This window comes from Herminiimonas sp. (assembly GCF_030655415.1).
Genome location: NZ_JAURVN010000002.1, coordinates 457,490 through 514,046, shown reverse-complemented (window position 1 = coordinate 514,046; position 56,557 = coordinate 457,490). Strand labels below are relative to the sequence as shown.

Annotated in this window: 53 protein-coding genes and 1 pseudogene (2 of these 54 cut by a window edge); 11 read left to right on the top strand and 43 right to left on the bottom strand. The window is 62.5% G+C overall.

Going from position 1 to position 56,557, the window contains the following annotated elements; genetic code table 11:
- From leuB to Q7T66_RS02430, 11 genes are all read right to left on the bottom strand, one after another.
- Nucleotides 1–56, bottom strand: partial view of a 3-isopropylmalate dehydrogenase gene (leuB, locus tag Q7T66_RS02480; RefSeq protein ID WP_304931677.1) — the 5' end (the start) only. The gene continues 1,015 nt to the left of window position 1, outside the view; 56 of the gene's 1,071 nt are visible here — the first part of the coding sequence; the start codon lies at nt 54–56; its stop codon lies beyond the left edge, outside the window.
- 68 nt (nt 57–124) lie between these two features.
- On the bottom strand, nt 125–775 hold the full coding sequence (gene leuD / locus Q7T66_RS02475; RefSeq protein ID WP_304931676.1) for a 3-isopropylmalate dehydratase small subunit: 651 nt from the start codon (nt 773–775) through the stop codon (nt 125–127).
- Entirely contained in the window at nt 775–903 is a 129-nt protein-coding gene (locus Q7T66_RS02470; RefSeq protein WP_304931675.1) for an entericidin A/B family lipoprotein, read from the bottom strand. Before Q7T66_RS02470 ends, leuD begins: the two co-directional genes overlap by 1 nt.
- A gap of 23 nt (nt 904–926) precedes the next feature.
- The gene (gene leuC, locus Q7T66_RS02465; RefSeq protein ID WP_304931673.1) at nt 927–2,348 is read right to left on the bottom strand and encodes a 3-isopropylmalate dehydratase large subunit; all 1,422 of its coding nucleotides are present in this window, start codon (nt 2,346–2,348) and stop codon (nt 927–929) included.
- A 109-nt stretch (nt 2,349–2,457) separates the two neighbouring features.
- A complete protein-coding gene (gene gltA / locus Q7T66_RS02460) occupies nt 2,458–3,768 on the bottom strand; it encodes a citrate synthase (RefSeq protein ID WP_304931671.1) in 1,311 nt (436 codons plus the stop codon).
- Nucleotides 3,769–3,799: 31 nt separating this feature from the next.
- Nucleotides 3,800–4,096 carry a succinate dehydrogenase assembly factor 2 gene (locus tag Q7T66_RS02455; protein ID WP_304931670.1) on the bottom strand — a complete coding sequence of 99 codons (297 nt, stop codon included), beginning with the start codon at nt 4,094–4,096 and terminating at the stop codon, nt 3,800–3,802.
- Between the two features lie 24 nt (nt 4,097–4,120).
- Nucleotides 4,121–4,825, bottom strand: a complete 705-nt coding sequence (locus Q7T66_RS02450; protein ID WP_304931669.1) for a succinate dehydrogenase iron-sulfur subunit — start codon at nt 4,823–4,825, stop codon at nt 4,121–4,123.
- Nucleotides 4,826–4,895: 70 nt separating this feature from the next.
- Nucleotides 4,896–6,692, bottom strand: coding sequence for a succinate dehydrogenase flavoprotein subunit (gene sdhA / locus Q7T66_RS02445; RefSeq protein ID WP_304931668.1), 1,797 nt, complete (start codon nt 6,690–6,692; stop codon nt 4,896–4,898).
- A gap of 40 nt (nt 6,693–6,732) precedes the next feature.
- Nucleotides 6,733–7,098, bottom strand: a complete 366-nt coding sequence (sdhD, locus tag Q7T66_RS02440) for a succinate dehydrogenase, hydrophobic membrane anchor protein (protein ID WP_304931667.1) — start codon at nt 7,096–7,098, stop codon at nt 6,733–6,735.
- Nucleotides 7,099–7,111: 13 nt separating this feature from the next.
- Complete coding sequence (gene sdhC, locus Q7T66_RS02435) at nt 7,112–7,555, bottom strand: succinate dehydrogenase, cytochrome b556 subunit (protein WP_304931666.1); 444 nt, start codon at nt 7,553–7,555, stop codon at nt 7,112–7,114.
- 133 nt (nt 7,556–7,688) lie between these two features.
- Nucleotides 7,689–8,477, bottom strand: a complete 789-nt coding sequence (locus Q7T66_RS02430; RefSeq protein ID WP_304931665.1) for a GntR family transcriptional regulator — start codon at nt 8,475–8,477, stop codon at nt 7,689–7,691.
- Between the two features lie 219 nt (nt 8,478–8,696).
- On the opposite strand from Q7T66_RS02430, the gene Q7T66_RS02425 reads away from it, so the two are divergent.
- The 4 genes from Q7T66_RS02425 to Q7T66_RS02410 all read left to right on the top strand — a co-directional run bounded on the left by Q7T66_RS02425 (nt 8,697) and on the right by Q7T66_RS02410 (nt 14,113).
- Nucleotides 8,697–9,683, top strand: a complete 987-nt coding sequence (locus tag Q7T66_RS02425) for a malate dehydrogenase (protein ID WP_304931664.1) — start codon at nt 8,697–8,699, stop codon at nt 9,681–9,683.
- A gap of 132 nt (nt 9,684–9,815) precedes the next feature.
- Complete coding sequence (locus Q7T66_RS02420) at nt 9,816–10,805, top strand: CoA ester lyase (RefSeq protein ID WP_304931663.1); 990 nt, start codon at nt 9,816–9,818, stop codon at nt 10,803–10,805.
- A 28-nt stretch (nt 10,806–10,833) separates the two neighbouring features.
- Entirely contained in the window at nt 10,834–11,451 is a 618-nt protein-coding gene (locus Q7T66_RS02415; RefSeq protein ID WP_304931662.1) for a hypothetical protein, read from the top strand.
- A gap of 46 nt (nt 11,452–11,497) precedes the next feature.
- On the top strand, nt 11,498–14,113 hold the full coding sequence (locus Q7T66_RS02410) for a bifunctional aconitate hydratase 2/2-methylisocitrate dehydratase (RefSeq protein WP_304931661.1): 2,616 nt from the start codon (nt 11,498–11,500) through the stop codon (nt 14,111–14,113).
- Between the two features lie 137 nt (nt 14,114–14,250).
- On the opposite strand, the gene Q7T66_RS02405 is transcribed toward Q7T66_RS02410, so the two are convergent.
- The 23 genes from Q7T66_RS02405 to Q7T66_RS02295 form a co-directional block, all read right to left on the bottom strand.
- Complete coding sequence (locus tag Q7T66_RS02405) at nt 14,251–15,429, bottom strand: patatin-like phospholipase family protein (RefSeq protein WP_304931660.1); 1,179 nt, start codon at nt 15,427–15,429, stop codon at nt 14,251–14,253.
- 121 nt (nt 15,430–15,550) lie between these two features.
- Entirely contained in the window at nt 15,551–16,687 is a 1,137-nt protein-coding gene (gene nagZ / locus Q7T66_RS02400) for a beta-N-acetylhexosaminidase (RefSeq protein ID WP_304931658.1), read from the bottom strand.
- Between the two features lie 30 nt (nt 16,688–16,717).
- The gene (gene acpS / locus Q7T66_RS02395; protein ID WP_304931657.1) at nt 16,718–17,119 is read right to left on the bottom strand and encodes a holo-ACP synthase; all 402 of its coding nucleotides are present in this window, start codon (nt 17,117–17,119) and stop codon (nt 16,718–16,720) included.
- Nucleotides 17,116–17,916: a pyridoxine 5'-phosphate synthase gene (locus tag Q7T66_RS02390; RefSeq protein ID WP_304931656.1), complete on the bottom strand. Its 801-nt coding sequence runs from the start codon at nt 17,914–17,916 to the stop codon at nt 17,116–17,118. Before Q7T66_RS02390 ends, acpS begins: the two co-directional genes overlap by 4 nt.
- A gap of 16 nt (nt 17,917–17,932) precedes the next feature.
- Nucleotides 17,933–18,682: a DNA repair protein RecO gene (gene recO, locus Q7T66_RS02385; protein ID WP_304931655.1), complete on the bottom strand. Its 750-nt coding sequence runs from the start codon at nt 18,680–18,682 to the stop codon at nt 17,933–17,935.
- 235 nt (nt 18,683–18,917) lie between these two features.
- Nucleotides 18,918–19,847, bottom strand: a complete 930-nt coding sequence (era, locus tag Q7T66_RS02380; RefSeq protein ID WP_304931714.1) for a GTPase Era — start codon at nt 19,845–19,847, stop codon at nt 18,918–18,920.
- Between the two features lie 175 nt (nt 19,848–20,022).
- Nucleotides 20,023–20,703, bottom strand: coding sequence for a ribonuclease III (gene rnc, locus Q7T66_RS02375; protein WP_304931654.1), 681 nt, complete (start codon nt 20,701–20,703; stop codon nt 20,023–20,025).
- A gap of 18 nt (nt 20,704–20,721) precedes the next feature.
- On the bottom strand, nt 20,722–21,063 hold the full coding sequence (locus Q7T66_RS02370) for a DUF4845 domain-containing protein (RefSeq protein ID WP_304931653.1): 342 nt from the start codon (nt 21,061–21,063) through the stop codon (nt 20,722–20,724).
- A gap of 84 nt (nt 21,064–21,147) precedes the next feature.
- Nucleotides 21,148–22,125: a signal peptidase I gene (lepB, locus tag Q7T66_RS02365; protein ID WP_304931652.1), complete on the bottom strand. Its 978-nt coding sequence runs from the start codon at nt 22,123–22,125 to the stop codon at nt 21,148–21,150.
- Nucleotides 22,125–23,936, bottom strand: coding sequence for a translation elongation factor 4 (lepA, locus tag Q7T66_RS02360; protein ID WP_304931651.1), 1,812 nt, complete (start codon nt 23,934–23,936; stop codon nt 22,125–22,127). Before lepA ends, lepB begins: the two co-directional genes overlap by 1 nt.
- Before the next feature lie 558 nt (nt 23,937–24,494).
- Nucleotides 24,495–25,952, bottom strand: a complete 1,458-nt coding sequence (locus Q7T66_RS02355) for a DegQ family serine endoprotease (protein ID WP_304931650.1) — start codon at nt 25,950–25,952, stop codon at nt 24,495–24,497.
- A 53-nt stretch (nt 25,953–26,005) separates the two neighbouring features.
- Nucleotides 26,006–27,016: a MucB/RseB C-terminal domain-containing protein gene (locus Q7T66_RS02350; RefSeq protein WP_304931649.1), complete on the bottom strand. Its 1,011-nt coding sequence runs from the start codon at nt 27,014–27,016 to the stop codon at nt 26,006–26,008.
- A 38-nt stretch (nt 27,017–27,054) separates the two neighbouring features.
- The gene (locus Q7T66_RS02345) at nt 27,055–27,729 is read right to left on the bottom strand and encodes a sigma-E factor negative regulatory protein (protein WP_304931648.1); all 675 of its coding nucleotides are present in this window, start codon (nt 27,727–27,729) and stop codon (nt 27,055–27,057) included.
- A gap of 191 nt (nt 27,730–27,920) precedes the next feature.
- On the bottom strand, nt 27,921–28,565 hold the full coding sequence (gene rpoE / locus Q7T66_RS02340; protein WP_304931647.1) for an RNA polymerase sigma factor RpoE: 645 nt from the start codon (nt 28,563–28,565) through the stop codon (nt 27,921–27,923).
- Nucleotides 28,562–29,080 (bottom strand): hypothetical protein, encoded by a 519-nt coding sequence (locus Q7T66_RS02335; protein WP_304931646.1) that lies wholly within the window; start codon nt 29,078–29,080, stop codon nt 28,562–28,564. The genes rpoE and Q7T66_RS02335 overlap by 4 nt, the downstream gene beginning before the upstream one ends.
- A gap of 54 nt (nt 29,081–29,134) precedes the next feature.
- Entirely contained in the window at nt 29,135–30,379 is a 1,245-nt protein-coding gene (gene fabF / locus Q7T66_RS02330) for a beta-ketoacyl-ACP synthase II (protein WP_304931645.1), read from the bottom strand.
- A gap of 72 nt (nt 30,380–30,451) precedes the next feature.
- On the bottom strand, nt 30,452–30,691 hold the full coding sequence (gene acpP, locus Q7T66_RS02325) for an acyl carrier protein (RefSeq protein ID WP_304931644.1): 240 nt from the start codon (nt 30,689–30,691) through the stop codon (nt 30,452–30,454).
- 179 nt (nt 30,692–30,870) lie between these two features.
- Entirely contained in the window at nt 30,871–31,617 is a 747-nt protein-coding gene (gene fabG, locus Q7T66_RS02320) for a 3-oxoacyl-ACP reductase FabG (RefSeq protein ID WP_304931643.1), read from the bottom strand.
- Nucleotides 31,614–32,564: an ACP S-malonyltransferase gene (fabD, locus tag Q7T66_RS02315; protein ID WP_304931642.1), complete on the bottom strand. Its 951-nt coding sequence runs from the start codon at nt 32,562–32,564 to the stop codon at nt 31,614–31,616. Before fabD ends, fabG begins: the two co-directional genes overlap by 4 nt.
- Before the next feature lie 51 nt (nt 32,565–32,615).
- Nucleotides 32,616–33,593 carry a beta-ketoacyl-ACP synthase III gene (locus tag Q7T66_RS02310; protein WP_304931640.1) on the bottom strand — a complete coding sequence of 326 codons (978 nt, stop codon included), beginning with the start codon at nt 33,591–33,593 and terminating at the stop codon, nt 32,616–32,618.
- Nucleotides 33,594–33,598: 5 nt separating this feature from the next.
- Nucleotides 33,599–34,705, bottom strand: coding sequence for a phosphate acyltransferase PlsX (gene plsX, locus Q7T66_RS02305; RefSeq protein WP_304931639.1), 1,107 nt, complete (start codon nt 34,703–34,705; stop codon nt 33,599–33,601).
- 84 nt (nt 34,706–34,789) lie between these two features.
- On the bottom strand, nt 34,790–34,972 hold the full coding sequence (gene rpmF / locus Q7T66_RS02300; RefSeq protein ID WP_096669354.1) for a 50S ribosomal protein L32: 183 nt from the start codon (nt 34,970–34,972) through the stop codon (nt 34,790–34,792).
- Between the two features lie 159 nt (nt 34,973–35,131).
- Nucleotides 35,132–35,677, bottom strand: coding sequence for a DUF177 domain-containing protein (locus tag Q7T66_RS02295; RefSeq protein ID WP_304931638.1), 546 nt, complete (start codon nt 35,675–35,677; stop codon nt 35,132–35,134).
- Between the two features lie 25 nt (nt 35,678–35,702).
- On the opposite strand from Q7T66_RS02295, the gene Q7T66_RS02290 reads away from it, so the two are divergent.
- Together Q7T66_RS02290 and Q7T66_RS02285 are read left to right on the top strand one after the other, a co-directional pair.
- Nucleotides 35,703–36,353, top strand: a complete 651-nt coding sequence (locus tag Q7T66_RS02290; protein WP_304931637.1) for a Maf family nucleotide pyrophosphatase — start codon at nt 35,703–35,705, stop codon at nt 36,351–36,353.
- Nucleotides 36,350–37,114 carry an SAM-dependent methyltransferase gene (locus Q7T66_RS02285; RefSeq protein ID WP_304931636.1) on the top strand — a complete coding sequence of 255 codons (765 nt, stop codon included), beginning with the start codon at nt 36,350–36,352 and terminating at the stop codon, nt 37,112–37,114. Before Q7T66_RS02290 ends, Q7T66_RS02285 begins: the two co-directional genes overlap by 4 nt.
- Nucleotides 37,115–37,219: 105 nt before the next feature.
- Here the strand turns inward: Q7T66_RS02285 and Q7T66_RS02280 are convergent, their stop codons facing one another.
- The 4 genes from Q7T66_RS02280 to Q7T66_RS02265 are packed head-to-tail and all read right to left on the bottom strand — an operon-like array spanning nt 37,220 to nt 40,543.
- Nucleotides 37,220–38,275, bottom strand: coding sequence for a S49 family peptidase (locus Q7T66_RS02280; protein ID WP_370691590.1), 1,056 nt, complete (start codon nt 38,273–38,275; stop codon nt 37,220–37,222).
- A 16-nt stretch (nt 38,276–38,291) separates the two neighbouring features.
- Complete coding sequence (locus Q7T66_RS02275) at nt 38,292–38,681, bottom strand: Rieske 2Fe-2S domain-containing protein (protein WP_304931634.1); 390 nt, start codon at nt 38,679–38,681, stop codon at nt 38,292–38,294.
- A 1-nt stretch (nt 38,682) separates the two neighbouring features.
- Nucleotides 38,683–39,345, bottom strand: a complete 663-nt coding sequence (locus Q7T66_RS02270; RefSeq protein ID WP_304931633.1) for an HAD family hydrolase — start codon at nt 39,343–39,345, stop codon at nt 38,683–38,685.
- A complete protein-coding gene (locus Q7T66_RS02265; protein ID WP_370691589.1) occupies nt 39,323–40,543 on the bottom strand; it encodes an RluA family pseudouridine synthase in 1,221 nt (406 codons plus the stop codon). Before Q7T66_RS02265 ends, Q7T66_RS02270 begins: the two co-directional genes overlap by 23 nt.
- Before the next feature lie 522 nt (nt 40,544–41,065).
- Between Q7T66_RS02265 and Q7T66_RS02260 the strand changes: the two genes are divergently transcribed.
- Entirely contained in the window at nt 41,066–44,254 is a 3,189-nt protein-coding gene (locus tag Q7T66_RS02260; protein WP_304931630.1) for an Rne/Rng family ribonuclease, read from the top strand.
- A 130-nt stretch (nt 44,255–44,384) separates the two neighbouring features.
- Here Q7T66_RS02260 and Q7T66_RS02255 read toward each other — a convergent pair whose 3' ends face one another.
- Genes Q7T66_RS02255 through hemC form a run of 4 tightly spaced genes read right to left on the bottom strand, consistent with a single transcriptional unit; the run spans nt 44,385 to nt 48,608 of the window.
- The gene (locus Q7T66_RS02255) at nt 44,385–45,674 is read right to left on the bottom strand and encodes a heme biosynthesis HemY N-terminal domain-containing protein (protein ID WP_304931629.1); all 1,290 of its coding nucleotides are present in this window, start codon (nt 45,672–45,674) and stop codon (nt 44,385–44,387) included.
- 14 nt (nt 45,675–45,688) lie between these two features.
- Entirely contained in the window at nt 45,689–46,816 is a 1,128-nt protein-coding gene (locus Q7T66_RS02250) for a uroporphyrinogen-III C-methyltransferase (protein ID WP_304931628.1), read from the bottom strand.
- Nucleotides 46,813–47,631, bottom strand: a complete 819-nt coding sequence (locus Q7T66_RS02245) for a uroporphyrinogen-III synthase (RefSeq protein ID WP_304931627.1) — start codon at nt 47,629–47,631, stop codon at nt 46,813–46,815. The genes Q7T66_RS02250 and Q7T66_RS02245 overlap by 4 nt, the downstream gene beginning before the upstream one ends.
- Complete coding sequence (gene hemC, locus Q7T66_RS02240; RefSeq protein ID WP_304931626.1) at nt 47,628–48,608, bottom strand: hydroxymethylbilane synthase; 981 nt, start codon at nt 48,606–48,608, stop codon at nt 47,628–47,630. Before hemC ends, Q7T66_RS02245 begins: the two co-directional genes overlap by 4 nt.
- Nucleotides 48,609–48,689: 81 nt before the next feature.
- On the opposite strand from hemC, the gene ppc reads away from it, so the two are divergent.
- A complete protein-coding gene (gene ppc / locus Q7T66_RS02235; protein ID WP_304931625.1) occupies nt 48,690–51,575 on the top strand; it encodes a phosphoenolpyruvate carboxylase in 2,886 nt (961 codons plus the stop codon).
- 37 nt (nt 51,576–51,612) lie between these two features.
- On the opposite strand, the gene Q7T66_RS02230 is transcribed toward ppc, so the two are convergent.
- Nucleotides 51,613–52,059 carry a hypothetical protein gene (locus Q7T66_RS02230; RefSeq protein ID WP_304931624.1) on the bottom strand — a complete coding sequence of 149 codons (447 nt, stop codon included), beginning with the start codon at nt 52,057–52,059 and terminating at the stop codon, nt 51,613–51,615.
- Between the two features lie 180 nt (nt 52,060–52,239).
- Between Q7T66_RS02230 and Q7T66_RS02225 the strand changes: the two are divergent.
- The 3 genes and pseudogenes from Q7T66_RS02225 to Q7T66_RS02215 form a co-directional block, all read left to right on the top strand.
- Nucleotides 52,240–52,492, top strand: a pseudogene (locus tag Q7T66_RS02225) (transposase); the annotation flags it as partial.
- Nucleotides 52,493–52,792: 300 nt separating this feature from the next.
- Nucleotides 52,793–53,083 carry a hypothetical protein gene (locus tag Q7T66_RS02220; protein ID WP_304931623.1) on the top strand — a complete coding sequence of 97 codons (291 nt, stop codon included), beginning with the start codon at nt 52,793–52,795 and terminating at the stop codon, nt 53,081–53,083.
- Nucleotides 53,084–53,087: 4 nt separating this feature from the next.
- Nucleotides 53,088–56,557, top strand: the start of a protein-coding gene (locus Q7T66_RS02215) for a GH36-type glycosyl hydrolase domain-containing protein (RefSeq protein ID WP_304931622.1). 4,897 nt of this gene lie beyond the right edge of the window; only the first 3,470 of its 8,367 coding nucleotides appear in the window; it begins with the start codon at nt 53,088–53,090; its stop codon lies off the right edge, out of view.

Genomic DNA, 56,557 nt, shown 5'->3' with positions numbered 1-56,557 from the left:
GCTTCGGCGATGATTTCCGTGCCAATGCCATCGCCCGGAAGAATTGCAATTTTCATGTTTATGGTCTTTTATGGCTGGCCGCGCCCGTTGGTATGGGGTTGAAACCAGATTGGATTGATCAATATCAGCCGAGGTGGGTGTGGGCCAGCCAGGGCTTTTGTGCCAGGCGTTCGGCTTCGAACGCCTTGATCTTGCCACCGTGGCGCAGGGTCAGGCCGATATCGTCATAACCGCCGAGCAGGCAGAATTTTTTGAAGGCCTGCACCTCGAACGCGATTTCTTCGCCCTGCGGCTTGATGATGACCTGGCGCTCCAGGTCAATGGTGAGTTGGTAGCCCGGGAAGGCCAGCGCCTCGTCGAACAATTGGCCGACCTGCGCCTCGCTCAGCACAATCGGAAGCAGGCCGTTCTTGAAGCTGTTGTTGAAAAAGATGTCGGCATAGCTCGGCGCGATGATGGCGCGAAAGCCGTATTGGTCCAGCGCCCAGGGGGCATGCTCGCGCGAGGAACCGCAACCGAAGTTCTTGCGCGCCAGCAGGATGGACGCGCCCTGGTAGCGCGGCTGATTCAGCACGAAGTCCGGATTCGGCTTGCGTGTCGCCGGGTCCTGGCCGGGAAAGCCGGCGTCGAGGTAGCGCCAGGCGTCGAACAGGTTGGGGCCGAAGCCGGTCTTGCGGATGGACTTGAGGAACTGCTTGGGGATGATGGCGTCGGTGTCGACGTTCTCGCGGTCCATCGGGGCCACGAGGCCTTTGTGTACGGTGAAAGGTTTCATTATTTTTTCGCTTTGTCTTCAATCTTCTCGCCGACCTTCTGCAGATCCTGCCCAAATCCCTTGGCCGTGTTGCAGCCGGCCAGCATGAATGCAAACAACAGGGCGAGTAAGGCAGTCATCTTTTTCATGTTGAATTCCTTTGGAATGCGGTTCAAACGAATCTACGGATGTCAACAAAGTGGCCATGCACTGCCGCGGCGGCCGCCATGGCCGGACTGACCAGGTGGGTGCGGCCGCCGGCGCCCTGCCGGCCTTCGAAGTTGCGGTTGCTGGTGGAGGCGCAGCGCTCGCCCGGCTCCAGCCGGTCGGCGTTCATGGCCAGGCACATCGAGCAGCCGGGCTCGCGCCATTCAAACCCTGCGGCCGTGAAAATCTTGTCCAGGCCTTCGCGCTCGGCCTGCTCCTTGACCAGGCCCGAACCGGGCACGACCATCGCGAGCTTGACATTGCCGGCGACTTTCCGTCCGATTTTCTGGATGATGGCAGCCGCCTCGCGCATGTCTTCGATGCGGCTGTTGGTGCATGAGCCGATGAAGACCTTGTCGACCAGGATGTCGTTGATCGCCTTGCCCGGCTGCAGGCCCATGTAGATGAGCGCACGCTCGATGGCGTCGCGTTTGTTCGGGTCTTTTTCCTTGTCCGGATCGGGCACCACGTCGTCAATAGCCAGCACCATCTCGGGCGAGGTGCCCCAGGTGACTTGCGGACGGATCTGGCTGGCATCGAGCAACACGACGGTATCGAACTTCGCATCGGCGTCGGACTGCAGTGTGCTCCAGTATTGGACAGCCTGGTCCCACTCCACACCGGTCGGCGCCAGCGGCTTGCCCTTGACGTAGGCTATCGTCTTCTTGTCCACGGCCACCAGGCCGGCTCTGGCCCCGGCTTCGATCGCCATGTTGCAGACCGTCATGCGCGCTTCCATGCTGAGGGTGCGGATCGCCGAGCCACCGAATTCAATGGTGTAGCCGGTGCCGCCTGCCGTGCCTATCTTGCCGACGATGGCCAGCACGATGTCCTTGCCAGTCAGGCCTGGGGCCAGCGTGCCTTCGACCTTCACGAGCATGTTTTTGGCTTTTTTGGCGAGCAGGGTTTGCGTGGCCATCACATGCTCGACTTCACTGGTACCTATGCCGTGGGCCAGCGCGCCAAACGCGCCGTGCGTCGAGGTGTGGGAGTCGCCGCAGACCACCGTCATGCCGGGCAGGGTCGCGCCGGTTTCGGGGCCGATCACATGCACAATGCCCTGGCGTCTGGACAGGAAGGGGAAGTAGGCCGCCGCACCGAACTCGGCGATGTTGCTGTCCAGCGTGGTGATCTGCTCCTTGCTCACCAGGTCGGTGATGCCGTCGTAGCCGCGCTCCCAGCCGGTCGTTGGCGTGTTGTGGTCGGCCGTCGCCACGATCGAGCTGATGCGCCAGACTTTGCGGCCCGCTTCGCGCAGGCCTTCAAAGGCTTGCGGGCTGGTGACCTCATGCACCAGGTGCCGGTCGATGTAAAGAATGGCCGTGCCGTCTTCTTCGGTGTGGACGACGTGTTCGTCCCAGATCTTGTCGTAAAGGGTGCGTCCCATGGTATTTCCTTGGCAATGCGTGATTTTATGCGGCGTACTGAATCCGGTGCGCTCCAGATGAAACGCCCGCCGGCGTTGTCATCCGACGGGCGCTTAAAATGCCGCGGCATCAGCGTTCGGAAATCGGCAGCACATCGCGCTGAAGAGAGCCTGTGAAAAGCTGGCGCGGGCGGCCGATCTTGTACTCGGGGTCGCCGATCATCTCGTTGAGCTGGGCAATCCAGCCGACGGTGCGGGCCAGCGCAAAGATCGCGGTGAACAGTGGAACCGGGATGCCGATGGCGCGCTGCACGATGCCGGAGTAGAAGTCGACGTTGGGGTAGAGCTTGCGCGAGACGAAGTAGTCGTCTTCGAGTGCGATTTTTTCCAGTGCCATCGCCAGCTTGAACAGCGGGTCGTTCTCCAGGCCCATTTCCGTGAGCACCTCCTTGCAGGTTTCCTGCATGAGCTTGGCGCGCGGGTCGTAATTTTTGTAGACGCGGTGGCCAAAACCCATCAGCTTGACACCGGAGTTCTTGTCCTTGACCTGCTTGATGAAGTCGCCGATTTTTTCGACACCACCGGCTTTCTGGATGTCGCCCAGCATGTTCAGCGCCGCTTCGTTGGCGCCGCCGTGCGCAGGGCCCCACAGGCAGGCCACGCCGGCTGCAATGGCCGCAAACGGGTTGGTGCCTGACGAGCCGCACAGGCGCACGGTCGAGGTCGATGCATTCTGTTCGTGGTCGGCGTGCAGGATGAAGATGCGGTCCAGCGCGCGTTCGAGCACCGGGTTGACCTTGTACTCTTCGCACGGCGTGGCAAACATCATGTGCAGGAAGTTGCCGGCGTAGCTCAGGTTGTTTTTCGGGTACATGTAGGGCTGGCCCACGGTGTACTTGAAGGCCATGGCCACCAACGTGGGCATCTTGGCAATCAGGCGAATCGCGGCAATCTCGCGGTGCTCGGGGTTGTTGATGTCGGTGCTGTCATGGTAGAAAGCCGACAGGGCGCCCACCAGGCCGGTCATGATGGCCATGGGATGCGCATCGCGACGGAAACCGCGCAGGAAAAACTGCATCTGCTCGTTGACCATGGTGTGGTTGGTCACGCGGCTGACGAAATCCTGTTGCTGGGCGCCGTTGGGCAGCTCACCGTAGAGCAGCAAGTGGCAGGTCTCAAGGTAGTCGCAATGGGTGGCGAGCTGCTCGATGGGGTAGCCGCGGTACAGCAGTTCGCCCTTGTCGCCATCGATGTAGGTGATGGCCGACTGGCAGGCCGCGGTCGAGAGGAAGCCCGGGTCATAGGTGAACATGCCGGTCTGCGCGTACAACTTGCGGATGTCTACCACGTCGGGACCCACGTTGCCATGGTACACCGGTAATTCGACACTGGGGCTGCCGTTGCTGAAGGACAGGGTGGCTTTGTTGTCAGCGAGTTTCATTTCTACTTTCTTTCTTTCGTCAATGAGGCAGTCAGGGGGTGACGGGCGGTGTCCGCATCAGGATCAGCACTTCCAGCGCTTCGGCGGTCGCCGCGCTGGCGGCTGAAAGCTCGCCAGGTTCTTTACGTTTGAGCAGCAAATCCAGCAGGTCGTTGTCGGACAAGTCCATTAAATCATCGAGACCTTTGGCCTGCCTGACGGTCAGGCCCGCTTCATGTCCGCGAAAAAACCGTTCGATGAACAAATCGTTTTCCAGCAAACCCCGGCGGCAACGCCATTTGAGCTTGCTCAGGGCCCGTTCGCCGAGCCGCTCGTCCATCGTGTTCATTGCGCCGGGGCCGTGGAAAAAGATTTAGACGGTCCGCAGAACCATCATTTCCTTGATCTTGCCAATTGCCTTGCTGGGGTTCAAGCCCTTGGGGCAAACATCCACGCAGTTCATGATGGTGTGGCAGCGGAACAGGCGGTACGGGTCCTCCAGGTTGTCCAGGCGTTCGGCCGTGGCTTCATCGCGGCTGTCGGCAATAAAACGGTAGGCTTGCAGCAGGCCGGCCGGGCCGACGAACTTGTCCGGGTTCCACCAGAAACTGGGGCATGCCGTCGAGCAACTGGCGCACAGAATGCACTCATAGAGGCCGTTGAGTTCGTCGCGCTCTTGCGGGCTTTGCAAGCGTTCTTTTTCCGGCGGCAAATTGCCGTTAATCAAATAAGGTTTGATCGAGTTGTACTGCTTGAAGAACTGCGTCATGTCCACGATCAGGTCGCGCACCACCGGCAGACCCGGCAGCGGCTTCAGAACAATGGTACCGGGCAGCGTGCGCATATTGGTCAGGCAGGCCAAGCCGTTTTTACCGTTGATGTTCATCGCGTCCGAGCCGCAAACGCCCTCGCGGCAGGAGCGGCGAAATGAGATCGTCGGGTCCTGCGCCTTGAGTTTCATCAGGGCGTCGAGCAGCATGCGTTCGCTGCCGTCGAGCTCGACCTCCAGGGTCTGCATGTAGGGCTTGGCATCCTGGTCGGGGTCGTAACGGTAAATCTGGAAAGTGCGTTTGGTCATGTTGGGCTCTCAGTCTCAGGACTTAATCAGTTGGGGCCAGCGCTGAATTGAATATCTGTCCCGCAAGTTATCAGAAGGTACGAACTGTCAGGGGCACGGACTCCACCGTCAGCGGCTTCATCTGCACCGGCTTGTAGGCCAGACGGCTGCCTTCGCTGTACCAGAGCGTGTGTTTGTGCCAGTCTGTGTCGTTGCGGCCGTTCGGATGTTCAGGCGTATCACCGTAGTCATCAACCGAATGCGCGCCCCGGCTTTCGTGGCGGGCAGCGGCCGACACGATGGTGGCCTCGGCCACTTCAATCAGGTTTTCAACTTCCAGGGCCTCGATGCGCGCCGTATTGAAAATCTTCGACTTGTCTTTCAGTCCGATGCTGTTGACACGTTCGCGCAGCGCGGCGATTTTCGCCACGCCTGCGTCCATGATGGCCTGGGTGCGAAACACGCCGGCATGCTGCTGCATCGCGGTCCGGATGTCGTCGGCCACGTCCTGCGCATATTCGCCGCTGGTCGCGTTGTCCAGGCGTGCAATACGCGCAAGCGCCTTGTCGGCCGCGTCAAGCGGCAGAGGCTTGTGCGTGGTGTTGGCCTTGTTGAATTCAACAATATGGTTGCCGGCAGCGCGGCCGAACACCAGCAGGTCGAGCAGCGAGTTGGTGCCCAGCCGGTTGGCGCCGTGGACGCTGACGCAGGCGCATTCGCCGACGGCATACAGGCCGTTGACAATCACGCTCTTGTTCTCCGCATTCTGCGTGACCACCTGACCATGGATGTTGGTCGGGATGCCGCCCATCTGGTAATGAATGGTGGGGACCACCGGGATGGGTTCCTTGGTGATATCGACGTTGGCAAAATTGTGGCCGATCTCGAACACCGAAGGCAGTCGCTTCATGATGTCTGCGACGCCAATGTGCGTCATGTCGAGATTGATGTAGTCCTTGTTCGGACCGCAACCGCGGCCTTCCTTGATCTCCTGGTCCATGCAGCGCGACACAAAATCACGCGGCGCCAGGTCTTTGTAGGCAGGCGCATAACGCTCCATGAAACGCTCGCCATTGCTGTTGCGCAAAATCGCGCCCTCGCCGCGGCAGCCTTCGGTCAGCAATACGCCGGCGCCATGCACGCCGGTGGGGTGGAACTGCCAGAACTCCATGTCTTGCAGCGGGATACCGGCCCGCGCGGCCATTCCCAGGCCATCGCCGGTGTTGATGAAGGCGTTCGTCGATGCGGCGAAAATCCGGCCGGCGCCGCCGGTGGCCAGCAGCGTGGTCTTGGCTTCAAAAATATGCACATCACCGGTTTCCATCTCCAGTGCGGTCACGCCAACCACGTCGCCATCGGCGTCGCGGATCAGGTCCATCGCCAGCCACTCGACAAAGAAACCGGTTTTTTCCTTGACGTTTTGCTGGTACAGCGTGTGCAGCATGGCGTGGCCGGTGCGGTCGGCCGCGGCGCAGGCGCGCTGCACCGGCTTTTCGCCGTAGTTGGCGGTGTGGCCGCCAAACGGGCGCTGATAAATCGTGCCATCGGGGTTGCGGTCGAAAGGCATGCCCATGTGCTCCAGGTCGTACACGACCTTGGGCGCCTCGCGGCACATGTATTCAATCGCATCCTGGTCGCCGAGCCAGTCGGAGCCCTTGACGGTGTCGTAAAAATGATAGTGCCAGTTGTCTTCGGACATGTTGCCCAGCGACGCGCCGATGCCGCCTTGCGCCGCCACCGTGTGCGAGCGGGTCGGAAACACCTTGGAGAGCACGGCGACGTTCAAACCGGCGCGCGCAAGTTGCAGTGAAGCGCGCATGCCGGAGCCGCCGGCCCCGACGATCACCACGTCGAATTTACGTTTGGGAAGCTTGGAAGATGCGGTCATGATTGTTTTTTCAGTCGATCGTCAAAAAGTCAGAAGGGGCTCAAAGGCGCCACAGGACTTGAATGGCCCAGCCGGCGCAAGCGACCAGCCACACGATGGTGGCGACCTGCAGCGACAGACGCAGCCAGACGGGCTTGATGTAGTCCATCCAGATGTCGCGCATGCCGACCCACGCGTGCCAGGCCAGCGCGATGATGACGGTGAAGGTCAGCGCTTTCATCCACTGAGACGAAAAAATGCCGGCCCATTGGTCGTAGCCGATGGGTCCTTTGCTGAAGATCACCTGGGCCAGCAGCAAAACAGTAAAAAGGGCCATCAGGGCCGCGGTGACGCGCTGGGCCAGCCAGTCACGCGTGCCGTAGTGCGCGCCGACAACGAGGCGTTTCGAGCCGTAATTTACAGACATCAGTTGCTCCTTGTTAGTAAAGGCCGAACAGCTTGGCGCCCAGCACCAGCGTCAGAAAAATGCTCAGGCCCAAGGTGACCAGCGCCGTGCTTTTGCCGAATTCGTTGCTGAGCCTGTGTGTTGCGTCCATGTAGAGATGGCGCAGTCCGGCGATGAAGTGGTGCAGGTAGGCCCAGATCAGCGCCAGGGCCGCCAGCTTCCAGATGAAGCCCGGCAAACCCAGCATGCCGACGTTGAAGGCTGCCTTGAATTTTTCGAACGAAATTTCGGAAGAAATCGAGGTGTCGAACATCCAGATGATGAAAGGCATCAGCAGGAACAGGATGGCGCCGCTGGCACGATGCAGGATGGAGACCCAGGCCGCCGGGGTCATGCGGTAGGTCGTCAGGTCTTTGAACGCGTTGATGTTGCGGAATTCAGGCCGCGTTAGGCGCTGTTTGGATGCCAGCTCTGTCATGGTTGGGCTTTCGTGGGGAATACTGGGAACTGGTTGGTAACTGGGTTGCTCAATTACAACTGAAAACATGTAAATTCTATTGCAACGCAGCACCCCCCCGTGAAACCCCTCGTGGCTTGCTTGACGGAGGTCATCAACTGAGTTCGTTTTTGTAGTGGTGCGTATCGGTTCTGTAGAGGCCGCGGCGCAGTTCCATCGGTGTGCCGTTGTAAGTGAACGCCGTGCGCTCCACGCTCAACAAGGGGGTGCCTGCCGGCACGTCCAGCAGTTGCGCCGCCACGGCATCGGCCGCGACAGCCCGGATTTTTTCCTCGGCCCGCACCATGCGCACACCGAACTCGGTTTCGAACAGCGCGTACATGGGGCCGCGGTAGCCGGCCAGCCGCTCCGCGGTCAAGCCCTTGAACGGGCCGCCCGGCAGCCACAGGTCTTCCAGAATCGTCGGCGCGTCCTGAAATGCCAGCACGCGGCGCACTTGCAGCACCGCGTCACCGCTGCGCAGGGCGAGCGCCCGCGCAATGTCGGCGGGCGCGCGCAGCCGTTTGCAGTCGATGATCTGGCGCTCGGCCGGGCCTTCACTGCCGGCGTCGCCGCTTTCCGGCATCAGGCGCAAGAATCGGTACTGCACCCGCTGCTCGGCATGGGTGGAGACAAACGTGCCTTTGCCCTGACGTCGCATCACCAGGTTCTCGGCGGCCAGCTCGTCGATGGCCTTGCGCACCGTGCCCTGACTGACGTGAAAGCGCGCGGCCAGGTCCATTTCGCTGGGAATCACTTCGCCCGGTTTCCACTCGCCGGCCTGCAGGCTCTGCAAAATCAGCGCCTTGATCTGCTGGTACAGCGGACTGAAGGCCGGCGTGACGGCGCCCGTCTCGGCTGCGGACGCAACAGGGTCTGACAGAGGGCTGGGGAGGATCGCCATGGAATGATTTCAATTGACCCGAATCTTATCTTATATAAGACATAAGACAAATTGACGACCCTCGGTTTTCGAGCGTAGAATCTTCGGCTGAGTGGACGCAAGGCGGGCGCCAGTATGACGCAGTTCGCATGCTTTTTCAGGTGCCGCAAGCCGCGAAAAAAACACTTCGTTCCTACCCGTTTCAACAACCGATTCACAACCTTCCTGGAGTTCTCAATCATGAGCAAAAAACCCGTCCGTGTTGCCGTTACGGGGGCCGCTGGTCAAATCGGTTATGCGCTGCTGTTTCGCATTGCTTCCGGCGAGATGCTGGGCAAGGACCAGCCGGTGATTCTGCAACTGCTGGAAGTGCCGGTCGAAGGCCCGCAAAAGGCGCTCAAGGGCGTGATGATGGAGCTCGACGACTGTGCGTTCCCGCTGCTGGTCGGCATGGAGGCCCACGGCGACCCGATGACGGCCTTCAAGGACGCCGACTACGCCCTGCTGGTCGGTTCGCGTCCGCGCGGCCCCGGCATGGAGCGCGCCGAACTGCTGGCCGTCAACGGTGCCATTTTCACGGCCCAGGGCAAGGCGCTCAACGCCGTGGCCAGCCGCAACGTCAAGGTGCTGGTCGTCGGCAACCCCGCCAACACCAATGCCTATATCGCCATGAAGAGCGCGCCGGATCTGCCGCGCAAGAACTTCACCGCCATGCTGCGCCTGGACCACAACCGCGCCCTGAGCCAGATTGCCGCCAAGACCGGCAAGGCGGTGGCTGACATCGAAAAGCTCACCGTCTGGGGCAACCACTCGCCGACGATGTATGCCGACTACCGTTTCGCCACCCTCAACGGACAGAGCGTTGCCAAGATGATCAATGACCAGGAATGGAACGCCAACACCTTCCTGCCGACCGTTGGCAAGCGCGGCGCCGCGATCATCGAGGCGCGCGGCTCGTCCTCGGCCGCTTCGGCGGCCAACGCCGCCATCGACCATATGCGCGACTGGGCCTTGGGCACCCAGGGCAAGTGGGTCACGATGGGCATTCCGTCGGACGGCCAGTACGGCATTCCGAAAGACACGATGTTCGGCTTTCCGGTCACCTGCGAAGGCGGCGAGTACAAGCTGGTCGAAGGCCTTGAAATCGACGCATTCAGCCAGGAGCGCATCGACAAGACGCTCAAGGAATTGCAGGATGAACAGGCCGGCGTGGCGCATCTGCTCTAAGGCAGTTCGCTCCCTCCCTCTCCGGGGGAGGGCTGGGGCGGGGGCCGCGCGCCAAGTCCCGTTTGCCGACACACGACCCCCCTCCCAGCCTTCCCCCAGCGGGGGAAGGAGAAAATCCCAAAGTCCAACCCCATGACCCACCCCCGCGACATCCTCCTTGGCGCCCAGGCCGCAACAGCTTTTCTGCCGGTTTGCGACCATTACAGCGGCGTCGAGACGCGGATGCGTAAAAGCCTGCAATTGCAGGCCGAAATGACGGAAGAGTTCGGCACTTGCGTGTTTGACGTGACGCTGGACTGCGAAGACGGCGCCCCGGTCGGCGGCGAGGCCGACCATGCCGCGCTGGTCGTCGCGCTGGTGTCGCTGGCCAGCGACAAGGCGCGTGTGGCGGTGCGGGTTCATGCGGTGGATCATCCGGCGTTTGAATCGGACATTGCCACCATTGCCGGCAAGGTGGGGCACCGGCTCAGCCACATCATGATTCCCAAGGTCGAGTCCGTCGATGTGGTCAACCGCGTTGTCAGCGCGCTGGCGGCCGTGTCGCAGGCCGATGTGCCGCTGCATGTGCTGCTGGAGTCGCCCGCCGCGGTACATCGCGCCTTCGAGATTGCCGCGCATCCGCGGGTGCAGTCGCTCAGTTTTGGTTTGATGGACTTTGTCTCCAGCCACGGCGGGGCGATTCCGGTGGACGGCATGAGCAGCTTGGGGCAATTCACGCATCCGCTGGTGGTGCGCGCCAAGCTGGAAATTGCGTCAGGCTGTCACGCCTGGGGCAAAGTCCCCTCGCATTGCGTTGTCACGGAATTCAGTGACACTGCGGCGATGAAAGCCGCTGCCGGCAAGGCCGCCCGCGAATTTGGCTACACCCGGATGTGGAGCATTCACCCGAGCCAGATCCGCCCCATCCTGGAGGCTTTTGCCCCGAGCGAAGGCGAGATTGAAAACGCCGCAAAAATAATAGCCGCTGCCGACCGCGCCGATTGGGCCCCCATCAGTTTTCAAGCCAGCTTGCATGATCGCGCCAGTTACCGCTATTTCTGGCAGGTGCTGGAGCGCGCCCACCAGACCGGCCGTGTTTTGCCGCCCGAGGCGCAAGGCTACTTTGCCGCCACGCTGAATTGATTTGGTCCACCGTTTTCAAGGAACCCTCATGAGACTCATTTTTGCCGCCGCAATTATTCTCGCTGCGCCCGCCTTGCTGCTGGCTCAGACGGCCCAGCCCACAACAGCCACTGCCCAGGCTGCAAGCGCCAAACCGGCCGCGCCCAAACCGCGTGTACCCATCAGACAGTCTGCCGCCAGAGCCGTTGAAGAAGTGACCGCCATCGACGACGATCCCAACGTCAAGCTGACCGCAGAAGACATGGAGATCGCCAAGCGTGTTTATGTCGGCCTCATCGCCTGCGAGCTGGGCGCTTCCGTCACCATCACGCCGAGCGACAAGCGACCGGGCCTTTTCCTCGTGCAGACCAGGACAGCCCGGTTCCATATGCATCCGGTCGAAAGCCGTACCGGCGCGATCCGTCTGGAAGACCCTAGAGCCGGCGCGATGTGGCTGCAACTGGGCAACAAGTCCATGCTGATGAGCCAGAAGCTGGGCCAGCGGCTTGCCGACGAATGCATGAGCCCGGCGCAGGTGGCTGTTGCCGACGAGCTGAAAAAGAACCCACTCCCCAGCATTCTGGATGCCCCGGTGCCCATGGTCGTCCAGGCGGCGCCCACCCAGGCCGATACGGGCGCGGCGCGGCCATCCATGCCGTCCGAATGAACGCGTTCCGCGATCCAGCCGATTTTTGAATACAGGAGAAGAAACCATGTTGCCCCAGTTCATTTCAAGCTACCGTCAGCATGTCGCCGAACGCGCGGCACTGGGCATTCCGCCGCTGCCCTTGTCTGCCAAGCAGACTGGCGAAGTGATTGATCTGCTGAAAAATCCGCCCAAAGGCGAAGAAGCGTTTTTGCTCGATCTGATCACCCACCGCGTTCCCGCCGGCGTGGACGATGCGGCCAAGGTCAAGGCCAGCTACCTGGCGGCGGTGGCGCACGGCACCGAAAAGTGCGCGCTGATCTCGCGTGAAAAAGCCACGCAACTGCTGGGCACCATGCTGGGCGGCTACAACATCAGCCCGATGATCGACCTGCTCGACGACGCGCAGGACAGCGTTGCCACGCAAGCTGCCAACGGCCTGAAGAATACGCTGCTGATGTTCGACCAGTTCCACGACGTCCAGGAAAAAGCCGACAAGGGCAACACCTACGCAAAAGCCGTGCTGCAAAGCTGGGCTGATGCCGAGTGGTTCACCAGCCGCCCGGAAGTGCCCGAATCCATCAAGCTGACCGTGTTCAAGGTGGCCGGCGAGATCAACACCGACGACTTGTCGCCCGCGCCCGACGCCTGGAGCCGCCCCGATATTCCGCTGCACGCGCTGGCCATGCACAAGAATGCCCGCCCCGGTGTCACGCCGGAAGAAGACGGCAAACGCGGCCCGGTCAAGTTCATTGAAGAGCTCAAGGCCAGGGGCAACCTCGTGGCCTACGTCGGCGACGTGGTGGGCACCGGATCCTCCCGCAAGTCCGCCACCAATTCGGTGCTGTGGTTCACCGGGCAAGATATTCCCCACGTACCGAACAAACGCTTTGGCGGTGTCTGCCTGGGCGGCAAAATCGCGCCGATTTTCTACAACACGATGGAAGACTCCGGCGCACTGCCGATCGAGCTTGACGTGAGCCAGATGGCCATGGGCGACGTGATCGAGCTGCGCCCTTACAAAGGCAAGGTCCTGAAAGACGGCAAGGTCATTGCCGAGTTCGGGCTCAAGAGCGATGTGCTGTTTGACGAAGTGCGCGCCGGTGGCCGCATTCCCCTGATCGTCGGCCGCGGCCTGACTGCCAAGGCGCGCACCGCGCTGGGCTTGCCGGTGTCAACGCAATTCCGTTTGCCGCAGAACCCGGCCGACAGCGGCCGCGGCTTCACCCTGGCGCAGAAAATGGTCGGCCGCGCCGTCGGCCTGCCTGAAGGCCAAGGCGTGCGCCCCGGCACTTACTGCGAACCGAAGATGACCTCGGTAGGCTCGCAGGACACCACCGGCCCGATGACCCGCGACGAGTTGAAAGACCTGGCCTGCCTGGGCTTCAGCGCCGATCTGGTGATGCAGTCTTTCTGCCACACCGCGGCTTATCCGAAACCAGTCGATGTGAAGATGCATCACGAGCTGCCTGATTTCATCAGCACACGTGGCGGTGTGCCGCTGCGCCCCGGCGACGGCATCATCCACAGTTGGCTCAACCGCATGCTGCTGCCCGACACCGTGGGCACCGGCGGCGACAGCCACACCCGCTTCCCCATCGGCATCAGTTTCCCCGCAGGCTCCGGCCTGGTGGCTTTTGGCGCCGCCACCGGCGTGATGCCGCTGGACATGCCCGAGAGTGTGCTGGTGCGTTTCAAGGGCAAGATGCAGCCCGGCATTACCTTGCGCGACCTGGTCAATGCGATTCCCTTGTACGCGATCAAGGCCGGCTTGCTGACGGTGGCCAAAAGCGCCAAGAAAAACATTTTCTCGGGCCGCATTCTTGAAATTGAAGGCCTGCCGGACCTGAAGGTCGAGCAGGCGTTCGAGCTGAGCGATGCGTCGGCCGAGCGTTCGGCGGGCGGCTGCACGGTTCATCTGAACAAGGAACCGATCATCGAGTACATCAACAGCAACATCACCATGCTCAAGTGGATGATTGCAAGCGGATACGAGGATACGCGCACCATCAAGCGCCGCATCGCCGCGATGCAAGCCTGGCTGGCCGACCCGCAGTTGCTCAAAGGTGACGCCGATGCCGAATACGCCGCCATCATCGAGATCGACCTGGCCGACATCCATGAGCCCATCGTCGCCTGCCCGAACGACCCGGACGATGTGAAAACCCTGAGCGATGTGGCCGGTGCGAAGATCGACGAAGTATTCATCGGCAGTTGCATGACCAACATCGGCCACTTCCGCGCAGCGTCCAAGCTGCTAGAGAACAAACGCGACATTCCGGTCAAGCTCTGGATGGCGCCGCCGACCAAGATGGACGCCAGGCAGTTGAGCGAAGAAGGCCACTACGGCGTGCTGGGCTCGGCCGGCGCGCGCATGGAAATGCCGGGCTGCAGCCTATGCATGGGCAACCAGGCCCAGGTCAAAGAAGGCGCCACCGTGTTTTCCACCTCGACGCGCAACTTCCCGAATCGTCTGGGCAAAAACTCCAATGTGTACCTCGGTTCCGCCGAACTGGCCGCCATCTGCTCCAAGCTGGGCCGCATTCCGAACAACGCCGAGTACATGGCCGACATGGGCGTGCTGATGGCGGCCAGCGACACGGTGTACCAGTATCTGAACTTTGACCAGGTCAAAGATTACACAGACGTGGCGGATACCGTGAAAGATGGCGTGCCGGCCTAAGCACCATACTGTTCGCTTAACCGTTCGGGCTGAGCTTGTCGAAGCCTGTTTGCACTGTGATGACCCTTCGACAGGCTCAGGGCGAACGGGGTTGTAGCGCTTAAATGAACAGCATTGGGCCTAAGGCGCCATACTGTTCACCAAGCCGTTCGGGCTGCACCCGAGGGAAAAACGGGTGGCTCGGTCTTGTTCACCGGCACGCGCAAGTCGTCCAGATAGTCATGTGCAATGTTGACCGTACTCTCCACGCCCAGCGAGCGGTAGCGCTCGGTCAGCCACTGCCTGCCGCAGGCAATGCCCAGATCGCGCAGCGAATGAATCAGGGCCTTGTCCGTTGACGACTTGGTCGCCGCCGTGAATTTCTCCATCGCGTCGCCCCCGTCAATGCGATGCATCAACACGTCTTTGTAATGCGTGGCGTCCAGCTTGCCCTCGGCCAGCAGGCGTTTGACAAAATCAATGGCACGCATCTCGGCAATCAGCGCCGCATTAAAGGTGATCTCATTGACGCGATCCATGATTTCACCGGCATTTTTCGGTAGCCTGTCGCGCCGGATCGGGTTGATTTGCACCAGCACGATGTCGCGGCTGTCGCAGTGGTGGATCAAGGGGTGCATGGCCGGGTTGCCGGAATAACCACCGTCCCAGTAGTGGTCGCCGTCAATCTCCACCGCCTGAAACACCATCGGCAGGCAGGCCGAGGCCATCACCGCGCTGGCGGTCAGCCGTTTCCCCGCAAACACCTCGGCCTTGCCGCTGGTCATGCGCGTGGCGACCACAAACACCTTGGGCGTGCCTGGACCTTGGGCGGCTGCCAGCCGTTCGAAGTCCACCTGCTTTTCGAGAAAATCCTTCAGCGGATTGATATCGAAGGGATTGCTCTGGTAGGGCGACAGCGCATTGGACCAGTAACGCATCATCGCATCGGCCCACAGCTTGGTCGGCCAGTTGCCGCCACCCATCTGGCCGAACAAAATGCCAAAAGGGGCGCGCTGCATCTGCGACAGCGAGGACGACAGCGCGCCCATGTCGACAATGCCGCTCCAGAAACTGTCCAGCGCCTGGCGCGCCGCGTCATTCCGGTCGGCCCGGGGTTTGCCTTCCGACTGGGCAAAACCGTGCGCCAGCGCCACCGCATTCATTGCGCCGGCACTGGTGCCGCTGATGCCTTCCAGATCGACACGTCCGTCTTCCAGCAAGGCCTCGAGCACACCCCAGGTGAACGCACCGTGCGAGCCGCCACCCTGCAGCGCCAGGTTGATGCGGGGTATTTGTGTTTCAGAACTGTGCGAAGAAGGAGAGTCAGGAGGAGGCATGTGTTTAGCTTAGCAAGAATCGGACACAGCACCGTGACAAACACCATGAATTACCTGACCGGCTAGCCCAGCCTTTTCCCGAGCGACAACAAGAAGAGAACGGAACGGAATTCTTCGTATCTCAGGGAATCAGCCCCATCGCATGCATGTAGGCGGGATGCACCATCAGCGCATCCCATTCGTGCGCCGGTGTCGTCGGCAGCAGATCAAGCCGGCGCAGCTCACTGGCTTCCAGCGCCTCCCAGGCCCCTTTGAGCAGGCTTTCCGCCATGCCATCGAGCAATTCGTCCACCGCCTCGCCCCCGTCGACCGACTGGTTGCACAGCAAAACCATGTCGCAACCAGCGTTCAGCGCGGCCATGGCCGCCTCGGTGTAGCTGACTTGTTTGCCATCAATCAGCCGGGCGCCGGCCATGCTCAGGTCGTCGCTGAAAATCGCGCCGCCGAAACCGAGCTGGCCGCGCAGGATGTAGGTGAGCCACTTTTCCGAAAAACCTGCCGGGCGGGCATCGACCCGGGGGTAGATCACATGCGCCGGCATCACGCTGGTGAGCGTGGTGTTGAGCCAGTCGTAAGGCGCGGCGTCGTCCAGCAAAATGGCCTTGAGACTGCGCCTGTCCACCGGAATGTCGGTGTGCGAATCGGCCTTCACAAAACCGTGCCCGGGGAAGTGTTTTCCGCAGTTGGCCATGCCGCTTTGCAGCAGGCCGTGCATCAGACTCTTGGCCAGCAGGCTGACGGCACGCGGGTCTCTGGCAAACGCGCGGTCGCCGATGACACTGCTTCGGGAAGCGCCGGGCCGCCCCAAGCTGACCGAGCCCCCCCGGGGGGCAGCAAGCGCCTGCGCTTGCGTGGGGGCACCATCCTGATAGTCCAGGTCCAGCACCGGCGTGAAGCTGAAGTCCACGCCGCAGGAGCGCAGCTCGGCACCGAGCACATAGCCGCAAGCGGTGGCGGCGTTGGTCGCGGCCATGGGGTCCTTGAGCCATAACTCGCCCAGCGCGCGCATCGGCGGCAGGTGGGTGAAGCCATCGCTTTTGAAGCGCTGGACGCGGCCGCCTTCATGGTCCACGCAGATCAGCAGGTCCTGGCGCACTTTTTTGATGTCGCGGCACAGCGCCGCCAACTGTTTGCGGTTTTCCCAGTTGCGCGCAAACAAAATGATGCCGCCGGTCAGCGGATGCTTGAGGCGGCGGCAGTCGGTTTTGCTTAAGGTCAGGCCGGCAATGTCGATGATCAGGGGGGCGTGTAGGCTCATGGGTGCTGGGTTGTAAAAAAATGGGCAGGCTCAGCCTGGCGCGTTTTGCTCGACCACCACAAAGCTGGCGGCATAGTCGGTCTCGTCGGTCACGCTGACATGGGCGGTCAGGCCGCGCGCCTCAAACCATTCCTTGAGCGCACCATGCAGCACAATTTCAGGTTTGCCACTGACGGCTTTGGTAATTTCGCAATGGCGCCAGGTCATGGGCAAACGCAGTCCCAAGCCAACGGCTTTGCTGAAAGCCTCTTTCGCCGAAAACCGCGTGGCCAGGTAGCGCAGGCCGCGCTCGGGCCAGCGCGCACTGCGGGCTTTCCAGGTCGCGAGTTCGGCGTCGCTGAGGATTCTCTGCGCGAAGCGTTCGCCGTGCCGCTCCACGCTGGCGCGCACACGGCGCACGTCGCAGATGTCGGTGCCTATGCCATAAATCATTCTGGCTTGAACCTCGGTTCAAAAGCATCATCAATGCAGCGCAAATAATCCTTCACGGCGGCGCTGTAGCCGAGCTCCAGCGCATCGGAAATCAGCGCATGACCAATCGACACCTCCCGCACACCGGGCACCGCGCGCAGGAACTCCGTGAGGTTGTCCCGGTTCAGGTCGTGGCCTGCGTTGACGCCTAAATTAATAGCCGCCGCCGCCTGCCCCGCATGGACAAAATTGCTTAAAACCCTGTCTTTTTCGGCCGTGCCCCAGGCCCGCGCATAGGTCTCGGTGTAGAACTCCACCCGATCCGCGCCGACCGCCTGGGCCGCCGCCATGGCCTGCGGCAGCGGGTCCATGAACAGGCTGACCCGCACACCCCGTCGATGCACTTCGTCTATCAGCGGTTTCAGACGCTCGGCATCGTCGGGAAAGTTCCAGCCGTGGTCGCTGGTGAACTGGCCTTCGCTGTCGGGCACGAAAGTGCATTGGTGCAATGGCAGGCCCCGCGCCGACAGGTTGCGAACGAACGTCATCAGGTTATGCAGGGGATTGCCCTCCACATTGAACTCGCGGTCCGGCCAGTCTTTCATCAGCGCTGCCAGTTCATAGACATCGCTGCTGCGGATATGCCGCTCATCGGGCCGCGGGTGGACGGTGATGCCCTGCGCGCCGGCCTCCAGGCACAGACGCGCAGCACGCAGCACATCGGGAATGCCCAGATGGCGGGTGTTGCGCAGCAGGGCGACCTTGTTGACGTTGACCGACAAGGCGGTTTTGGAGCTTGAGGCGTGTGTTGCTGTCATGGGTGTGGCCTGTGAATTACAAAGCCTGCAGATCGATCATCATCTGCCGGGTCTTGAGAACCTTCACGCCGCAATGGTAGTGCAGCAGCGCGCGCAACTGGGTTTTGAGCTCGGGCAGGTGGTTGACGCAGGCCTGCACCGTGTCGGTAAACGGTGCGTTATCGCGCAGGGTGCCCTGCAGGCTGAGCCACTGCTCACCGTGCAGGCTGGCGCGGTCATCGTCGTGCGCTTCGCGCAAGCCGGCTTCGGCCACCAGCACGTAGCGGGTCTGCGCCTGAAGCGGCGCCAGCGTCGCGGTCTGTGCGTCCAGCGTCGGCAGCAGGCCGATGTCACGCAGCAGGCGCAACTCGAAAGCGCGCAAGGCCACCTGCAAGGTGCCCGCGCTCTGGCTGGCCAGCAGTTGCACGGTGGCGGCATACGCGTCAAACAGCGCCTGGTGCGGGTCGTCCCGCGCCAGCAGGCGCATCAGCAGCTCGTTCAGGTAATAACCCGACAGCAAGGCGTCGCCGGTCGGCATGACGTGGCCGCCCTGCCACTCGGCACTTCGGAGCATGCGGATTTCAGCATCGCCGCCAAAGGCAATATGCAGCGGCTGCAACGGCAGCAGGATGGGCCTGAAATTCGAACTTGGTTTTTTGGCGCCGCGCGCCACCAGCGCAATGCGGCCATAACTGCGGGTGAAGACTTCCAGGATCAGGCTGGACTCGCTCCAGTCGTAGCGGTGCAGCACATAGGCCGGTTCGTCGCTGATGCGTTTGATTGCCACAGAAAAGTGTCAGGAAAAAAAATGGCAGGCCAACGCGCGACCGGCAAAAGAAAATCCAAGCCGGGGCCGCGGAACCGGCTTTGCCGGGCCGCAGGCGCAGCGCCCCCTTGGGGGGCAGGAAGCCACACGAAGTGGGCGACCGTGGGGGCTAGTGTTCATCGGCTTTGCCGGGCCGCAGGCGCAGCGGCCCCCTCGGGGGGCAGAAAGCTACACGCAGTGAGCGACCGTGGGGGCATCATTCGTAACCGAAGGTTTTGACGCGCGCCTCATCATCGGCCCAGCCGGAGCGCACCTTGACCCATATCTCCAGAAACACCTTGCCGCCGGTCAGGGCTTCGAGCTCATGCCGCGCTTCGGTGCCTATGCGCTTGAGTTTTTCACCCTTCTCGCCAATGATCATGCCCTTGTGGCCCTCACGCTCGACGACGATGGTGGCGGCGATCCTGCGCAGCTCGCCCTCCTGCTCGAACTTGTCGATGATCACGGTCGAGGTGTAAGGCAGCTCGTCGCCGGTCAGTCGGAACAGCTTTTCACGCACGATCTCGGCGGCCATGAAGCGTTCGCTGCGGTCGGTCAGTTCGTCGGCGCCGTACATCCAGGGCTGCTCGGGCAGGTATTTTTCGCAGATGCCGAACAACCGCTCGACGTCCCTGGCATTGTTGGCCGACATGGGCACGAACTCGGCAAACTTGTGGCGCTCCTGCATCTCCTTGAGCCAGGGCGCGATCTCGGCGCGGCGGTGGATCAGGTCAAACTTGTTGGCCAGCAAAATCGCCGGGGTTTTCTCGGGCAGCAAGGACAGCACTTTGGCGTCGGCCTGGTTGAACTGACCGGCCTCGACGACAAACACAATCAGGTCCACGTCATTGACGGCGCCGACCACGGTGCGGTTCAGCGAGCGGTTCAGGGCGTTGCCGTGCCGGGTCTGAAAACCGGGCGTGTCGACAAACACGAACTGGGTCGCACCGACCGTGCGCATACCGGTGATGCGGTGCCGCGTGGTTTGCGCCTTGCGCGAGGTGATGCTGATTTTCTGCCCCACCAGTGCGTTGAGCAGGGTCGATTTGCCCACATTGGGCTTGCCGACGATGGCGATCAGCCCGCAACGCTGCCCTTCATCTGGTGGCGCGTTATTGGCCTGCGACGACATGGCTCGGGCCAGCATGGCTTCCAGCGCCTGGTTCTGCTCCGGCGCGTGTGCGGCTGCAACGCCCGCCAGCGCAGGCGGGGTGTCGATGGGCGCAGCAGGCCGCGCCGGTTTTTTGGAGGTTTTTTTGCCTGGCGTCATGGTTGGGGGGTCTCTGCTGGCGGCTGTGCTTGCAGCGCCTGGTTCATCACCATCAATCGAGTGTTTTCACGTAAGCCAGCATGGCCGCCGCCGCCGCCTGCTCACCGGCACGCCGCGAACCGCCAATACCGCGTTCGGCCCGTCCATATTCGCCGATTTCGCATTCCACATCAAAGGTCTGCTTGTGGGCCGCGCCCAGCGTTCCGACCACGCGGTAAATCGGCAGGTTCATTTTGCGGCCCTGCAGCCATTCCTGCAACTCGGTCTTGGCGTCTTTGCCAATCGCCTGCATTTGCGGGTTGATCTCCACGTCCTTGAACAGACGGCGCACGAGCTGGTTCGCCTTGTCAAACCCGGCGTCAAGGTAAACGGCGCCAATGACCGCCTCCAGCGCATCGGCCAGGATGGACGGCCGCTTCTGCCCGCCCGACCTGGCTTCGCCCTCGCCGAGGCGTACCAACGGCGGCAAGCCAAGATGAACCGCCACTTGGTGCAGCGTGTCCTGCTTGACCAGATTGGCGCGCACCCGCGACAAATCGCCTTCGGGCAGTTCGCTCAGGCGTTCATAGAGCAAACCGGCCACCGCCAGGTTGAGCACGGAGTCGCCCAGAAACTCGATGCGTTCGTTGTGGTCCGCCGAAAAGCTGCGATGAGTCAGTGCCTGCTGCAGCAGACGGGAATTGGAAAATACATGCTCCAGACGCTGTTGCAGCGCCTGAAGGCCAGGGCTCAAAAGGGGACTCGCACGCACTTACTTGGATCGGCCCGCGTATTTGAGCAGCAGGTAAGCCGGCCCACCAATATGAATTTCCCTGTTGTAGGCAAAACTGACGGTCACTTTGTCACCGTCCTTGCTGACTTCGAGGTCTTTGCCGCTGATCGACTTGATGTCGTCGATGGCACCCGCCCTGTCGAAAATCGCCCGCACTTCGGGAACCGTGTCGCCTTCGGCAGCCTTGTTGGCGGCTTTGGTGATGGCCTGAAACTCGATCAGCGTGGGAAGCACTTGGGCGACTATCACTCCACTGAAGGCCAGCACCCCGCCCACGAACAGGATGCCAATGAACGAAATGCCACGTTGCCGATTTTTCATGCGTTTCTCCAGCGTTGCCAATTTAGTCCAATAAACTGTTTTTGTCTCTGCCCTGCTGACGTGCCATGTCCAGGGCCGCCCCGATCAGTCAACCGCTCCAATGCGCTTGAGATTACCAAAGTTCATCCAGACAAAAAAGGCTTTGCCCACGATGTTTTTCTCAGGGACAAAACCCCAGTAACGCGAGTCCAGCGAGTTGTCGCGATTGTCACCCATCATGAAGTAGTGACCCGCGGGCACCTTGCAAACCACGCCCTCGCTACTGTAACGGCAATTTTGCCGATATTGGAAGTCATCTGCCCCGGCGATAAAGGCCGGACGGTCTTCGTCATTGAGCAGACGGTAGGCCTTGTTGCCGCTGGTTTCCTGAAACTGTTTGGCATAACGCAGGGCGTCTTCGTCAAAAAAATCAGGCAGCGCAACTTTAGGCAGGGGCTTGCCATTGACAGTGAGCGTCTTGTTCAGGTAGGCCACTTCGTCGCCGGGCACACCGACCACCCGTTTGATGTAATCCTGGCTCGGTTTCGGGGGGTATCGAAACACCATTACGTCACCACGCTGGGGGCTGTTGTTGGCTATCACCTTGAGGTTGATGACCGGCAGGCGTACGCCGTAATGGAACTTGTTCACGAGAATCAGGTCGCCCACCAGCAAGGTCGGAATCATCGAGCCGGACGGGATCTTGAAAGGCTCGAAAAGGAAGGAGCGCAGCAGAAACACCACCACGATGACCGGAAACAGACCCGCGGTCCAGTCCAGCCACCACGGCTGCAGCAGGATTTTGGCCCGGGCTTCCTCGATGCTGCCATCGACCTGGCTGATGCCCCTGCCGGCCAGCTCGCTGCGGCGCCTGGCCGCCTCCTGCTCAATGAGCACGGCCGCCTGGCGGCGCTGCGGCCAGAAGTAAAACTTCTCGGCCAGCCAGTAGATGCCGGTGACCACAGTCGCCAAGAACAGCAGCAGCGAGAAGTTGCCGTCCACCACGCCGAAATACCAGGCGCCGCCGTAGCCGACAAACACGGCCAGCACCGCCGCGGTGATTGGACTCATCAGGCTCAGCATTATTCTTCCACCTGCAATATGGCCAGGAAGGCCTCTTGAGGCACTTCCACCGAACCGATTTGTTTCATGCGTTTTTTACCCGCTTTTTGTTTGTCGAGAAGCTTGCGCTTGCGGGAGATATCGCCGCCGTAACACTTGGCAATCACGTTTTTGCGCAGCGCCTTGATTGTCTCACGCGCGATGATGTTGGCCCCGATGGCGGCCTGGATCGCCACGTCGAACTGCTGCCTGGAAATGATTTCCCGCATCTTGGCGACAACCGCCCGGCCGCGGTAGGCCGACTGGCTGCGGTGGACGATGATGGACAGCGCATCGACCTTCTCGCCATTGAGCAGAATGTCCACCTTGACCACGTCGGACGCCCTGAACTCCTTGAACTCGTAGTCCATGGAGGCGTAGCCGCGCGAGACCGACTTGAGCTTGTCGAAGAAGTCCAGCACGATCTCGCCCAGCGGCATTTCGTAGGTCAGCATGACCTGCTTGCCGTGGTAGGCCATGTTGAGCTGCACGCCGCGCTTGAGGTTGGCCAGCGTCATGACGGCGCCCACATAATCCTGCGGCATGTACAGATGCACGGTGACGATGGGCTCGCGAATCTCGCTCACCTTGCCGGCGTCGGGGATCTTCGACGGGTTTTCGACCCGGATGATCTCGCCATCGGCCTTCACCACTTCGTACACCACACTGGGCGCGGTGGTGATCAGGTCCTGGTCGAATTCACGCTCGAGCCGCTGCTGAACAATTTCCATGTGCAGCAGGCCCAAGAAGCCGCAGCGAAACCCAAAACCAAGCGCCTGGCTGACCTCCGGTTCATAGTGCAGCGACGCATCGTTGAGCTTGAGCTTTTCCAGCGCGTCGCGCAGCGAATCGTACTCGCTGGCTTCTGTCGGGTACAGGCCGGCAAACACCTGCGGCTGGATCTCCTTGAAGCCCGGCAAGGCTTCGGTCGCCGTGGCGGCCGCCCCGCCCGTGCCGGGTTTGATCAGGGTCACGGTGTCGCCGACCCGCGCCGCCTGCAGTTCCTTGATGCCGGCAATGATGAAGCCGACCTCGCCGGCCTCCAGCGCATCGCGCGCTTCGGTATGCGGGGTAAAAACCCCCAACTGGTCGGCGTTGTAGGTCGCTTCGCTGGCCATCAGCTTGATGCGATCACCCTTGGCCAGCCTGCCATCGACCACACGCACCAGCATGACCACACCCACGTAGGCGTCGTACCAACTGTCGACAATCATCGCGCGCAGCGGTCCGTCCGGATTGCCTCGGGGCGGCGGTATTCTGGCAATCACGGCTTCCAGAATCTCGTCGATGCCCATGCCGGTCTTGGCGCTGCAGGGAATCGCATCGGTCGCGTCGATGCCGATCACGTCTTCGATTTCCTGCTTCGCATTGTCCGGGTCGGCCTGCGGCAAATCCATCTTGTTGAGCACCGGCACCACCGTCACGCCGAGGTCGAGTGCGGTGTAGCAGTTGGCCACCGTCTGCGCTTCAACGCCCTGGCTCGCGTCGACAACGAGCAAGGCGCCTTCACAGGCCGACAGCGAACGACTCACCTCATAAGAGAAGTCCACATGGCCGGGGGTGTCGATCAGATTGAGGTTGTAGATCTGGCCGTCGAGCGCCTTGTATTGGAGCGCAGCAGTCTGCGCCTTGATGGTTATCCCACGCTCCTTTTCCAGATCCATGGAGTCGAGAACCTGCGCACTCATCTCACGGTCCTGCAAACCGCCACAACGCTGGATGATGCGGTCAGCGAGCGTGGATTTGCCGTGATCAATATGCGCAATGATCGAAAAGTTTCTGATGTGATTCATCAAAGGGAACGCCTAAGTACTTGAAAATATTGCGAAGAAACCAAGGCCAATTCGCGAGAGCCATAAAAAAGGGCGCGTCACTTGAGACGCGCCCTGAACCAACAATCTATGGCAACTGCGATAGTTGGAAGCTTCATTGTAGGCAAAAAGCCGGCAAGATATGGTCGCGAAATTGCCAAATTTTTCTCGTTGCAAGGCAGCAACATGGATTTTATGCACAGCTTACTCACAATTTCAATTTGAAGATTCTGGACAACTTGTGGGCGATCTGTGGAGCGATAGCGAATCCCGTCAATTCATGCTGAATCGCGATTTTTTGGTTGTTTAATATATTAAAAATATCAAAAATTCCATGTTCATTCTACCTAAATTCGTCATTAGACAGATTTTAATGTTAGTGATTACAAACATTAAAACCAGTGCCGGGGGCTTGAAAAAATATTTTTTTATTGTCTGAAAAAGGCCCGGCAGGCAAAACCCCCAGCCCTGAGCAGGGTATGGGGGTTGAAGAACGCAAGCGCCTGCGTCGAGCAGGCCCTCGCCTCGACGCTTATGACGTTAACGGGGCGAGCGAATCAGCGCGTATTGAGTCCACTCGCCACGCCGGAACAGCACGTTGACGGCTTTGCTCTTGTCAACTTTGGCCAGCGCCGCTTCAAAATCCTTGACGCCGGTAATTTCGGTATTGGCAATGGCCAGAATCACATCGCCTTCGCGCAGCCCGGCGCGGGCGGCAGCACCTTCACTGGCGTCGACCTTGACGCCGCCTTTGAGCTTGAGCTCTTTCTTCAGCGCGTCAGGCAATTCGCTGACCACCAGGCCCAGCACCTGGGCGGGGCCGGCCACCGGCGGCTTGCCCTCGGGCGACTGCGCCTTGCGCACCGGTTTTTCCGCCTCTACTTCACCAATCGTCACGCTCAGGTCTCTGGCGCTGCCGCGCCTGAACACCGTGATGGTGGCCCGGGTGCCCGGTTTCACGTTGCCCACCAGCCGCGGCAGGTCGCTCGCTTTATCAATCACCTTGCCTTCAAATCGGGTGATGATGTCGCCCGCTTCGATGCCGGCTTTTTCAGCCGGCGAAGCGGCCTCGACGCCGCGCACCAGCGCGCCCTGCGCCTTGCCCAGTCCGATGGACTCCGCAACGTCCTTGCTGACCTGGTCAATCTGCACGCCGATGCGTCCGCGGGTGACCCGCCCGTTGCTGCGCAACTGGTCCGCCACGCGGGTGGCCTCGTCGATCGGGATGGCAAACGATATTCCCTGGAAACCGCCGGAACGCGAATAAATCTGGCTGTTGATGCCCACCACCTCGCCGCGCATATTGATGAGCGGACCGCCAGAATTGCCGGGGTTGATCGCCACATCGGTCTGAATGAAGGGCAGGTAGTCGCCCGTGTCGCGCTGCTTGGCGCTGACGATGCCGGCGGTCACGGTGTTTTCAAGACCAAAGGGTGAGCCAATCGCCATGACCCATTCACCGACCTTCATGCGACCGGCGTCGCCGATTTTCACCGCTGGCAAACCCGCGGCTTCAATTTTGACCACCGCCACATCGGTGCGCTTGTCCGTGCCTATGATCCTGGCCTTGAACTCGCGCTTGTCCGTCAGCGTCACCAGCACCTCATCGGCGCCTTCGACGACATGGGCATTGGTCATGACCAACCCGTCAGATGTCAGGATGAACCCCGAACCCACGCCGCGCGGCTGCTCTTCTTCCTGCTGGCCGCGGTCCGGACGCGGCGGGCGCGGCAGGTTCGGCGGCACCGGAATGCCAAAACGCCGGAAAAACTCCAGCATTTGCTCGTCAGCGCTACCGGCTGCGCCGGCCTTGACTTTTTCCACCGTCCGGATATTGACGACCGACGGACCGACCTGCTCCACCAGATCGGTGAAGTCGGGCAGGCTGCGGGTTTGCGCCATCAGCGTTTGAGCAGGCATCAGGGCCAGGGCGCCTCCCAGCGCGAGCGCGACGACGACGAGGTACGAGCGACATGGTTTCCAATTCAGATTAAACATCATCAGCCTTCGAAAAAAATTGCCGGAACAGAAATTATCGGAAAAATGAGGCGCTACTTCATGCGTTCAAGACCGTCGGCGAACAGGCGCAGGGTGGTCATGGGCGCCTCGCCCATCACGGTCAGCCAGTAAGCGTCGACACGCCGGGTCAGCGACTGGGTGGCGCCCAGGGACAGCCCGGATTCCTTGGTGTGGCGCTGACTGTCGAAAGGCTCGACAAAAATCGACACGGAAGCCAGGCCGTCGGAAAAAATCCACTGCATGGGGTCGCCCCTGGACTGCGTCGCATCCGGGCGCTTGTAGCAGCTCATGGGCTGAAAGCCGGCCACCGGTGTTTTCAGCACCCAGCCCTCGGCGCTGGCCGTGGTTTTGACCAAGCCAGGCTTGTCAACCCGGTAACCATCGATCCTGCCCATCATTTGCAGCAGTTCGTCAATTTTGATGGGCGCGTCAAACTGCAATTCTGAAAATGCCGCCTGCTCAAGCACTTTGCCGTCGGTGTCCAGCGTTTGCAGCTTGACGACCAGTCCCTTCTTCTGCTCGGCCCAGACGCGGTAACCAAAGCGCATCGCGTCTTTCGGCGTCAAGGCAATGATGTCGGTCTCCACGCCCGCCACCCGCTCTCTGCCCTCCTGCCGGGCTTTGTAGAAGTCGGCAATCCGGTTGTTGGTGGATTTGAGCAACTCGGGAAAAAGGCCCAGCGATTCCCGCTTTTCAGTACGGACCACCTTGCGCTCAGGCATGAAGGTCACAACCAGGTCGTTATGCCGGAAGATCGCGCGCGGTACGCCTGTCAGCGTTTCGACCCGTTCAATTTGCTGCACACCGTCGCAGACATGCCAGATTTTGGCGCTGGCCATCACACCGCCGGAAGTCACCACAAACGTGCCCACATAAGAACGGTCTCTGGAGGCTTCATGCATGCGCATCAACCAGTCGTTGATGTTGTTGGCCTCCGCGGCAAGCCCCGAAGCGGCCGGTTCCCGTGTCTGAGCCGCCATGAAATCAGCAACTGTCAACGAACAGACGACAAGGGCAACAAGGCGAAAAGTCTTGAGGTTCATGGCGCTGGACAGGCGTGGCGTTGCGGACAGCGACCGCTTCAACGCCGTTCGTCCTGAGACGTTTCAAACGTGGCGTTCCGCAGGAAGCCCGAGGGCACCTGCAAAGCCGAGGTACCGCCAAACTGCTTGTGCGCAGCCAGCAGTTCCTGCATTCTGGCATCGCGCACCATGGTGCCCTGTCCGGACACGACCAGCACCTGCTGCGCGGTATCTGACCGGGCCAGTTGTGGCGCGGCAGAAGGCGTCAGCAGACCCGACCCGACGTGCCAGGCAATCGCCGCCACGGCCGTGATGGAAGCAAAACCCGCCACCAGCCTCCAGCGAAAGCCGGCATCGTTGGCGGCCTCGCGCGGAACATTGCCTGCCGGTTGCCCGGCTATCGGCAGGCTTTTTTGTCCTTCCGAATCGGCAGACGCAGCCACCCCCGGTTTTGCATCGAGGGCCGGCTCCAGGCTCAGGCGAGCGCTCAGGCGCGTGACAAACGCCGCATCAGACGCATGCGCCGTCAGCCCGGGCGAACGCAACACATCACCAATAAGATGATAGGCATTCCAGCGGGCCAGCGCCTGGGCATCGCCTTCGCACACCGCGAGTGCATCGGCAAAGTCCTCACCCTCCAACTGGCCGTCAACCAGGGCGGAAATCAGTTCACGGTTTTGCGTTATCGGTTTCATGGTGTCCCTGGGCAGCTTGTGCCTGCCGGTTTCAATCATTTACTCTGGTACTGCAACCCGGAAGTAGCGAAACATCATGAAAGTGATGGATTCGTACCCAGGGCAAGGCGCAAGCCGCAGCGAAGGCTGGTGGCCGCCTTCGCAAGGGTTGCAACGCCGCCATGGGTGCAAAGACGCGCTTTCATGTTTCGATATTTTTGGGTTGCAGTACCAGTGTCCTGTGGGTTCCTTTACCACCGCTTGCCGGACTGATTTTCCAGCAAGGGTTTTATTCTTTCGGAAATAGCTTCCCGAGCCCTGAAAATACGTGAACGCACGGTGCCAATCGGACAATTCATCGCCTCAGCGATCTCTTCGTAGCTCAAACCTTCAATCTCCCGCAAGGTAATGGCCAGGCGCAACTCTTCGGGCAAAGCGTCCATGGCGGCGTTGACCATTTGTGCAATCTCCTTGCCGGCAAGCACGGCTTCGGGCGTTTCCGAACTGATTAGTTCGTTTTCCAGCGGGGAAGTTTCATCGCCTTCATCGCTTTGGCCGGATCTAAAGGAATTTTCCGAGACCGTCGGGTTGCGCTTGAGCTCCATCAACGCCTTTTTCGCGGTGTTGACGGCAATCCGGTACAGCCAGGTGTAGAACTGGGCCTCGCCCCGGAACTGGGCGAGCGCGCGGTAAGCCCGGATAAAAGTGTCCTGGGCAATGTCTTCCACCAGGTCCACATCACGCACCATGCGACCGATCAGGCGCTGAATGCGGCGCTGGTATTTGATCACCAGCAGCTCAAACGCTTTCTGGTCGCCCGCGACCGTACGCTCGACCAGCATGGCATCGCTATCGCTGGCCGTGGCAGGTTCTTGAGGGGGCGTGTCGGCGCTCATGAATAAGGGCGCGGCCGATGGGGTTCGGTCAAACAATCCGCTGCGGCAACAGGTGGCATGGGATCAGGCGGCATGGCGATGGGCAATGCCTTGGACCGCGAATAGACGGCACGGCGCAAATCCAGCCAGCGTTCCGGCAGGGCTGTCCGGCCGGCCCACAGCCATAGGGTGGCGTGGTCGTGGTTCTCCAGCCTAAGCAGCAGGATGCGCTGAAAATCAAGCTCAACCGACAGCTCTCGCACCAGTGTTCCCGCCTGATAACCCTGACTTTCCCAACGCCAGACCTGCCCGTCCCAGCGCAATTGGCCGATGGGCGAGTTTTTCCATCCCAGCCCGGCCAATGCACCGGATGCCAGCGTGGCGGCAAGCGCCGCCCCCAGCCGCCAGTCAAACCCTGGCGCGGCATGCCACCACAGCGCCAGCACCGCCAGCCCGGCCAGCCAGAGGCCCAGCAGCACCAAGCCCTGAAAATGCGAGCGCCCCAGCGGATAGACAACCGGTGGGGCGTTATGCATGGTCAGGGCAGGACTTGACGGGGCTTGAGACTGATCGCGTGAAAGAAAGAAGCATCAGGCCCGCTTGAACACCAGCGTCCCGTTGGTGCCGCCAAAACCGAAGTTGTTTTTGACGGCAACGTCGATTTTGGCGTCACGGGCCGTGTTCGCGCAGTAATCCAGGTCGCACTCGGGATCCTGGCTGAAGATGTTGATGGTCGGCGGAATCTTCTGATGGTGCAGCGCCAGCACGGCAAACACCGACTCGATGCCGCCCGCGCCGCCGAGCAGGTGCCCGGTCATGGACTTGGTCGAGCTCACCACCATGCGTCTGGCATGGTCGCCGAACGCGGCCTTGATGGCGTTGCTCTCGTTGGTGTCGCCCAGCGGCGTCGAGGTGCCGTGGGCATTGAGGTAATCCACCGCATCGGCATTAAGGCCGGCATTGCGCAGCGCGCCCAGCATGGCGCGGCGCGGGCCGTCCATGTTGGGCGCCGTGATGTGCCCGGCATCGGCACTCATGCCGAAACCCGCCAGCTCGGCATAAATTCTGGCGCCCCGCGCTTTGGCATGTTCGTACTCTTCGAGCACCATCATGCCGGCGCCCTCGCCCAGCACAAAACCGTCCCGGTCCTTGTCCCAGGGGCGGCTGGCGGTCTTGGGGTCGTCGTTGCGGGTGGACAGCGCGCGCATCGCGGCAAACCCGCCTATGCCCAGCGGCGAGACCGTCGCCTCGGAGCCGCCCGCAACCATCACGTCCGCATCGCCGTACTCGATCATGCGGCCAGCATCGCCGATGCAATGCAAGCCGGTCGTGCATGCCGTGACGATGGCAATGTTGGGGCCCTTGAAACCGAATTTCATCGACACATGGCCGGCGATCATGTTGATGATCGTGCCGGGTACAAAAAACGGCGTGATGCGCCGCGGACCGCGCTTGGCCAGTTCATCGTGGGTGTCTTCAATCAGCGGCAAGCCGCCAATGCCCGAACCGATGACGCAACCGATGCGCACGGCCTCGTCGCCGGTCAGCGCTTCACCGGTTTTCAGGCCACTGTCGGCCACCGCCTGGCAGGCCGCCGCCAGACCGTAGTGGATAAAGGTATCCATGTGCCGGGCTTCTTTTTCGGGGATGTAGTCCCCGATGGAAAAACCCTTGACTTCGCCCGCAATCCTGCAGGCAAAGGCACTGGCATCGAATTTGGTGATCAGGTCAATGCCGGACTGACCCGCCAGCAAATTGGCCCAGCTCTCAGCCACCGTGTTACCCACGGGGCTGATGCAACCCAGACCTGTCACAACGACGCGACGACGGCTCATGCGCAAATCCTGAAGAAATTCTCAAAAGGCCGGAGACGGCCCTTCAAGCGGGATGAAAAAAGACCGGGGTCTTTAGGCTTTTTGATGGGTGTTCGCGTAGTCGATCGCGTTCTGGACGGTGGTGATCTTCTCCGCGTCTTCGTCGGGAATCTCGATGCCAAACTCGTCTTCCAGAGCCATCACCAGTTCTACGGTGTCAAGCGAGTCAGCGCCCAGATCGGCCACAAAGGCTTTTCCGTTGGTGACCTGGCCTTCTTCCACGCCAAGCTGCTCGGCAATGATTTTCTTAACACGTGCTTCGATATCGCTCATAGTTCCCTCTGAGGGTTGTGAATTAATCCGTGATTTTAGCGTTGTTGGAGTTGTCTCCCCAGTCCGCCAGCCGGACGGATAAAACCCGGCTTGTCCTCCGGCGCCTGCAGGCGGCTCCGCGTCACCATTATTCATGATCATGGTGACGCAGGGCACATGCCTGCATGCCGCCGGATGATTTACATGTACATTCCGCCGTTGACGTGAAGTTCCTGCCCGGTGATGTAGCCGGCCTGCGGGCTGGCGACAAAAGCCACTGCGTGGGCAATGTCCTGCGGCTTGCCCAGATGGCCCAGCGGAATCTGCCCGAGCAGCGCCTTCTGCTGCTCCTCAGGCAAGCCTGCCGTCATGTCGGTTTCGATAAAACCCGGAGCCACGCAGTTGACGGTGACGTTGCGGCTGCCCAGCTCGCGGGCCAGCGCCCGCGTCATGCCGGCCACACCGGCCTTGGCCGCCGCGTAGTTGGCCTGCCCGGCGTTGCCCGACGCACCGACCACCGAGGTGATGTTGATGATGCGGCCATAACGCTGCTTCATCATCGTGCGCATCACCGCGCGGCTCATGCGGAACACCGCTTTCAGGTTGGTGTCCAGCACCGCATCCCAGTCCTCGTCCTTCAGGCGCATGGCCAGCATGTCGCGCGTGATGCCGGCATTGTTGACCAGCACCTGCAGGCCGCCATGCGCCTTGACGATGCCGTCGATCAGCGCCTCTGCCGCCACGGCGTCGTTCACATTGAGGTTTTTGCCCGCGCAGCCAGGAAAAGCAGCCAGCGCCTGGCTGATTCTTGCCGCGCCCTCGTCAGTGGTCGCGGTACCAATCACTTTCAAGCCGCGGTGCGCCAGCTCAAGCGCTATGGCCGCGCCGATGCCGCGTGACGCGCCGGTGACCAGCGCAACCTGTCCTTCAAACTTGGTATCAGTCATGCCAGCAATTCCTTGGCTTGCGCCATGCTATCGGGATCGAACAGGGCCACGCCTGTCAGTTCCGCATCGATGCGCTTGACCATGCCGGCCAGAACCTTGCCGGGGCCGCACTCGACAAGGACGGACAACCCGCGCGTCTTGATGGCCTGCACACATTCGACCCAGCGGACCGGCCCAAAGGCCTGCTTGTACAAGGCTGCGCGAATACGGTCGGGCTCTGTCTCGACGGCGACCTCGATGTTGTTGATCAGCGGGAGCCGCGGCGCGGCGAAACTCACGCCAGAGAGTTTTTCCTTCAGCCTGTCGGCGGCGGGTTTCATCAGGCTGGAGTGAAACGGGGCCGACACCGGCAGCGGCAAGGCGCGCTTGGCGCCCCTGGCCTTGAGCACTTCGCAGGCTTTTTCCACGGCGGCCTTGCTGCCGGCAATCACCGTCTGCATCGGGTCGTTGAAGTTGACAGCCTCCACGACTTCAGCGGTGTTCGGGCCAAACGTGCGAACAGCTTCGGTGCAACCTTCAACGACCCGGGACGCCGGCATGCCCAAAATCGCAGCCATCGCGCCCACGCCCACCGGCACCGCATCCTGCATGGCCTGCGCGCGAAAACGCACCAGCGGCGCCGCCTGCGCCAGGCTCAAGACACCGGCGGCCACCAGCGCGGAATATTCACCGAGCGAATGGCCGGCAACGACAGAAGGCGCCGCGCCAGTCTCGGCCATCCAGGCACGGTAAGCCGCCACACCGGCAACCAGCATCACCGGCTGGGTGTTGGTGGTCAGCGCCAGCGCTTCCTTCGGGCCTTCCCTGATCAGTCTGGCAAGGTCCTCGCCGAGCGCGTCGGATGCCTCCCGGAGCGTCTCCAGCACGGCAGGGTGATCACCCCAGGCGTCCAGCATGCCCACCGACTGGGAGCCTTGCCCGGGAAAAACAAAAGCAAAAGGTTTCATGAAGTCATCAATAAAAACAGTTTCCAACCCCTAGGTGACAGGCGTAGGAGGCTATAGATTCAGGAGTACGGCACCCCAGGTGAAGCCCCCGCCCACGCCTTCGAGCATCAGGGTGTCACCCTTTTTGATCTTGCCGCTGCGCACCGACACGTCGAGCGCCAACGGAATGGAAGCGGCCGAGGTGTTGCCGTGCTGGTCCACCGTGACGATCACTTTTTCCATCGACATCTTGAGCTTCCTCGCGGTGCTCTGCATGATGCGGATATTGGCCTGGTGCGGAATCAGCCAGTCGATATCGGCCTCCTGCAGGCCAGCCTTGGCCAGGGTCGCGCGCGCCGCGTCTTCGAGCACACCCACCGCCAGCTTGAAGACGGCCTGCCCGTCCATCTTGAGCAGCGGGTCGCCCAGCACCTTGCCGCCCGCCACGGTACCCGGCACACACAAAATACCGACGTGTTTGCCATCGGCGTGCAAGTCGGTGGCCAGGATGCCGGGCGTCTCGGACGCTTCCAGCACCACGGCGCCGGCGCCGTCGCCAAACAGCACGCAGGTGGTGCGGTCTGAAAAATCCAGAATGCGCGAAAAGACTTCCGCGCCTATCACCAGCGCCTTGGTGGCCGAACCGGTTTTGATCATCGCGTCGGCAATGGTCAGCGCATACACAAAGCCGCTGCAAACCGCCTGCACGTCAAACGCCGGGCAGCCAGCCATGCCGAGCTTGTTTTGCAAAATGCATGCCGCCGACGGAAAGATCATGTCGGGGGTTGAGGTGGCGACGATGATCAGATCAATGTCTTTGGCTTCGACGCCTGCGGCCTGCAAGGCGTTTTTGGCAGCCTCGGCCCCCAAATCGCTGCTGCACACTTCGGGCGCGGCAAAGTGGCGGGCCCGAATCCCGGTGCGCTCGACAATCCATTCGTCAGAGGTTTCAACACCTTGAGCGGCCAGTTCAGCGACCAGTTCGGCGTTGCTCAAGCGGCGCGGCGGCAGGTAGCTGCCCGTGCCTGTGATGCGTGAATAAGGGCTCATTGTGATTAAAGTGGGTGCAAGGGTATTGAATCAGCAATCTGGAAAACCACCGGAGCGGCTGCGGCGCCCGGCTGCGCCGAGGCTTTAGCCAGTAGCGGCGCAGCATGGGCAATGCGTTCCCTCACCCTCTCCAGCAAATTGTTGCGAGCTGCATCATAAGCCCGATTCAGAGCCCGCTCAAAAGCGAACGCATCGGCCGAACCGTGGCTTTTAAACACCAGGCCACGCAGGCCCAGCAGCGCCGCACCATTGTAACGCCTGTGATCAACCCGGTTTTTAAAGGCAGATAACACCGGATAAGCAACGATAGCAGCAAATTTAGTGAAGATATTGCGTGAAAATTCAGCCCGCATGAAGTCGCCAATCATGCTGGCCAGGCCTTCGCTGGCCTTCAGCGCGACATTACCGACAAAGCCGTCACAGACCACGATGTCAACGACGCCTTTGAAAATGTCATTGCCTTCGACATTGCCATGAAAGTTCAAATCGCCGGCATTAGAGGCAGATCGCAGCAATTTGCCGGCTTTTTTTATTATTTCGCTGCCTTTGATTGCTTCTTCGCCAATATTGAGCAGGCCGACACTGGGATTTGATTTATTGGCGATGGCCGAAACCAGGGCCGAGCCCATCACCGCAAACTGAAATAAATGGTCTTCGGTGCAATCGATATTGGCACCCAGATCAAGCACAGTGGTCGCGCCGCCAGCCGCATTGGGCAACTGGGTGGCAATGGCCGGGCGGTCAATGCCGTCCAGCGTTTTGAGCACATAACGGGCAATGGCCATCAGCGCGCCGGTGTTGCCGGCCGAGACCGCGGCTTGGGCGGCACCGTCCCTCACCTGGGTGATTGCGACGCGCATCGACGAGTCTTTTTTGCGGCGCAAGGCGACCTCGATCGGATCGTCCATGGCCACCACCTCGGAAGCAGCCAGCACCTGACAGCGCGGATGGGACTGGAGGTGGGAATACTGGGGCTGCGAGGCCAGTGCGGCGGGCTGGCCCACCAGCACAATGGCGGCCTCCGGATGGCTGTCCAGAAAAGCCTGACTGGCCGGGATGGTGACGGACGGGCCGAAATCCCCGCCCATGGCATCGACGGCTATCCTGATCACGGCAGGACCTGTGCAGTCAAAATGGGGGAATTCAACAAAACAAAGGCCCGCAGTATCAGTGCGGGCCGGTCGTTAAAGCGCGAATTACGCTTCGGATTTGGTTTTCAGCACCTTGCGGCCACGGTAAAAACCGGTGGGGCTGATATGGTGACGCAGGTGCGTCTCGCCAGTGGTGGATTCGACGGCGATGCCGGGCACGGTCAATGCATTGTGAGCGCGGTGCATGCCGCGCTTGGAAGGTGATTTTTTGTTCTGCTGGACGGCCATGATCCGCTCCTGAGGGGGTATAGGGTGGGTAAATTACGCAGCCACCCATCAGAGGGCAGCAACGTCAAGCCTCGGATTATAGCGCGATACGTCCGGTTTTTCCAGTCGCCACGCCCATTGGCAAAACACCGGCCCATTCACCGCATGGGGAAAACCCCATCATTGCTTCGGCTTTTTGAGCTGAGCCAGCGCCGCAAAGGGATGGGGCTTGGCATCCTCTTGCTGCGCCAGCTCGGACTCCCCTGCGCTGAACACCGGGGTTTCGGGGCAGGTTTCATGCATGGGCACCAGCGGCAAAGCCATCAGCAACTCGTCTTCCAGCACTTCCAGCAAATCGAATTGCGGCGCCATGACCAGCAGGTCTTCTTCGGACTGGTCGTCCTCAAGCATCGCGATGTCTTCATCGGCGACGAAGCGGTACCACTGATCGACTTCCACCACGGTCGCCACGGCGCCCATGCAGCGCTGGCAGGTCAGCGGCAGCGTCGCCCTGGCTTCCAGCCGGAGCCAGACATCGTCATCGGACCCGGCACGGGGCCGCAACTCGCCGGTGGCCCGCCATCTGACCGTCAAGTCGGGTTCCAGCCCTTGTATTTCCTGCGCCAGGCGCTGTAAATTTTGTAGCGGCGTGATTTCGACGAGCGGCACGCCTTCCTGGGCAAAAACCCGCATATTGAGCCGCTGGGCGTGAAGATGTCTGGACATGGCAGCAGTGTAAGAGAATCGAAGCATGAACCCTGCACCGTCCCCGGATGCCCGCGCCGGCCTCCTTCCCCAAACATCGCGCCGACTGATTCTGGGCTCCACCTCGCCGTATCGCCGTGAATTGCTGCAGCGCCTGCAAATCCCCTTCGACGTCGCCTCGCCCGACGTGGATGAAACCCCGCGGCCCGGTGAAGCCCCGGCGCTACTCGCCCGGCGTCTGGCACTGGCCAAGGCCAGGGCCGTGGCCGCCAACTTCCCGGAGGCGGTGGTGATCGGCTCGGATCAGGTGGCGGACCTGAACGGCCAGCCGCTCGGGAAACCCGGTAGCCACGCCCGTGCCGTCGCCCAGTTGCGCCAGATGCGCGGCCAGACCGTCGTGTTCCAGACCGCGGTGGCGGTCGTGTGCCAGCAAAGCGGTTTCGAGCAGACCGATCTGGCGGCGGTGAAGGTGCGGTTTCGACTGCTCAGCGACGATGAGATCGAAAACTACCTGTACGCCGAGCAGCCTTACGACTGCGCCGGCAGCGCCAAGAGCGAAGGCCTGGGCATCGCCCTCCTGGCCTCCATCGAGAACGACGATCCGACCGCCCTGGTCGGCCTGCCCCTGATCCGCACCTGCCGGCTGATCCAGGCCGCCGGCGTGATCCTGCTGGCGAACAAGAAAAACGAGTCATGAGCAGCGTCAAAGGCAAGCTCTACCTGGTGCCCGCGCCGTTGGATTTCGGCTGCGATGTTCAAACGCCCATCCAGGACGTGATGCCGCTGGCCACGCTGCAGCGAGCCGCCGCGCTGTCCTGCTGGATTTGCGAAAACGCCAAAAGCACACGCGCCTACCTCAAGCGGGTCAATGAAGTGCAGCCGTTGCAGCAAGCCGTGCAATTGCAACAGATTCAAGAGCTGCCGCGCGAGGTACACAAAAAAGGCGACCATGGCGGCAACTTCGATGCCCGACCCCTGTTGCAACCGGCCCTCACAGGCCGCGACATCGGTCTGGTCAGCGAAGCCGGCATGCCGGCGATTGCCGACCCGGGTTCGTCGGTGGTGCGCGCCGCCCACGACCTGGGCCTGCAGGTGCTGCCGCTGGTCGGGCCGATGTCCCTGATGCTGGCCCTGAGCGCCAGCGGCCTGAACGGCCAAAACTTTGCGTTTGTCGGCTACCTGCCGCAGGACGGCGGCGAACGCAGCCAGCGCATCCGCGAACTCGAATCACTGGCGCTGAAGACCGGCCAGACGCAGATTTTCATTGAAACGCCCTACCGCAACACCGCCCTGCTGCAGGCGCTGCTGCAGACCCTGCAACCGGGCACCCGGTTGGCTTTGAGCTGCGGCCTGACGATGGCCAGCGGCTGGTCGCGCAGCGCGCAGGTCAGCAATTGGAAGCGCGACAAGGGCGGCGCGGCGCTGGGCCTGCCCACGGTTTTTTGCATAGGCCGCTGACACTGTCGGCGAGTGCGCAGCGAAGGGCCGCCCCGAGCAAGCACAGCCCCCCTCGGGGGGCAGCGCAGCACACGCAGTGGCAAGAGTGGGGGCGAGAACATGGGCCTAGCGAATCGCCGGTATCGCCTTGAACGCCGTCATCGCGCCGTTACCGATGGCCGCGCCAAATTTCTTGGCCAGGCGCTCAGCCACGTTTTCGCGGCGGGTGTAGTCAATGATGTCTTCGGCCTTGACAATCTCGCGGGCCACATATTCCAACGTGCCCAACTGGTCCGCCAGGCCCAGCTCGATCGCCTGCTGGCCGGTCCAGAACAGGCCGCTGAACATCTCGGGCTTTTCCTTCAGGCGCTTGCCGCGGCCGGTCTTGACCACCGTGATGAACTGCTGGTGAATCTGGTCGAGCATGGCCTGGGCATAAACACGCTGCTTGTCGGTTTGCGGACTGAACGGGTCGAGAAAGCCCTTGTTTTCGCCGGCCGTCATCAGCCGTCGCTCCACACCCACTTTGTCCATCAGGCCGGTGAATCCAAAGCCGTCCATCAATACGCCGATACTACCCACGATGCTGGCCTTGTCGACAAATATCCTGTCGGTCGACGCGGCAATGTAATACGCGGCCGACGCGCAGGTTTCTTCGACCACGGCATACACCGGCTTTTTGTGTTTGGTCTTCAGACGAACAATTTCGTCGTTCATCATGCCGGCCTGCACCGGGCTGCCGCCGGGCGAATTGATCAGCAACACCACGGCTTTGGCGCCTGTGTCTTCAAAAGCGGCGCGCAGCGCGGCATTGACAAACTCGGCACTGGCCTCGGAGCCGGCGGCAATCTCGCCCTTGATCTCGATCACCGCGGTATGCGGTCCGCTGACGGTGGGTGTGCCGCGATGCATCGCCAACCCCACCAGAAACACAAAAAACGCCAGCCAGGACAGGCGCACAAAGGTTCTCCAGCGGCGCGCGGTTTTTTGCTCGTTCAGCGACGCATAGGCCAGCTTTTCGAGCGTCGCGCGCTCCCATCCGGGGCTGGCCGCAGGATCGGTTCTGGCGCCGCGGTTTGCTATATTTTCAGGAGCTGTCTGCATAGTTTCGTCAAGGACTGGCGGCCGATCTGGCTGGTAGTCCGGGCTATCGGACGGGGCGGGGCGGTTTGAATCATTCATAAGGGTAGTTTAGGCCCTAGAACTCGATTGCCTTGAGTTGGTAGGAAGCGTGCCAAAAAACAAGGCCATCCCGTTCAGACAGACTGATTTTGACCAGCCCGCCATGGCAAGGCCCGCCGCTGCACTCGCCCGTGTCGGGCCGGTAGGCGGCGCCATGACTGGCGCACAGCAGCCACTGCCCGCTGTCGTCAAACACCCGATTCGGCTGCCAGTCCAGTTCCATCGCCACGTGGGTGCAGCGGTTCAGGTAAGCGTGGGGCCGGCCTTCAAAACGGATCGCAAAAGCGCGGCAGGTCTGACCGGCGTAGCTGACATCGAAAGGCACGGCCTCGCCACCTTCGGCCAGATCGCTGGCCCGGCACAGGGCAATGGAGGCGTTTGCCGGATCCGGCGCAGGGATCGCCATGCTATGCGTTCTGGAGCAGCCAGTCGTGCAACTCCTGCACGGAATGCGCGATGAAGCGCGGTTTGTGTACGCCAAAATCAGTACTCTGATGCGCCCCATAACTCACACCGACGCTGGCGCAGCCGGCGTTGAGCGCCATCTGCAGGTCATGTGTGGTGTCGCCAATCATCAGCGTGCGCTCCGGGCTCACGCCAAATTCTTCCATCAGCTCGTGCAGCATGCGCGGGTGCGGCTTGCCAGCGGTTTCATCGGCCGTGCGCGAGCCGTCAAAGCGGCCCTTGAGCTCCACCGCGCGCAGGGCCTCGTCCAGCCCCGCGCGGCTTTTGCCGGTCGCCACCGTCAGCGTGTGACCGCGCGCCTTCAGCGCGCCCAGCAGCGACAGCACCCCGTCAAACAGGCTGATGTCGTTCTGGTGCCCGATGTAGTGGTGGCGATAGCGCGCGCCGAGTTCGGGGTATTTGTGCTTTGGCACGTCCGGCGCGGCGTGGGCCAGCGCCTGCATCAGCCCCAGGCCGATCACATACCCGGCCGCCTCGTCCGTGGGCACGGTGCCGCCCACGTCGCGCACGGCCGCCTGGATGCAGCGCACGATGATTTTGGTGGAGTCAAACAGCGTGCCGTCCCAGTCGAAGGCAATCAGGTCAAAGGTCAATGGGTGTTGCATGGGCAATAAAACTCTCAAGATCGGGGGGAAGCGCGGCCAGCAGGTCAATGCGTTTGCCGCTGGACGGATGCGTGAACTTTAACCGCCAGGCGTGAAGAAACATGCGTTTGAGGGCCGCACCGGCGGCTTCTTTTTGCAAGGCTTTGTTCAGTTCGAAGTCGCCGTATTTGTCGTCGCCGGCAATCGGATGGCCCTCGCTGGCCAGATGCACGCGGATCTGGTGGGTGCGGCCGGTCTTGAGGGTGACTTCGAGCAGCGTGAAAACACGCCCCGGCAAAGACAGCGCCGCCTTGGCCTTGACCAGCGTCACCGCCCGCATGCCGTCCGGGTGCTCCTTGCCCACCACCTGGACCCGGCGCTCGCCGTCGGGCAGTAAATATTTTTGCAGCGGCTCGTCCAGCACTTTTTTGTTGACCGGCCAGGCCCCGCTGACCAGCGCCAGGTAAATCTTGTCGGTTTCACGCTCGCGAAACTGCTCCTGCAGGTTTCTCAAGGCCACTCTTTTTTTGGCGATCAGCAAAATGCCGCTGGTCTCGCGGTCCAGCCGATGCACCAGCTCCAGAAATTTCGCCTCGGGCCGCGCCATGCGCAACTGCTCGATCACGCCAAACGCCACGCCGCTGCCGCCATGCACGGCCACGCCGGCCGGTTTGGCGATGGCCAGCAAGTGTTCGTCTTCAAACAGGATGGGAAATTCCCGCGATGGCGCAAAACCGCCGATGCTCGACGCCGCCCCATGCCGGGCCACCAGGGCCGCCATGGCCCGGGCCTTGTCGTCCGCCCGCTCCGAGGTGCGCACCGGCGGCAGGCGCACGATGTCGCCGGCCTCGACCCGGGTGTCGGCCTGCGCCCTGCCCTTGTTGATGCGCACTTCGCCGCTGCGGATGATGCGGTAGACGTGGGTTTTGGGCACGCCCTTGAGCTGGCGGATCAGGAAGTTGTCCAGGCGCTGGCCCGCCAAGTCAGCGTCCACTGTCACCAGCGTCGCCTGCGGGGCCGCTTTCGCGGGCATGTCCGGCATGTCCGGCATGTCCGACAGGGCTTGCGGGGGCGTTGGGGGACTTGGGCGGTCAGGCACAGCCGCCGTCAGGGGTTTACCCGGACGGCGTGTTTTACCTGAACCTGCGCCTATAATGTGTTTCACTAGCGACAAGCTGTAAGTGGTTGATTTGTCTGGGAGTTTAGTCCACACACCCATCAACCCACTGCCAACAGCCTTGCTGGAAGGTCGACGCCACTGGCAGCAATTGCCCGCAAGCGCACGGTGCCAGGCACCCCGCGGCGGAAAAATGCAGTGCAGACGAGTCGACGTTATGCGAATACAACTACGGAATACGATGTGTCCAGCCCCACGGGCTGGACACGGATCCAGGTGAAATCTGGTCTTTGAATGGGTAGCCCTTTGACAACAACACTGGTTGGACTGATGTATCTGTGCCTGCGGCGCTTTTTAGCCCCGCTTTCAGGCATGGATCAGCCGCCAGCCCTTGTTTCACGGGCGCAAGCAGCTACTGTTTTGGTAGCAAACACCTGTCAGACCCCGACTCGCCCCATCCACGCGCCTACGCCCAGACCGCTCGGCTGACTGATTATTTCAGTCGCCATAGCGCGTCAAAAGCTCTCCGGCAATTCCCCACGTTCGCACAGCGTCTGCTCCCGGCGTCGTTTGCCCGTTTTTCGGGCAGTGATGTTTGAGACAGAGAAGAACGAAGGAAACCCCATGAAACGCATGCTGGTCAATGCCACCCAGTCGGAAGAACGCCGCCTGGCCATTGTCGACGGACAAAAACTCCTCGACTACGAAATCGAGATTGAAGGGCGCGAACAGCGCAAGGGCAACATTTACAAGGCCGTCGTGACACGTGTCGAGCCTTCGCTCGAAGCCTGTTTTGTCGACTACGGTGAGGACCGCCACGGCTTTTTGCCGTTCAAGGAAATCTCCAAGCAGTACTTCGCCCAGGGCGTGTCGGTCAGCCAGGCGCGCATCCAGGACGTGATCCGCGAAGGCCAGGAAATCCTGGTGCAGGTCGAAAAAGAAGAGCGCGGCAACAAGGGCGCGGCCCTGACGACCTTTGTCAGCCTGGCCGGCCGCTACGTCGTGCTGATGCCGAACAACCCGCGCGGCGGTGGCGTGAGCCGCCGCATCGAGGGCGATGACCGGGCCGAACTCAAGGAGGCGATGGACCAGCTCGAATACCCGGCCGGCGCCAGCATCATTGCGCGCACCGCCGGCATCGGCCGCAGCGCGGCCGAGCTGCAGTGGGACCTGAATTACCTGATCAAGCTGTGGACCGCGATTGACGGCGCCGGCAAAGAGGGCAAAGGCGCTTTCCTGATTTACCAGGAGTCCAGCCTCGTGATCCGCGCGATCCGCGACTACTTCAACAGCGACATCGGCGACATCCTGTTCGACACCGACGACGTCTACGAGCAAGCCAGGCAGTTCATGGCCCATGTGATGCCCGAGCATGAGCACCGCGTCAAGCGCTACCGCGACGACGCGCCGCTGTTCTCGCGCTTCCAGATCGAACACCAGATCGAGTCGGCCTATGCCCGCACCGTGCAGTTGCCTTCCGGCGGCGCGATCGTGATCGACCACACCGAGGCGCTGGTCTCGGTGGACGTGAACTCGGCCCGCGCCATCAAGGGCGGCGACATCGAAGAGACCGCCACCCGCACCAACCTGGAAGCCGCCGACGAAGTGGCGCGCCAGATGCGCCTGCGCGACCTGGGCGGCCTGATCGTCATCGACTTCATCGACATGGAAGAGTCGCGCAACCGCCGCGATGTCGAAAACCGTTTGCGCGACGCGCTGCGGCAAGACCGCGCACGCGTGCAGTTCGGCACCATCAGCAAGTTCGGCCTGATGGAAATGAGCCGCCAGCGCCTGCGCCCTGCCCTGTCGGAAGGCGCGTCGATTCCCTGCCCGCGTTGCGGCGGCTCCGGCCACATCCGTGACACCGAAAGCTCGGCGCTGCAGATCCTGCGCATCATCCAGGAAGAGTCGATGAAAGACAGCACGGCCTCGGTGCTGTGCCAGGTTCCGGTCGATGTGGCGTCCTTCCTGCTGAACGAAAAACGCTCCGAGATCGCCAAAATCGAGATGAAGCAGCGCATCAATGTGCTGCTGGTGCCCAACAAGACCCTGGAAACGCCGAACTACAAACTCGAACGTCTCAAACACGACGACCCGCGCCTGGACAACATCGAAGCGAGCTACAAGATGGCCGAAGAGATGGAAGACCCGACCACCGTCACGCGCCGCAGCCAGGAAAAACACAACAAGCAGGAGCCGGTCATCAAGGGCGTGCTGCCCGACGCGCCGGCACCGCAGGCCGTTCCGAAACCGGTCCCGGTGGCCGCGCCCGTGGCTGCCCAACCGGTCCGCGCGGTGGTCGCAGCGCCGGCTGAGAAGAGCTTTTTCGCGAAGCTCAAGGCCTTCTTTGTCGGCGAGGAAGCAGCACCCGCCGCAGCGCCCGCCAAGGAAGTCAGGAAAGACGAGCGCGGCGAAGGCCGTCGCGACGAACAGCAGCGCGGTGAACGCGGCGAGCGTGGCGGTGAACGCGGTGGCCGCGATGGCCGCGATGGCCGTCGCGGTGGCCGGGGTGGCCGTGCCGGTGAAGGACGTGGCGAAGCGCGCGGCGAAGGCCGCCCGGATCAGCGCGAAGGTCGTGGCGGCGAAGGCCGCGGTGGCGAGCGTGGTGAAGGCCGTGGCGGTGAGCGCCGTGAACGCAGCACCGAAGGCCGCGCTGAAGGCGTGCGCCAGGAACGTCCCGCCGGCGAAAACCGTGAAGCACGTCCCGAGCGCGCAGACCGCGCAGAACGTCCTGAAGGCCAGGGCGGCAGCGAAGGCCGCGGCGAACGTGGCGAGCGCAGCCGCCGTGGCCGTGGCGAGCGTGGTGGTGAACGCGGTGAACGCGCCGCCCCGCGTGACGCAGAACAGCAGAACCTCGCTCTGGCCAACCAGGCCGCCATGGCCGCGGCCATGGCCGGCGGCGACATCCCCCAGCGCCAGGAACGTCCTGCAGACGCCGGACAGGAAGGCGAACGCCAGCAAGGCGGCCGCAACGAAGCCCGCGCTGAAGGCCAGGGGGGCCGCCGTGAACGTGGCGAGCGCGGCAATGGCCGTCGCAACGAACGCCGTGACGAGCGCCCCGATGGCGGCAACGCACCGATCACCGGCACCCAGGCCGACAGCTTTGACGCCGCCCACCCCGGCGTCGTGGCGGGCTTGGACGAAGCCGGCAACCCGGCCTTCCCGGCATCGTCCACCGACATGCAGGCGCGCGCTGAGGGCCAGGAAGAAGGCCAGGACCGCCAGCCGCGTGAACGCCGCAGCCGTGACCGTTATGGCCGCGACCGCCGTGAGCGTTCAGAGCGCGGCGAGTCGTCTGCCGAGGGCACGGCTGAGGGCATCGCAGCGACCGACCGTGGCGCCGCTCCAGCCAAAAATTTTGAGGAAAATCAGGCAACAGCCCCTGCGGAACGTGCGCAAGTAGCAACTGAATTGATGGCAAATAGGGAGCCGGCCCAAGCCGAGCCGGCCGCACCTGGGGTGCCGACACCGGTCCCGGCCATCGTGGTACTTGCTGCTGCGCCCACAGCCCGCGCCCTGCCGAAAGTCCAGTCCTTCGATTTACCGCTGCAGGACCTGGCCCAGGTGGCCAGCGCTTCCGGTTTGCAATGGGTCCACTCGGACGCCGGAAAAATCGCCGAAGCACAAGCCGCCATGGCCGCCGAAGCCAAACCGAGTCATGTCCCGCGCGAACGTCCGCCGGCGCCCCAATTGGACGCCGGTCCGCTGGTGCTGGTCGAAACCAAACGCGACCTGCGCAGCATGACCCTGCCGTTTGAGCAGCCTGCCGCGCCGGCAGCAGGTGAACGCACGGGGTCATTGCACAGCCAGTGATGGCTTGGCATTTCAACGATCAAAGGCAGCTTTCGGGCTGCCTTTTTTTGGGTGCGGCTTGCCGGAAGCACTACGCAGGCAAAGCTGGCAACGGCCTTCGACAAACGCAGCGCGAACTGGCTGAGGAAAATTAAACCTCAGCCGCCCGCTTGTAAGCCTGCGTCGCAGCCACCTCATCGCCCCGTTGCTCGGCCAGCAGCGCCAGTGCGCGCCAGGCATTGCGGTGCAAGCCGGCGTCCTGCAAGGCCGGCACAGCCTGGGACAACAACTGCTGGGCCTTGCCCCAGAGTTGGCGCTTCAGGCAGGCCATGCCCGCCAGGTACTGCATGTTGGCATCGCGCGGGCGCTGTTGCTGCGCCGTTTCAATACGCGCCAGCCAGGCGGCGTCAATTGACGCCAGCCCGGCTTCGAGCACCTGGATCAGCTTGATGCGCAGGTTGTCGCCGATCTCCGAACGCGGCTGCATCACTGGCTCCCACACCTGCAGCAGCCAGGCGCGGGCCAGATCGGCGTCGCCGTGCAAAGCCATCAGGCGTGAGACGGCATGAATCACCAGCTCGGGCATGGCGCGCTCGTTGGCATCGAGCGACAACCAGGCGGCTTGCAACTGCGCCGGATCGTGCGCACCGCGCAATAACTCCAGCGCCAGCCCGCGCACAAGGCTTTGCGCGGCGGCCGGCGAAAACGCCCGGTGCTTGGCCAGCAAACGCGCGGTTTCCAGCGCCTGCGGCGTTTGCCTGGCCTGCTGCGTGGCGCGCAGTTTGATGCGCAGGGCCAGCGTGCGCCGCGCTGTGCCTTGTGGCAACTCGTTGAGCAGCGCCAGCGCCGCGGTGGGGTCGCGGTCGTCGGTTGCCCAGCCCGCCGCCCGCAGTTGCACCCCTTCGCGGGTCTCCTGGGCGCTGCGGTGCGTGCTGGTTTCCAGCGCTTGTTGCAGGTGCTCGTCACGCAAGGCTTTGTTTTGCAGTGCCTGCGCGCTTTCGGCCGCCAGCAGGTGCGCCAACAAGCGGAGCTGGGTCGCCCGCCCGGCACTGTAGCTGCCGACATCGCGGGAGGTTTTTGCCAACTGGCTCAGGCTTTTTTCCTGCGTCAAGGCGTTCTGCGCGAGTTTGGCCGCCCGAATAAACCGCCCGGCCATCAGGTGCGACAGCGCATCCATGAAAGCGGCGTACATGGCCCGTTCCTTTTGCTGGGCGCGCCAGCGCCTGGCCTCGGCCGGCAGCGAAAACACCGCCGACACAGCCCGCAGCGCCAGATACAGCAGCGTCCACAGCCCGGCCAGCAGCAGCACCAGCAGGTTGAAGGAAATATCGACCCGGTGCGGCGGCCAGAACAGCGTGACCACCGCCTGGTTGTTGCCGGCCACCAGGGCAACTGCCACCGCGATGCCAAACAGGGCCAGGAGCCAGAGTGCGCTGCGCATGGTCAATCGCTGTACTAACGGCCCGCAGCAGCCGTGGCCAATGCCGCCAGGGTGTCGTCAAGGCGCGGCAGCTCGCCGGACTTCATCTGGCTTTCCACCTGCGCCAGCAACTGGGTGGCCGTCTGCGTCCTGCGGGACGCCGGGTCGAAATACTTGCCCAACATCGCGCGGACACCGTCCAGGTCCGCGCGGGCGCTGGCGGTTTGCCGCGACAGCAGGCCAAGCCGGGCGTTGAGCACTTTGAGTTTGAGGTTTTCACGCAGGAAAAACGATTGCTCGGGCGCCAGCAAGGCCGCATCCGGCTGGTCGATGCGGCTGACCCGCAACAGGCCACGCACTTCGTCGCGTGTGCCCTGCCAGGTGCGCTGCCACCAGTCCTTCAGCCCCAGCCGGTCGAGCAGCGCCATGGCCGCATGAACCGGAGCCGCACTGCCGGAAGCGGCGCGGGCGGGCGCCGGCGCCGCGGCAGGACGCCCGCTGCTGCCCGGCGGCATTGCGTTGGCCAGCGGCAGCTCGTCCACCAGTCGCGCCAGTTCATCGAGCTTGACCAGCAGGCCGGGCACATCGGTCACCGTGGTGGCCTTGATGCGGTCCACATCCCTGGCAATGGCCCGCTGCAGCGAATTGAGGCGCGGCTGCGCGGCGCGCGAAAGCCGCTGGTCGGCCGATTTGAGCGCGGCCAGCAAGGGCTCGGCGCTGCCGGTGAGCTGGGCCTGTTGCTGGGCCAGCCGCAATGACGACTCCACATCGACCACCAGGTTTTCGTCGCGCGAACGCGACAGGCTTTGCATCAGCTCTTCGAGCTGCGTGCGCTGCAGGCTCACTTCGCTGAGCCGGGTCTCGGCAATCGCCAGGCGCGCCGTCAGTTCGCGTGCGGCTTCCTGCGCCTGCCGCGCCAGGGTGCGGGCTTCGATGGACTGCGCCGTCGAGTCCGTGCTGCGCCGGGCCAGCTCTTCCTGGATGCTGCCGAGTTTTTGCCATAACAAAGCGCTCAGCAGCAAGCCGCCAGCGGCCAGCAACAGGGCCAGCAGCAGCATCCATCGGCGCAGCCCTTCGCTGCGTTCGGCGGCTGACACCCGTTCCAGCACGGGCTCCTTGTCGGGCCTAGGCGATGGGGGTGGCGCTGGATCGCTGTCGCTCATGATTGCATTGATTCTATCGAGGCCACGATGTCCGCGAGCGCCGGGCGTGACTCGGCAACAACAGCCCAGCCGGCCGCGCGCGCCGCCTCGGCAATGCGCGGGTGCGTGGCAACGGCACGGGCCTGCGACCAATCGCGTGCCGGCAGGTTTGCCACCGCTTCGGAACTGCTGAACAGCCAGACCGAGCCGTCGTGCGCCGCCGTCTCCATCCGTTGCAGTTGCGCCGCCGTGAACACCGGCGCGCGCCTCTGGTACACCGCCACGAAATCAACCCGCGCGCCGGCCGCCAGGAGTTTCCGCGCCAGCCAGTCGCGCCCGGGCGCACCGCTGCGGGCGCTCTGCCCGCGCACAATCAGCACGCGCCGGCTCTGCCAGTCCCGGCGTCCGACCAGCGCCCACAAGGCTTCGGAATCAAACTGGCTGGCATCCGCTGCGGGTGCGTCGATCAATGCGTCTGGCACGCCTGCATGGCGCAACGCCGCCACCGTGCCCGGGCCGGGGGCCATGAAACGCGGCGCAGTGGCGGCTGCCAACGCGTCATTGGCCACAATATCAGCGGCTTCCTGCGCCCGGTCTGCATGGACTGGCGTCGGTTTCAATGCAAAAAAACAGTCCACCGCATTGCCGCTGACAAACATCAACGCAGCATACGCGTCGATCTCGCCCCAAGCCTGCTGCAAACGCTGTGAGTCCGGCAATGCCGCAATGTCAATCAGCGGCAGGGCCTCGGCCTGCAGGCCGTGCTGCTGCAAGTCCCGCACCCAGCGACGGGCATCGCGCTCGGGCCGGGTCACGACGACGCGCACAGCGTTCAAAGCGCCGGGGTGTTGGCGGCCCAGACCGCGCCGCCGGCGCGCAGCAAGGCGGCGACCTGCTCGCCCAGTGCTTCGGCTTCGGCAAAATTGCTCACGGGGGCGCTGTGCTGGACACGCACCAGCGGCTGGCCGGCCAGCCCTTGCCCGTCGGGTCCGGGGTCGCCCCAGGCAGCCTCCAGCCGCATGTCGCCGCGCCCCGCCGGCGGCTGCGCCCGCACAAAGGCCGCCAGCGGCATGGAGCAACTGCCGCCCATCGCGCGCGAGACGGTGCGCTCGGCCGTCACCGCCAGCCAGGTGGGCCGATGGGCCAGCGTCGCCAGCGCATCGATCAGGTCTTGGCGATCAGTCCGCACTTCGATGCCGAGAGCGCCCTGCCCGGCTGCCGGCAACATCTGTTCCGGCTCGAACGCGCAGCGAATGCGCGAGGCCAGGCCCAGCCGCTTCAAACCGGCCGCAGCCAGCACAATGGCCTGGTACTGCCCTTCATCGAGCTTGCGCAGCCGGGTGTCGAGGTTGCCGCGCAGCGGCTCAATCCTCAGGTCGGGCCGCAGCGCCTTGAGCAGCACCAGCCGGCGCAAGCTGGAGGTGCCGACGACGGCGCCTGGCGGCAGCCCGGCCAGCGACGAAAAATGGTTGGACACCAGCGCGTCGCGCGGGTCTTCGCGCTCAAGCACACAGGCCAGCGTAAAACCTTCCGGCAGATCCATGGGCACGTCTTTGAGCGAATGCACGGCCAGGTCGGCCCGCCCTTCGCCGAGGGCCACTTCCAGTTCCTTGACAAACAGGCCCTTGCCACCGACCTTGCTCAGCGAGCGATCAAGAATCTGGTCGCCCTGCGTCGTCATGCCCAGCAGCTCAACCTGCCAGCCAAGGCGCGCTTCCAGCAGCGCCTTGACATGTTCTGCCTGCCATATCGCCAGGCGGCTTTCACGCGTGGCAATGACAACGCGGGTGGAAGGTGAAAAATCTGCACTCACTCGTAACCTGTCTGTATCTGGGGAAGGTTCTGGATGCTAGCATGTTGCAGTGCAAAACAAGAGCCAACAAGAGGTGAAGCGATGGTGACGACGGCGCGTGCAAACAACCCCAAGGAACAGCCTGCGGGGCCAGCCAGGGACAGTGATCGCCCACGCGCCCGAGCCAAGGACAACGAACGCCCGCTGGTCGAAGACATCCGCCTGCTGGGCCGTATTCTGGGCGACGTGATCCGCGAGCAGGAGGGTGTCGCCGCCTATGAGCTGATCGAGCAGGTGCGCAAACTCTCGGTGGCGTTTCGCCGCGACGCCGACCACGAGGCCGACAAGGCGTTGAAAAAACTTCTCAAAGGCCTCTCCGGAGACCAGACCGTCAGTGTGATCCGCGCCTTCACCTACTTCAGCCATCTGGCCAACCTGGCCGAAGACCGGCACCACATCCGCCGCCGCGCCATCCATGAGCGCGCCGGCAACACCCAGGAAGGCAGCATCGAAGTGGCGCTGGCCCGCTTGCGCTGGGCCGGCATAGCGCCCAGGACAATCGCAAACATGCTGGCCCGCGCCTATGTATCGCCGGTACTCACAGCCCACCCGACCGAAGTGCAGCGCAAGAGCATTCTGGACGCCGAACGCGACATTGCCCAGTTGCTGACGGCGCGCGACGAAATCAAGGTACACGCCTTCGCGGCACATGCTGCCAAAGACGCGTTGACGCCGCGCGAGCTGACCGCCAACGAAGCGCAACTGCGCGCACGGGTCATGCAGTTGTGGCAGACCCGGCTGCTGCGTTTTACCAAGCTCACGGTGGCCGACGAGATTGAAAACGCGCTGAGTTATTACGAGTCGACCTTTCTACGCGAAATTCCCAAGCTCTACGCGGATCTGGAACGCGCGCTGGGCAGCCAGCCGGTACACAGCTTTTTGCGCATGGGCCAGTGGATTGGCGGCGACCGCGACGGCAACCCCCACGTCAACGCGGCCACGCTGGAATACGCGCTGCGCCGCCAGGCCGACGTTGCGCTGCGCCACCACCTGACCGAAGTGCATTACCTGGGCGGTGAATTGTCGCTGTCGGCCATGCTGGTGGACTTCACGCCCGAGATGCGGGCGCTGGCCGAGCGTTCGCCCGACACCAACGAGCACCGCCTCGACGAGCCCTATCGCCGCGCGCTGACCGGCATCTATGCGCGGCTCGCCGCCACGCTGAAGGACTTGACCGGCGGCGACGCCGCGCGCCACGCGGTCGCGCCGCAAAACGCCTACCTGAAGCCGGAGGAATTCCTGGCCGATCTCCGCACGATGGAGGCCTCGCTGCGGGCCAACCACGGCGGCGCCCTGGTGGCGCAACGCCTGCATCCGCTGATTCGTGCGGTGGAAGTGTTCGGCTTTCATCTGGCCACGGTGGACCTGCGCCAAAGCTCGGACAAACACGAGGAAGTCATCGCCGAGTTGCTGGCGGTCGCGCGGATTGAACCGAAGTACGCGGGCCTGGACGAGATGGCCAGGCGCGAACTGCTGCTGCGACTTCTCAACGATGCCAGGCCGCTGCGCGTGGTCGGCGCCGGCTACACCGATCTTGCCCGCGGCGAACTGGCGATTTTTGAATCGGCCAAAGTCATGCGTGAGCGTTTTGGCATGCAAGCCATCCGCCACTACATCACCAGCCACACCGAAACTGTCAGTGATTTGCTGGAAGTGCTGCTGCTGCAAAAAGAGGTGGGCCTGATGCATGGCATTCTGGACAGCCAGGACGCGACCTGTGACCTGATCGTCGTGCCGCTGTTCGAAACGATCAGGGACCTGCGCAATGCCGCGCCCATCATGCGCGAGTTTTATGCGCTGCCCGGCGTGGCCGCCATGGTGCAGCGCGGCCGCCATGACCAATACAGCGAGCAGGACATCATGCTCGGCTACTCGGACAGCAACAAGGATGGCGGCATTTTCACCAGCAACTGGGAGCTGTACCGCGCCGAGATTGCGCTGGTCGAACTCTTCGACCAGCTCGCCAACTCGCACAACATCCAGCTCAGAATGTTCCATGGCCGCGGCGGCACGGTGGGCCGCGGCGGCGGCCCGAGCTACCAGGCGATTCTGGCGCAGCCGCCGGGCACCGTGCGCGGGCAGATCCGGCTGACCGAACAGGGCGAAATCATCGGCTCCAAGTATGCGAACCCCGAAATCGGCCGGCGCAACCTGGAAACCCTGGTGGCCGCGACGCTGGAGGCGACCTTGCTGCAGCCGACCAAGCCGGCGACCAAGGCGTTTTTACAGGCGGCCGCCGAACTCTCACAGGCCAGCATGGCCGCCTACCGCGCGCTGGTGTACGAAACACCCGGGTTCACCGAGTATTTTTTCAGCGCCACGCCGATCCGCGAAATTGCCGAACTCAACATCGGCTCCAGACCCGCTTCCAGGAAAGCCACGCAGAAAATCGAAGACCTGCGCGCCATCCCCTGGGGCTTCAGTTGGGGCCAGTGCCGCCTGACCCTGCCCGGCTGGTACGGATTCGGCTCGGCCATTGCGCAGATGCTCCACCGCGGCGGCACACCCGCCAGCCGCAAGGAAGCGCTGGCCCTGCTGCAAAAGATGTACCGTCAATGGCCCTTTTTCCGCACCCTGCTGAGCAACCTGGACATGGTGCTGGCGAAAAGCGACCTGGCGCTGGCCTCGCGTTATTCCGAGCTGGTGAGCGACGCCAGGCTGCGCAAAAAGATTTTCTCCGTGATCGAAGCGGAGTGGCACCGCACTGCCGAAGCACTGACACTGATCACCGGCGAGAAGCAGCGCCTTGCCGGCAATGCCGCTCTACAGCGCTCCATTCGGCATCGCTTTCCCTACATCGACCCGCTGCACCATCTGCAGGTCGAGCTGGTGCGGCGCTATCGCGAAGGCAAGGCCGACGAACGCGTACAGCGCGGCATTCATATTTCGATCAACGGCATTGCGGCCGGCTTGCGCAATACGGGCTAAAGAAACAAGCCACGCAATTTCCCATGGGGTAATGCCTTCAGCGGCGCGGCGCTCGCGTCGCACCCGCTGCAAGGCGTGGTTCGGCGGCGCCTCGTTCGAACAGACTCGCGTAACGCCCCGCGTATGCGCGCGCAAGAAGAACCCCGCACACGATCAGCAACGCTGCCATCGGTATCCCCTGCGGATTGAGGACTGCGTGAAACAGCACGACGACCGCCATTATCGGAGCGAGCAGCGCCAAGCCTAGAGCGGGTGCTCGATTGGTCAACAGGCAGAGGGCGCCTGTCAGCTCCACGAGCTTCATGAACGGCCAGAAAAAGCCAACCGCTTTCAGCGCCTGTTCAAATGCCAACCCGCGATCAGATGTTGGCGGATGGATGAGATGAGCGCCCGAGAAAACGAACCAGAAACCATCGATGGCGCCCAGCAGGAAGATGATGCCCAGCAAGATGCGGGGAGCGGTCTCAAGAAACAGTCTTTTCATCACGGTTCTCCACAATCAATACAGCATCTTCACGGCATGTTCCGCCGAACGAATGAAAGGGACTTCCCCGTCCCGAGCAAGCCGCGCCCCGTCAGGGTTGCGGTTTACGGCAACTGAGTGCCAGGATGGAGAGGCCCGTCTGTTCATCAACTTATTCGAGAGGGGAAATCATGGCTATCGTATCGCATGAGCGGAAAACGCGGCAAGAACGACGCCGCTGATGCGGCGGCCATCTGCGAAGCCATCAGCCAATGAAAATGCCCAGTCCAGGCAACTCATGCAACCCCGTGGCATCGGCCCGACCACCGCCAGTGCCATTGTGGCCACCGTCGGCAAAGACCATGACTTCACCTGTGGTCGCCAGTTCTGCGCCTGGTTGGGCCTGGTGCCGGGGCCGTACAGCTCAGGCGGCAAGCAGCGCCTGGGCCGCCTCCGGGCAAGCAAACTCCCTCGGGGGCAGCGCGATAGCCTCAACCAGCAAGCTGTAGGCCTTGTTGTAGGCCTTGTCCTAGGGCGAACTTCAGATTCTTCCGATGGTTTTCCCGAGGAGTGCTGCTTAGCATGGTAGCTAGTGTGGTGTTGCATGCTATCCGGCACATAAACCGCGTCTTTTCGTCCATGACAGCGTTGCAAATCCGCGCAATAGCGGGTTATTGCTGTGGTTTACGCCTTGTCCTGAACAAAAATCCATTGGTTTTATTTGCGCCGTCAAGCATGCAACACCACACTAGCCATGAAGCGCACGCCAGCATTCCGCTGCGCCCTGTTACTCATTTTTATTCCCGGAGCGCAAATCATGAGTACCCTTGAGATCATGGCCGATTCGCCATCGGCTGACAGCACTGATTTTGTATCGGCGGACGCAGCCGACCTTGCGTCTCACATGAACCACTGTGCCAGCTCGCGCAGCCGTTTCTTCGCCCTGCATTCGGCGCTTGAATCGATCCATTCCTTGGTTTTCCCACGCATTGTCACGGTCGCCGCGCTGGTGGTGATTTGCCTCGGCCTGCTCGCCATGGCCTGACGGTGTGAATACGGCTGTCGTCAAGCGGCTGGAACCCTTAAGCGCCTACGCCAGGCAACTGCTTGAATCCCGTCAGGGTGAGATACACGAACCGATACGCGCCGAGCTCTTCGGCGCTCAGCGCTTTGAGCAGCATGGCCGCAGTCTGGCCAGCGCCCAGGCCGTCCTGCCCGTCGACAGTGCCCGTCGCGTGCCGCCCTTTTTTCCGCGGGTGCAGGAGAACATCGCCGCGCTTCGCCAGGCCTACGACTACATCGCCCTGACCTCCCATAGCGGCCACTACGTCACCCCTGCGGCCGAATGGCTGCTCGACAACTTTCATCTGATCGAGGCGCAGCTCCAGCAGATCCAGGAAGGTGTGCCGCACCGCTACTACGCGGATTTGCCAAAACTGGCCGGTAAACCGCTGGAGGGCCTGCCGCGTGTCTATGGCATTGCCTGGGCTTATGTGGCGCACACCGACAGCGCGCTCGACCCGGCTCTTTTCACCGCATTCCTGCATGCCTACCAGGAGGTCAGCGAACTCAATCTCGGCGAGCTCTGGGCCCTGCCGACCACCTTGCGCGTGGTGTTGCTTGAAAACCTGCGTCGCATGGCTGATCGCATTGCCTGGACCAAGGTCGCGCGGGAAGTTGCTCACGCCGTCTGGGATTCGGCCGATGCCATGCGCCCAGACGACCTCGATGACCTGCACGCACTTTTGCAAAACCATGGCCTTGAGCGCAACTACCTGACCCAGCTCTGGCAGCGCATGCCTGCCGAGCGTGTTGACCCGGTTTCTCCTCTGGTTCACTGGATCGAGCAGCACTGCCCGGATGCCTTGGGCCTGATCGGCGAGGGGCAGGCCGCGCAGGTGGCGGCCAACCTCACGGTCAGCAACATCATCACGACGCTCAGGCTGGTCGGACAGGTCGAGTGGGCTGAATTGATCGAGCCCGTCAGCCACTCCCTGCAGGTCTTGCGCCGCCTGCCGAGCTTTTCCAGAGAAAGCGAGATCACGCGCCAGCAGATCACGCACGCCATGGAAAGGCTGGCCCGGCAAAGCGGCAAGTCCGAGCGCGCCGTCGCCGAGGCCGTGCTGGCTGCGGCCAGGCAGCCCGACAATTCAATGGTCGCACGAACAGCGGGCTACCACCTGATTGGGCCGGGACGCCCGCTGCTGGAGGCGGCACTCCGCCCGACCGGTTCCCCCGTCAGGTCATCGCTCCGTGCTCAAACCCGGCTCGCATGGCGCCTGCCTCTTTTTGCAATCGTCTGGGTGGCAGGCACGGCAGCGGTCCTTTCATGGGCTGTGCCGCCACTGGCCAACCTGCACTGGACGGCCTGGGTGGCGTTATTCCTGATGGCCTGGCCCGCTTCGGAAGCCGTTGCAGCGCTGATTCACCGCCTGGTTGCAGAGTCCACCCGCATCCAGCCGCTGGCCCGTCTCGACTTCACCACGGGCATTCCGGCTGAACACCGCGTGCTGGTGGTCCTCCCGTGCATGCTCAGCTCGGCGGCATCCAACAGCGGGCTCGTCCACCGCCTCAGCCTGCATTGGCTGGCCAGCCGTGAAGCCAACGCCCAGTTTGCCCTGTTGACGGACTGGCTCGACGCGGACACCCCAACCCAAGCGGGCGACCAGGCCTTGCTCGATGACGTCGCAGCCAAGGTGGACGCCCTCAACCGCGCCCATCCTTGTGCCGCGGACGCGCCCCCGCGCTTTGTGCTGCTGCACCGCCCGCGCACCTGGTCGAGCAGCGAGCGCCGGTGGATAGGCTGGGAACGCAAACGCGGCAAGCTCGAAATGCTGTTGCGGCAACTGGCCGAGGGTTCTGCATCCCCATTTGCATCCGTTGGCGCCGGTATGCGCCTGGCCAAAGGCATACGCTATGTGCTCACGCTCGATAGCGACACCGGCTTGCCCGCGGGCGCGCTGCGGGAACTGGTCTCGATTGCCGCCCATCCCCTGAACACGCCGCAAATCGACCGCAAGACCCGGCGCATTACCTCCGGTCATGGCATTTTGCAGCCGCGCGTGGTGACGCCGTTGCCGGCGCCCCATGAGCGTTCGCCGTTTCATGCGATGTTCGCGGGCCAGTGCGGCCTGGATCCCTACAGCAGCGGCACCTCCGACCTGTACCAGGATTTGTTTGGCATGGGCAGCTTCACCGGCAAGGGATTGCTTCATGTCGCTGCCGTGCATGCCGTGCTGGACCGGCGACTGCCGGAAGGCGCCATCTTGAGCCACGATTTGCTCGAAGGCAGCATCGCACGCTGCGGCTACGTCGGCGACGTCGTGCTGATGGAAGACCACCCCCACCACGCCGGCGTTGCGGCATCACGGGTGCATCGCTGGACACGAGGCGACTGGCAGTTGCTGCCGCTGATGCTGCATGCCCGGCACTTCGGCATTGACGCGCTGGGTTTGTGGCGCATGGCAGACAATCTGCGCCGGTCGCTCATCGCGCCGGTCTGTCTGCTGCTGCTCGTGTGGGTCATCGTGACGGATTCACTGCCGGTGTTAACGGCCCTCGCATTTACCCTCGGCGCCTTCCTGGCCGGCCCGCTGATGGGCGCGCTGGCAGGCTTGACGCCCACACGCCGCGGCATTGCATGGCGCCATTTTTTCCATGCCGGCTTGCGCGATGTGGTACGCAGCCTTGCGGCCAGCGCGTGGCAGTTCGGCCAACTCGGCGTTCAGGCCGGGCTGGTACTCGACGCAATCACGCGGGCGCTATGGCGCATCGCCGTCAGCCGCACGCACCTGCTGGAGTGGACGACGGCCGCCCAGGCGCAAGCTTGCGCCCAATACGCGCTGGGCGCCTTTGTTCGCAAGCATGGCGCGGCGTCGGTTCTTTGGGCAGGACTGGCTGTTGCCGCCTGCTGGAGTCCGCATCCCTGGCTGGGTCCTGCCATCTTCCTGCTGTGGGCGCTGGCACCCGTGACGGCGTGGTGGGCCAGCAGACCGGCGCAGCGCCCACCCGGCATGACGCTCGACGCCAAGGACCGTGGCTACCTGGACACGCTGGCGCTGCAGACCTGGCAATTTTTTGAGCGCTGTGTCGGACCCGAGGACAACCACCTGCCGCCGGACAACCTGCAGATGGAGCCCGAGCCGATGGTCGCCCACCGCACCTCGCCAACCAACATCGGACTGTACCTGCTGGCGGTGGCCTGCGCCCGGGAATTTGGCTGGATCTCGACCGCCGACCTGATCGCGCGGCTGCAAGCCACGCTGGACACGGTGGAGCGTTTGTCCAAGCACAACGGCCATCTGCTGAACTGGTATGACACCCGCACGCTACAGGTGCTGACGCCAGCTTACGTGTCCACCGTGGACAGCGGCAATCTGGCGGGGCATCTGATCGCCACGGCGCAGGCCTGTCGTGAACTGGCCCCCACGCTTGTCGCTTCGCGTACTGCGCTGCCCCCCGAGGGGGCTGAACTTGCTCGGGACGGCCCTTCGCTGCGTTCGGCGGCCCCCACGCTTGT

Excerpts from the sequence above, each read along its gene's own strand:
- ppc (WP_304931625.1), top strand. The coding sequence starts at position 48,690 with ATGGTGACGACGGCGCGTGCAAACAACCCCAAGGAACAGCCTGCGGGG.
- lepB (WP_304931652.1), bottom strand. The coding sequence starts at position 22,125 with ATGCTGAGCCTGATGAGTCCAATCACCGCGGCGGTGCTGGCCGTGTTT.
- leuD (WP_304931676.1), bottom strand. The coding sequence starts at position 775 with ATGAAACCTTTCACCGTACACAAAGGCCTCGTGGCCCCGATGGACCGC.
- Q7T66_RS02220 (WP_304931623.1), top strand. The coding sequence starts at position 52,793 with ATGAAGCGCACGCCAGCATTCCGCTGCGCCCTGTTACTCATTTTTATT.
- era (WP_304931714.1), bottom strand. The coding sequence starts at position 19,847 with ATGCTGGCCCGAGCCATGTCGTCGCAGGCCAATAACGCGCCACCAGAT.
- Q7T66_RS02450 (WP_304931669.1), bottom strand. The coding sequence starts at position 4,825 with ATGACCAAACGCACTTTCCAGATTTACCGTTACGACCCCGACCAGGAT.
- Q7T66_RS02270 (WP_304931633.1), bottom strand. The coding sequence starts at position 39,345 with ATGCAACACCCATTGACCTTTGACCTGATTGCCTTCGACTGGGACGGC.
- Q7T66_RS02355 (WP_304931650.1), bottom strand. The coding sequence starts at position 25,952 with ATGTTTAATCTGAATTGGAAACCATGTCGCTCGTACCTCGTCGTCGTC.
- Q7T66_RS02230 (WP_304931624.1), bottom strand. The coding sequence starts at position 52,059 with ATGAAAAGACTGTTTCTTGAGACCGCTCCCCGCATCTTGCTGGGCATC.
- lepA (WP_304931651.1), bottom strand. The coding sequence starts at position 23,936 with ATGAATCACATCAGAAACTTTTCGATCATTGCGCATATTGATCACGGC.
- Q7T66_RS02345 (WP_304931648.1), bottom strand. The coding sequence starts at position 27,729 with ATGATTGAAACCGGCAGGCACAAGCTGCCCAGGGACACCATGAAACCG.
- Q7T66_RS02275 (WP_304931634.1), bottom strand. The coding sequence starts at position 38,681 with ATGGCGATCCCTGCGCCGGATCCGGCAAACGCCTCCATTGCCCTGTGC.
- Q7T66_RS02260 (WP_304931630.1), top strand. The coding sequence starts at position 41,066 with ATGAAACGCATGCTGGTCAATGCCACCCAGTCGGAAGAACGCCGCCTG.
- Q7T66_RS02350 (WP_304931649.1), bottom strand. The coding sequence starts at position 27,016 with ATGAACCTCAAGACTTTTCGCCTTGTTGCCCTTGTCGTCTGTTCGTTG.
- Q7T66_RS02265 (WP_370691589.1), bottom strand. The coding sequence starts at position 40,543 with ATGGGTGTGTGGACTAAACTCCCAGACAAATCAACCACTTACAGCTTG.
- Q7T66_RS02425 (WP_304931664.1), top strand. The coding sequence starts at position 8,697 with ATGAGCAAAAAACCCGTCCGTGTTGCCGTTACGGGGGCCGCTGGTCAA.
- nagZ (WP_304931658.1), bottom strand. The coding sequence starts at position 16,687 with ATGAGCCTACACGCCCCCCTGATCATCGACATTGCCGGCCTGACCTTA.
- Q7T66_RS02335 (WP_304931646.1), bottom strand. The coding sequence starts at position 29,080 with ATGCATAACGCCCCACCGGTTGTCTATCCGCTGGGGCGCTCGCATTTT.
- fabD (WP_304931642.1), bottom strand. The coding sequence starts at position 32,564 with ATGAAACCTTTTGCTTTTGTTTTTCCCGGGCAAGGCTCCCAGTCGGTG.
- Q7T66_RS02420 (WP_304931663.1), top strand. The coding sequence starts at position 9,816 with ATGACCCACCCCCGCGACATCCTCCTTGGCGCCCAGGCCGCAACAGCT.
- Q7T66_RS02415 (WP_304931662.1), top strand. The coding sequence starts at position 10,834 with ATGAGACTCATTTTTGCCGCCGCAATTATTCTCGCTGCGCCCGCCTTG.
- sdhA (WP_304931668.1), bottom strand. The coding sequence starts at position 6,692 with ATGACCGCATCTTCCAAGCTTCCCAAACGTAAATTCGACGTGGTGATC.
- Q7T66_RS02390 (WP_304931656.1), bottom strand. The coding sequence starts at position 17,916 with ATGACAGCAACACACGCCTCAAGCTCCAAAACCGCCTTGTCGGTCAAC.
- leuC (WP_304931673.1), bottom strand. The coding sequence starts at position 2,348 with ATGGGACGCACCCTTTACGACAAGATCTGGGACGAACACGTCGTCCAC.
- sdhC (WP_304931666.1), bottom strand. The coding sequence starts at position 7,555 with ATGACAGAGCTGGCATCCAAACAGCGCCTAACGCGGCCTGAATTCCGC.
- rpmF (WP_096669354.1), bottom strand. The coding sequence starts at position 34,972 with ATGGCCGTCCAGCAGAACAAAAAATCACCTTCCAAGCGCGGCATGCAC.
- Q7T66_RS02455 (WP_304931670.1), bottom strand. The coding sequence starts at position 4,096 with ATGAACACGATGGACGAGCGGCTCGGCGAACGGGCCCTGAGCAAGCTC.
- Q7T66_RS02430 (WP_304931665.1), bottom strand. The coding sequence starts at position 8,477 with ATGGCGATCCTCCCCAGCCCTCTGTCAGACCCTGTTGCGTCCGCAGCC.
- rpoE (WP_304931647.1), bottom strand. The coding sequence starts at position 28,565 with ATGAGCGCCGACACGCCCCCTCAAGAACCTGCCACGGCCAGCGATAGC.
- Q7T66_RS02280 (WP_370691590.1), bottom strand. The coding sequence starts at position 38,275 with ATGAATGATTCAAACCGCCCCGCCCCGTCCGATAGCCCGGACTACCAG.
- acpP (WP_304931644.1), bottom strand. The coding sequence starts at position 30,691 with ATGAGCGATATCGAAGCACGTGTTAAGAAAATCATTGCCGAGCAGCTT.
- gltA (WP_304931671.1), bottom strand. The coding sequence starts at position 3,768 with ATGAAACTCGCTGACAACAAAGCCACCCTGTCCTTCAGCAACGGCAGC.
- sdhD (WP_304931667.1), bottom strand. The coding sequence starts at position 7,098 with ATGTCTGTAAATTACGGCTCGAAACGCCTCGTTGTCGGCGCGCACTAC.
- Q7T66_RS02255 (WP_304931629.1), bottom strand. The coding sequence starts at position 45,674 with ATGCGCAGCGCACTCTGGCTCCTGGCCCTGTTTGGCATCGCGGTGGCA.
- Q7T66_RS02370 (WP_304931653.1), bottom strand. The coding sequence starts at position 21,063 with ATGAAAAATCGGCAACGTGGCATTTCGTTCATTGGCATCCTGTTCGTG.
- Q7T66_RS02410 (WP_304931661.1), top strand. The coding sequence starts at position 11,498 with ATGTTGCCCCAGTTCATTTCAAGCTACCGTCAGCATGTCGCCGAACGC.
- fabG (WP_304931643.1), bottom strand. The coding sequence starts at position 31,617 with ATGACTGATACCAAGTTTGAAGGACAGGTTGCGCTGGTCACCGGCGCG.
- Q7T66_RS02285 (WP_304931636.1), top strand. The coding sequence starts at position 36,350 with ATGAGCAGCGTCAAAGGCAAGCTCTACCTGGTGCCCGCGCCGTTGGAT.
- fabF (WP_304931645.1), bottom strand. The coding sequence starts at position 30,379 with ATGAGCCGTCGTCGCGTCGTTGTGACAGGTCTGGGTTGCATCAGCCCC.
- Q7T66_RS02290 (WP_304931637.1), top strand. The coding sequence starts at position 35,703 with ATGAACCCTGCACCGTCCCCGGATGCCCGCGCCGGCCTCCTTCCCCAA.
- Q7T66_RS02295 (WP_304931638.1), bottom strand. The coding sequence starts at position 35,677 with ATGTCCAGACATCTTCACGCCCAGCGGCTCAATATGCGGGTTTTTGCC.
- Q7T66_RS02250 (WP_304931628.1), bottom strand. The coding sequence starts at position 46,816 with ATGAGCGACAGCGATCCAGCGCCACCCCCATCGCCTAGGCCCGACAAG.
- Q7T66_RS02470 (WP_304931675.1), bottom strand. The coding sequence starts at position 903 with ATGAAAAAGATGACTGCCTTACTCGCCCTGTTGTTTGCATTCATGCTG.
- Q7T66_RS02405 (WP_304931660.1), bottom strand. The coding sequence starts at position 15,429 with ATGCCTCCTCCTGACTCTCCTTCTTCGCACAGTTCTGAAACACAAATA.
- Q7T66_RS02310 (WP_304931640.1), bottom strand. The coding sequence starts at position 33,593 with ATGAGCCCTTATTCACGCATCACAGGCACGGGCAGCTACCTGCCGCCG.
- acpS (WP_304931657.1), bottom strand. The coding sequence starts at position 17,119 with ATGATTTATGGCATAGGCACCGACATCTGCGACGTGCGCCGTGTGCGC.